At 72.3% G+C, this 56,818-nt stretch carries 50 protein-coding genes and 2 tRNA genes; 25 read left to right on the forward strand and 27 right to left on the reverse strand.

Features of this window, described 5'->3' with window-relative positions; all coding sequences use genetic code 11:
• Positions 1–46 precede the first annotated feature (46 nt).
• The 8 genes from QA802_RS36430 to QA802_RS36465 all read right to left on the reverse strand — a co-directional run bounded on the left by QA802_RS36430 (position 47) and on the right by QA802_RS36465 (position 8,695).
• Complete coding sequence (locus tag QA802_RS36430; protein WP_334531988.1) at positions 47–1,015, reverse strand: glycoside hydrolase family protein; 969 nt, start codon at positions 1,013–1,015, stop codon at positions 47–49.
• Between the two features lie 44 nt (positions 1,016–1,059).
• The gene (gene arfA, locus QA802_RS36435) at positions 1,060–2,586 is read right to left on the reverse strand and encodes an arabinosylfuranosidase ArfA (protein ID WP_334531991.1); all 1,527 of its coding nucleotides are present in this window, start codon (positions 2,584–2,586) and stop codon (positions 1,060–1,062) included.
• 44 nt (positions 2,587–2,630) lie between these two features.
• The gene (locus QA802_RS36440; RefSeq protein WP_334531994.1) at positions 2,631–3,698 is read right to left on the reverse strand and encodes a lactonase family protein; all 1,068 of its coding nucleotides are present in this window, start codon (positions 3,696–3,698) and stop codon (positions 2,631–2,633) included.
• A gap of 46 nt (positions 3,699–3,744) precedes the next feature.
• Complete coding sequence (locus QA802_RS36445; protein ID WP_334531996.1) at positions 3,745–4,719, reverse strand: sugar kinase; 975 nt, start codon at positions 4,717–4,719, stop codon at positions 3,745–3,747.
• Positions 4,716–5,387 carry a bifunctional 4-hydroxy-2-oxoglutarate aldolase/2-dehydro-3-deoxy-phosphogluconate aldolase gene (locus QA802_RS36450; protein ID WP_334531998.1) on the reverse strand — a complete coding sequence of 224 codons (672 nt, stop codon included), beginning with the start codon at positions 5,385–5,387 and terminating at the stop codon, positions 4,716–4,718. The genes QA802_RS36445 and QA802_RS36450 overlap by 4 nt, the downstream gene beginning before the upstream one ends.
• A gap of 100 nt (positions 5,388–5,487) precedes the next feature.
• Positions 5,488–6,309: a carbohydrate ABC transporter permease gene (locus QA802_RS36455; protein WP_319170675.1), complete on the reverse strand. Its 822-nt coding sequence runs from the start codon at positions 6,307–6,309 to the stop codon at positions 5,488–5,490.
• Positions 6,309–7,352 (reverse strand): carbohydrate ABC transporter permease, encoded by a 1,044-nt coding sequence (locus QA802_RS36460; RefSeq protein ID WP_334532004.1) that lies wholly within the window; start codon positions 7,350–7,352, stop codon positions 6,309–6,311. Before QA802_RS36460 ends, QA802_RS36455 begins: the two co-directional genes overlap by 1 nt.
• Positions 7,349–8,695, reverse strand: coding sequence for an extracellular solute-binding protein (locus tag QA802_RS36465; RefSeq protein WP_334532008.1), 1,347 nt, complete (start codon positions 8,693–8,695; stop codon positions 7,349–7,351). Before QA802_RS36465 ends, QA802_RS36460 begins: the two co-directional genes overlap by 4 nt.
• Before the next feature lie 494 nt (positions 8,696–9,189).
• Between QA802_RS36465 and QA802_RS36470 the strand changes: the two genes are divergently transcribed.
• From QA802_RS36470 to QA802_RS36510, 9 genes are all read left to right on the forward strand, one after another.
• Positions 9,190–10,239, forward strand: a complete 1,050-nt coding sequence (locus QA802_RS36470) for a LacI family DNA-binding transcriptional regulator (RefSeq protein ID WP_334532011.1) — start codon at positions 9,190–9,192, stop codon at positions 10,237–10,239.
• Positions 10,236–11,003 carry an SDR family NAD(P)-dependent oxidoreductase gene (locus QA802_RS36475; RefSeq protein WP_334532014.1) on the forward strand — a complete coding sequence of 256 codons (768 nt, stop codon included), beginning with the start codon at positions 10,236–10,238 and terminating at the stop codon, positions 11,001–11,003. Before QA802_RS36470 ends, QA802_RS36475 begins: the two co-directional genes overlap by 4 nt.
• Before the next feature lie 404 nt (positions 11,004–11,407).
• Positions 11,408–12,553 (forward strand): galactonate dehydratase, encoded by a 1,146-nt coding sequence (dgoD, locus tag QA802_RS36480; RefSeq protein WP_319170680.1) that lies wholly within the window; start codon positions 11,408–11,410, stop codon positions 12,551–12,553.
• Positions 12,554–12,780: 227 nt separating this feature from the next.
• Positions 12,781–13,023, forward strand: a complete 243-nt coding sequence (locus tag QA802_RS36485) for a hypothetical protein (RefSeq protein WP_334532017.1) — start codon at positions 12,781–12,783, stop codon at positions 13,021–13,023.
• Positions 13,024–13,649: 626 nt separating this feature from the next.
• Positions 13,650–16,343: an ATP-binding protein gene (locus QA802_RS36490; protein WP_334532020.1), complete on the forward strand. Its 2,694-nt coding sequence runs from the start codon at positions 13,650–13,652 to the stop codon at positions 16,341–16,343.
• A 95-nt stretch (positions 16,344–16,438) separates the two neighbouring features.
• On the forward strand, positions 16,439–16,873 hold the full coding sequence (locus tag QA802_RS36495; protein ID WP_319170682.1) for a roadblock/LC7 domain-containing protein: 435 nt from the start codon (positions 16,439–16,441) through the stop codon (positions 16,871–16,873).
• A 2-nt stretch (positions 16,874–16,875) separates the two neighbouring features.
• The gene (locus tag QA802_RS36500; RefSeq protein ID WP_107447072.1) at positions 16,876–17,247 is read left to right on the forward strand and encodes a DUF742 domain-containing protein; all 372 of its coding nucleotides are present in this window, start codon (positions 16,876–16,878) and stop codon (positions 17,245–17,247) included.
• Positions 17,225–17,896: a GTP-binding protein gene (locus QA802_RS36505; protein WP_334532024.1), complete on the forward strand. Its 672-nt coding sequence runs from the start codon at positions 17,225–17,227 to the stop codon at positions 17,894–17,896. Before QA802_RS36500 ends, QA802_RS36505 begins: the two co-directional genes overlap by 23 nt.
• A 75-nt stretch (positions 17,897–17,971) precedes the next feature.
• A complete protein-coding gene (locus tag QA802_RS36510) occupies positions 17,972–18,541 on the forward strand; it encodes a GAF domain-containing protein (RefSeq protein ID WP_334532027.1) in 570 nt (189 codons plus the stop codon).
• Positions 18,542–18,561: 20 nt separating this feature from the next.
• On the opposite strand, the gene QA802_RS36515 is transcribed toward QA802_RS36510, so the two are convergent.
• Positions 18,562–19,155, reverse strand: a complete 594-nt coding sequence (locus tag QA802_RS36515; RefSeq protein WP_334532029.1) for a GOLPH3/VPS74 family protein — start codon at positions 19,153–19,155, stop codon at positions 18,562–18,564.
• 302 nt (positions 19,156–19,457) lie between these two features.
• Between QA802_RS36515 and tdh the strand changes: the two genes are divergently transcribed.
• The 8 genes from tdh to QA802_RS36555 all read left to right on the forward strand — a co-directional run bounded on the left by tdh (position 19,458) and on the right by QA802_RS36555 (position 26,686).
• Positions 19,458–20,486: an L-threonine 3-dehydrogenase gene (gene tdh, locus QA802_RS36520; RefSeq protein ID WP_334532032.1), complete on the forward strand. Its 1,029-nt coding sequence runs from the start codon at positions 19,458–19,460 to the stop codon at positions 20,484–20,486.
• 140 nt (positions 20,487–20,626) lie between these two features.
• On the forward strand, positions 20,627–21,838 hold the full coding sequence (locus tag QA802_RS36525; protein WP_334532035.1) for a glycine C-acetyltransferase: 1,212 nt from the start codon (positions 20,627–20,629) through the stop codon (positions 21,836–21,838).
• Positions 21,839–22,039: 201 nt separating this feature from the next.
• Positions 22,040–22,942, forward strand: a complete 903-nt coding sequence (locus tag QA802_RS36530) for a LysR family transcriptional regulator (RefSeq protein ID WP_334532038.1) — start codon at positions 22,040–22,042, stop codon at positions 22,940–22,942.
• A gap of 98 nt (positions 22,943–23,040) precedes the next feature.
• On the forward strand, positions 23,041–23,631 hold the full coding sequence (locus QA802_RS36535; RefSeq protein ID WP_334532041.1) for a helix-turn-helix domain-containing protein: 591 nt from the start codon (positions 23,041–23,043) through the stop codon (positions 23,629–23,631).
• The gene (locus QA802_RS36540) at positions 23,628–24,149 is read left to right on the forward strand and encodes a GNAT family N-acetyltransferase (RefSeq protein ID WP_334532044.1); all 522 of its coding nucleotides are present in this window, start codon (positions 23,628–23,630) and stop codon (positions 24,147–24,149) included. Before QA802_RS36535 ends, QA802_RS36540 begins: the two co-directional genes overlap by 4 nt.
• Before the next feature lie 30 nt (positions 24,150–24,179).
• Positions 24,180–24,539 carry an MmcQ/YjbR family DNA-binding protein gene (locus tag QA802_RS36545; RefSeq protein WP_057583833.1) on the forward strand — a complete coding sequence of 120 codons (360 nt, stop codon included), beginning with the start codon at positions 24,180–24,182 and terminating at the stop codon, positions 24,537–24,539.
• Between the two features lie 108 nt (positions 24,540–24,647).
• Positions 24,648–24,721, forward strand: a tRNA-Pro gene (locus QA802_RS36550).
• A gap of 933 nt (positions 24,722–25,654) precedes the next feature.
• A complete protein-coding gene (locus QA802_RS36555; RefSeq protein WP_334532047.1) occupies positions 25,655–26,686 on the forward strand; it encodes a hypothetical protein in 1,032 nt (343 codons plus the stop codon).
• A gap of 150 nt (positions 26,687–26,836) precedes the next feature.
• Here the strand turns inward: QA802_RS36555 and QA802_RS36560 are convergent, their stop codons facing one another.
• The 5 genes from QA802_RS36560 to QA802_RS36580 are packed head-to-tail and all read right to left on the reverse strand — an operon-like array spanning position 26,837 to position 31,293.
• On the reverse strand, positions 26,837–27,271 hold the full coding sequence (locus tag QA802_RS36560; RefSeq protein WP_334532050.1) for a (2Fe-2S) ferredoxin domain-containing protein: 435 nt from the start codon (positions 27,269–27,271) through the stop codon (positions 26,837–26,839).
• Positions 27,272–27,276: 5 nt separating this feature from the next.
• A complete protein-coding gene (locus QA802_RS36565) occupies positions 27,277–27,816 on the reverse strand; it encodes an NUDIX hydrolase family protein (protein WP_306947169.1) in 540 nt (179 codons plus the stop codon).
• Between the two features lie 15 nt (positions 27,817–27,831).
• Positions 27,832–29,052: an amidohydrolase family protein gene (locus tag QA802_RS36570; protein ID WP_334532056.1), complete on the reverse strand. Its 1,221-nt coding sequence runs from the start codon at positions 29,050–29,052 to the stop codon at positions 27,832–27,834.
• Position 29,053: 1 nt separating this feature from the next.
• The gene (locus QA802_RS36575) at positions 29,054–30,457 is read right to left on the reverse strand and encodes a type I glutamate--ammonia ligase (protein ID WP_334532059.1); all 1,404 of its coding nucleotides are present in this window, start codon (positions 30,455–30,457) and stop codon (positions 29,054–29,056) included.
• Between the two features lie 44 nt (positions 30,458–30,501).
• The gene (locus QA802_RS36580; protein ID WP_334532061.1) at positions 30,502–31,293 is read right to left on the reverse strand and encodes an SAM-dependent methyltransferase; all 792 of its coding nucleotides are present in this window, start codon (positions 31,291–31,293) and stop codon (positions 30,502–30,504) included.
• Between the two features lie 131 nt (positions 31,294–31,424).
• Between QA802_RS36580 and QA802_RS36585 the strand changes: the two genes are divergently transcribed.
• Positions 31,425–32,288 carry a Cof-type HAD-IIB family hydrolase gene (locus QA802_RS36585; protein ID WP_319170703.1) on the forward strand — a complete coding sequence of 288 codons (864 nt, stop codon included), beginning with the start codon at positions 31,425–31,427 and terminating at the stop codon, positions 32,286–32,288.
• A gap of 51 nt (positions 32,289–32,339) precedes the next feature.
• Here the strand turns inward: QA802_RS36585 and QA802_RS36590 are convergent, their stop codons facing one another.
• Entirely contained in the window at positions 32,340–33,074 is a 735-nt protein-coding gene (locus QA802_RS36590) for a response regulator (protein ID WP_334532066.1), read from the reverse strand.
• A 363-nt stretch (positions 33,075–33,437) separates the two neighbouring features.
• Here QA802_RS36590 and QA802_RS36595 point away from each other — a divergent pair, with 363 nt between their 5' ends.
• The gene (locus QA802_RS36595; protein ID WP_334535106.1) at positions 33,438–34,682 is read left to right on the forward strand and encodes an amidohydrolase; all 1,245 of its coding nucleotides are present in this window, start codon (positions 33,438–33,440) and stop codon (positions 34,680–34,682) included.
• Between the two features lie 12 nt (positions 34,683–34,694).
• Here the strand turns inward: QA802_RS36595 and QA802_RS36600 are convergent, their stop codons facing one another.
• Positions 34,695–35,177 carry a Dps family protein gene (locus QA802_RS36600; protein ID WP_319170705.1) on the reverse strand — a complete coding sequence of 161 codons (483 nt, stop codon included), beginning with the start codon at positions 35,175–35,177 and terminating at the stop codon, positions 34,695–34,697.
• A gap of 299 nt (positions 35,178–35,476) precedes the next feature.
• Positions 35,477–36,298, reverse strand: a complete 822-nt coding sequence (locus QA802_RS36605) for an alpha/beta hydrolase (RefSeq protein WP_334532069.1) — start codon at positions 36,296–36,298, stop codon at positions 35,477–35,479.
• A gap of 101 nt (positions 36,299–36,399) precedes the next feature.
• Between QA802_RS36605 and QA802_RS36610 the strand changes: the two genes are divergently transcribed.
• Together QA802_RS36610 and QA802_RS36615 are read left to right on the forward strand one after the other, a co-directional pair.
• Positions 36,400–37,587, forward strand: coding sequence for a thiolase family protein (locus QA802_RS36610; protein ID WP_334532072.1), 1,188 nt, complete (start codon positions 36,400–36,402; stop codon positions 37,585–37,587).
• A gap of 114 nt (positions 37,588–37,701) precedes the next feature.
• Positions 37,702–38,475, forward strand: a complete 774-nt coding sequence (locus QA802_RS36615; RefSeq protein ID WP_334532075.1) for a sulfite exporter TauE/SafE family protein — start codon at positions 37,702–37,704, stop codon at positions 38,473–38,475.
• 56 nt (positions 38,476–38,531) lie between these two features.
• On the opposite strand, the gene QA802_RS36620 is transcribed toward QA802_RS36615, so the two are convergent.
• Positions 38,532–39,062 (reverse strand): DUF309 domain-containing protein, encoded by a 531-nt coding sequence (locus QA802_RS36620; protein WP_334532078.1) that lies wholly within the window; start codon positions 39,060–39,062, stop codon positions 38,532–38,534.
• Between the two features lie 100 nt (positions 39,063–39,162).
• On the opposite strand from QA802_RS36620, the gene QA802_RS36625 reads away from it, so the two are divergent.
• A tRNA-Pro gene (locus tag QA802_RS36625) sits at positions 39,163–39,236 on the forward strand.
• 193 nt (positions 39,237–39,429) lie between these two features.
• Here QA802_RS36625 and QA802_RS36630 read toward each other — a convergent pair.
• Complete coding sequence (locus QA802_RS36630) at positions 39,430–39,945, reverse strand: Pycsar system effector family protein (RefSeq protein ID WP_334532081.1); 516 nt, start codon at positions 39,943–39,945, stop codon at positions 39,430–39,432.
• On the reverse strand, positions 39,942–40,898 hold the full coding sequence (locus QA802_RS36635; RefSeq protein ID WP_334532084.1) for a hypothetical protein: 957 nt from the start codon (positions 40,896–40,898) through the stop codon (positions 39,942–39,944). Before QA802_RS36635 ends, QA802_RS36630 begins: the two co-directional genes overlap by 4 nt.
• 288 nt (positions 40,899–41,186) lie before the next feature.
• On the opposite strand from QA802_RS36635, the gene QA802_RS36640 reads away from it, so the two are divergent.
• Positions 41,187–42,470 carry an adenylate/guanylate cyclase domain-containing protein gene (locus QA802_RS36640; protein WP_334532087.1) on the forward strand — a complete coding sequence of 428 codons (1,284 nt, stop codon included), beginning with the start codon at positions 41,187–41,189 and terminating at the stop codon, positions 42,468–42,470.
• Between the two features lie 267 nt (positions 42,471–42,737).
• Positions 42,738–43,421 (forward strand): NYN domain-containing protein, encoded by a 684-nt coding sequence (locus QA802_RS36645; protein WP_334532089.1) that lies wholly within the window; start codon positions 42,738–42,740, stop codon positions 43,419–43,421.
• Here the strand turns inward: QA802_RS36645 and QA802_RS36650 are convergent.
• The 7 genes from QA802_RS36650 to QA802_RS36680 form a co-directional block, all read right to left on the reverse strand.
• Positions 43,338–45,002, reverse strand: a complete 1,665-nt coding sequence (locus QA802_RS36650) for a Cdc6/Cdc18 family protein (protein WP_334532091.1) — start codon at positions 45,000–45,002, stop codon at positions 43,338–43,340. The genes QA802_RS36645 and QA802_RS36650 overlap by 84 nt on opposite strands.
• On the reverse strand, positions 44,978–49,516 hold the full coding sequence (locus QA802_RS36655; protein ID WP_334532093.1) for a hypothetical protein: 4,539 nt from the start codon (positions 49,514–49,516) through the stop codon (positions 44,978–44,980). The genes QA802_RS36650 and QA802_RS36655 overlap by 25 nt, the downstream gene beginning before the upstream one ends.
• Positions 49,517–49,814: 298 nt before the next feature.
• On the reverse strand, positions 49,815–50,945 hold the full coding sequence (locus QA802_RS36660) for an ABC transporter ATP-binding protein (protein ID WP_319170716.1): 1,131 nt from the start codon (positions 50,943–50,945) through the stop codon (positions 49,815–49,817).
• Positions 50,942–52,723, reverse strand: coding sequence for an ABC transporter permease (locus tag QA802_RS36665; RefSeq protein WP_334532098.1), 1,782 nt, complete (start codon positions 52,721–52,723; stop codon positions 50,942–50,944). Before QA802_RS36665 ends, QA802_RS36660 begins: the two co-directional genes overlap by 4 nt.
• A complete protein-coding gene (locus QA802_RS36670) occupies positions 52,720–53,754 on the reverse strand; it encodes an ABC transporter substrate-binding protein (protein WP_334532101.1) in 1,035 nt (344 codons plus the stop codon). The genes QA802_RS36665 and QA802_RS36670 overlap by 4 nt, the downstream gene beginning before the upstream one ends.
• Positions 53,755–53,969: 215 nt before the next feature.
• Positions 53,970–54,752 (reverse strand): response regulator transcription factor, encoded by a 783-nt coding sequence (locus QA802_RS36675; protein WP_334532104.1) that lies wholly within the window; start codon positions 54,750–54,752, stop codon positions 53,970–53,972.
• On the reverse strand, positions 54,749–55,555 hold the full coding sequence (locus QA802_RS36680; protein WP_334532106.1) for a sensor histidine kinase: 807 nt from the start codon (positions 55,553–55,555) through the stop codon (positions 54,749–54,751). The genes QA802_RS36675 and QA802_RS36680 overlap by 4 nt, the downstream gene beginning before the upstream one ends.
• A 231-nt stretch (positions 55,556–55,786) precedes the next feature.
• Between QA802_RS36680 and QA802_RS36685 the strand changes: the two genes are divergently transcribed.
• Positions 55,787–56,773 (forward strand): aldo/keto reductase, encoded by a 987-nt coding sequence (locus QA802_RS36685; RefSeq protein WP_334532109.1) that lies wholly within the window; start codon positions 55,787–55,789, stop codon positions 56,771–56,773.
• Positions 56,774–56,818 lie beyond the last annotated feature (45 nt).

A 56,818-nucleotide genomic window follows, 5' to 3' on the forward strand; every position in this document is an offset into this window, starting at 1 on the left:
AAGGGCGGGCGTCGGCCTCGCGCGATCCGGGGGTGATGGACTCCTGTCACCGGACCGGCCCTTCGAAAGGCAGGACGGGGGCCTCAAGGGCTTCGTCCCGGTCGCACACGAGGGTGTCCCCGTTCACCCGCAGGCGGGCGACCTGGATCGAGCTTCGCCGGTCGGCGTAGCCGCTGTCGGCTACCGCGCCCTCGGGTACCGCGCTCTCGGCGGATCGCCCCGGATGCGTGAAGTAGAAGACGAAGGCGCCGAGTTCGCTGGTGACGACGTCGGCGTGGAACCCGTAGGACGCGTCGTCCGGGCCCTGCCCGGGGCGGTCGAGAACGAGTCCTCGCGGTTGCCATGTCTGAAGGTCCCGCGAGTGAAGAACCCTCTGGCCGTGCCATTCGTCGACGAGCATCCAGTAGCTGCCGCCGAGCTCGAACACGTTCGGGCCTTCGTGGGCCGAGCACTCGACGGCAGGGCCCCGGACGGTCCACCGCGCCAGATCATCGCTGTCCGCCGCGTAGGTGTGCGCGTGATCGGCCTCGTCCTTGTACCACATGCGGTAGCCGCCCGAGGGGAGCCGCAGGACACAGGCGTCGATCACTGCCTCGGAGGAGAGCGACGGGGTGGAGCGGTAGGTCCAGGAGAAGAGGTCATGGCTCGCGTAGTGGCGGATCACGCGTGCGTGGCCCTCCCACCGGGTCGGGACACCGCGGATCACGCTGACGAACATGTGGTACTCGGTTCCGTCGTCGACGATCTCCGGGGCCCAGTAGGTGTGCCGCCCGGGCTCGATGCCCAGCCCTTCGGCGATTCCCCGGTACAGCCAGGTCGCTCCGCCGTCCGAGGAGGACGCGATGCCGATGTCGGTCCCGTGCACCCAGCTCACGTCGTTCATCGGTGGCGCGTCGGCGCGTCGGCTCGTGTAGAACATCCACCACTCGCCGGCATGCCGGTTCCAGATGACGGTGGGGTCGGTCGCGCCGTCGTGAACGGGGTCTCGGAACAGAGGTTGGGGAACGGCTGTCATGGTTCTTCCCGGGCGTGAGTGCGGTGGCGTCCTATGACTCCGAGTCAGTTCTGACGGTTCGTCAGGCGGATCATGTTCCAGGAGAGCGGCTCGAGTTCGGTGTGGAGGACGCCGCCGGTGAGGGTGGTGCCGGCGGCGGCGTGCGGGGTGACCCGGTCGGGCCGGTCCGCGGTGTTGACGGCCTCCGGGTCGCCGTCGGCCAGGGTCAGGTGCTCGACGACGGTGCGGGCGTCGGTGCCGCGCAGGTCGATCTCCAGCGGCAGGGCCGTGTCCTGGCCGCGGTTGACGGCGAACACGGTGATGTCGCCGGTCTCGTCGTCCAGCACGGCGGTGGCGTGCAGCAGCGGTACGTCACCGAAGCGGTCGGTGTGGTACGTCGGGCTGTCCACCTCGACGCGCAGCACCCGGCCGCGTCCGTGCGCCGACGCCTGGGCGAAGGGGTAGAACGTGGTCTGCCGCCAGGCCGCGCCGCCCGGTTCGGTCATGATCGGCGCGATGACGTTGACGAGCTGGGCGAGGGAGGCCGCGGTGACCCGGTCGGCGTGCCGCAGCAGGGCGATGAGCAGTGAGCCGAAGACCACGGCGTCGGTGACGGTGTAGACGTCCTCCAGCAGGCGCGGCGCCTGCTGCCACTCCTCCACGTGGTGCGGGTTGGGCCGCTTCTGGTACCAGACGTTCCACTCGTCGAAGGAGAGGTTGATGTGCTTCTTCGCCTTGAGGCGGGCCCGGACGTGGTCGCACGTGGCGACGACCGACTCGATGAAGTGCTCCATGTCCACGGCCGAGGCCAGGAAGGAGTCGCGGTCGCCGTCGACCTCCTCGTAGTAGGCGTGCAGGGAGACGTGGTCGACGAGGTCGTACGTGGCCTCCAGCACCGTCGCCTCCCAGGAGGCGAAGGTCGGCATGGAGGAACTGGAGCTGCCGCAGGCCACCAGCTCCAGGCCGGGGTCGACCTGCCGCATGGCGCGGGCGGTCTCGGCTGCGAGGCGGCCGTACTCCTCGGGCGTCTTGTGGCCGGTCTGCCAGGGGCCGTCCATCTCGTTGCCCAGGCACCACATCCGGATGCCGTACGGCTCCTTGCCGCCGTGGGCGACGCGGCGGTCGGACAGTTCGGTGCCGCCGGGGTGGTTGCAGTACTCCAGCAGCCGTACGGCGTCCTCGACGCCGCGGGTGCCGAGGTTGACGGCCATCATCGGCTCCATGCCGGTCTTCCCGCAGAAGTCCATGAACTCGCCGAGTCCGAACTCGTTGGTCTCGGTGGACTTCCAGGCCAGGTCCAGCCGGCTCGGCCGCTCCTCGCGCGGGCCCACGCTGTCCTCCCAGCGGTAGCCGGAGACGAAGTTGCCGCCGGGATAGCGGACGGTGCTGACGCCGAGCTCCCGGACCAGCGCCAGGACGTCCTGGCGCAGGCCGTCCGCGTCGGCGGTGGGGTGGCCGGGCTCGTAGATGCCGGTGTAGACGCAGCGTCCCATGTGCTCGACGAACGATCCGTACAGACGGGGGTTGACGCTGCCGACGGCGAAGGCCGGGTCGAGGGTGAACCGTGCGGGGGAGGTGCCGGGGTGGGACATGACTGCCTTTCGAGCAAGTGTTTCGAGCACGTGGGGGAGCGCGGTCAGAGCGCCAGTGCGCAGACCACCGAGGGGGACGAGACCGGGGGGTGGGGCTGGGTGAGGGTGCCGCCGTCCCCGACCCGCAGGGCGGCGAGGGTGCCGCTGTGCTGGTTGGCGACGAGGAGGTGGCCGGCCGCCAGGGTCAGACCGCGTGGCCAGGAACCGCCGGCGGGGACCTCGCCGACCGGTTCCAGGGCGGTGCCGGTGAGGCGGAACGCGGCGACCGTGTCCGCGCCGCGGTTGGTCACCCAGACGAAGTGTCCGCAGGGTGAGGCGACGATTCCGCCGGGCTGGTTGGTGACGTCCGGAGCCGCCGTGGCGGGTACGGAGGAGAGGGGCGTGAGGATGCCCGTGGCGGCGTCGTAGCGGTGGCAGGTGACGGTCGAGGACAACTCGTCCGCGCTGAACATCAGGTCACCGTAGGGGGAGAAGGCGAGGTGGCGGGGTCCGGAACCCGGGCTCGACGGGTTCACCGCGACCCGCTCCAGGATTCCGGTGCGGGTGTCGAGCCGGTAGGTGAACACCGCGTCCGCACCGAGGTCGGTGGCCAGCACGAAACGGCCTGCCGGGTCGAGAAGGACCTGATGGGCGTGGCTGCCCTCCTGCCGCCCGGTGACCGGTCCCGACCCCTGGTGGACGACCAGGTCGGTCGCCTCCAGCAGGCGTCCGTCCGGGCCGAGCCGGTGCACCGCCACGGTGCCCGGCGCGGTGTCGCTGCCGTAGTTCGCGGTCAGCAGCCACCCGCCGTCCGGGTGGACGGTGAGGTGGCACGGGTTCGCCCCGCCGCTGCTCACCGGGTCGCCCAGCGGGGACAGGGCGCCGTCGCGGGAGACGGCGCTGACGGTGCCCGACTCGCCCTCGTTCGTGCTGTAGACGACGTCGAGCGACGGGTGAGCCGCCAGGAAGGAGGCTCCGCTGACGGGCAGCGGCTTCACCTCGTCGTCGTACGTCAGCCGGCCGGTGCCGGGGTCGAGGTGCAGGGCGGCGACGCCGGGGCCTTCGCCGCCGGAGTCCGGAGTGTAGGAGCCGGTGAGGACGGGCATCGCGTCGGTGGAGGGGCTTGAGAGCATGGGTGGTCCCGAAAGTGCTGGTGCGGTGGCGTACGGGGAGGAGGTGTCAGCGGACGATGTCGTCGTGGTGGTCGAGCAGGCCCAGTTCGGAGCGGCGGGGCAGGCCCTCCCAGTCCCCGGCGGTGCTCACCGCGAAGGCGCCGAGCAGGGCGGCGGTGTGCAGCCGCCGCTCCGGGGCCTCGTCCGCGAGGAGTTCGGCGAGGTACCCGGCGGCGAAGGCGTCTCCCGCGCCCACCGAGTCGTGGACGCGGACCGGAACCGCGGGTTGCCGGTAGGACTGTCCGTCGAGGAGTGCGTACGCCCCTTCGGCGCCGAGCTTGATCACGGCGCCGGCGGGTCCGAGGGCGCAGATGCCCTTGGCGAGTTCCTCCGGCCCCTCGGTGCCGGGCACGACCAGGGCGGCCTCGTGCGGTCCGGCGAAAACCAGGTCGCTCCTGCGCAGCAGGGGCAGCAGGGTGCGCCGGGCTTCGTCCTCGCTCCACAGCAGGGACCGGTAGTTGATGTCCAGGGAGACGGTCACCCCGGCGGCGGCGGCGATGTCCACGGCATGGGTCACGGCCGCGGCCGGTCCCTCTCCGAGCGCCGGGGTGATGCCCGTGATGTGGAGGATCGCCGCCCCCGCGACGAGGTGCTCGGGGATGTCGTCGGCGGTCAGCCGGGCCCCTGCTGTGTGGGTGCGGTAGTAGCGCGTACGGCTGTGGGTGGTGGTGCGATGTTCCTTCAGCAGGAGGGAGGTGGGGGCGGGGTCGCGCACGACGACGGTGGTGACGCCTTCGGCCCGCAGTTCCCGCAGGACGAGGTCGCCGAGTTCGTCGTCGCCCACCCGGCCTATCCAGGTGGCGGATCCGCCGAGGCGGCTGACGCCTATGGCGACGTTCGACTCGGCGCCGGCGATCCCGAGGCGCAGGGTCGTGCCGAGCGTGAACGGGCCGGGGCCCCGGGCGCCCATGACGGCGAGGACGTCGCCGACGGTCACGAGGTAGGACTCGGGCTCGGAGTCAGGGGGTGCAGTCGTGCTCACGCGGTCGCCTCCCCGGCCCGTACGGTGATCCCGACCGCGTCCAGCAGTGCGCGCGCCCTCGCGGTGAGGGCGTCCAGCGCCCCCGGAGCCGGGTCGCGGTCCGCCCCGCGCAGCAGCGGGGAGCCGATGCCGACGGCGCAGGCGCCCGCGTCCAGGTAGTCCCGCGCCTCGTCGATGCCGACGCCGCCGACGGCGACGAGCGGGATGTCGGGGAGGGGTGCCCGCAGCTGGCGCAGATGTCCGATCCCGCCCGTGCTCGCGGGGAAGAGTTTCACGGCGGCGGCGCCCGCCTGCCATGCCTGGGACACCTCGGTCGGCGTCCAGGCGCCCGGGTAGCAAGGGATGCCGCGGTCCGCCGCGTGCCGGACGACGGCGGTGTCCACGACGGGGGCGACCAGGAAGTCCGCTCCCGCCGACAGCGCGTCCCTGGCCTGCGCGCCGGTGATCACGGTGCCGGCGCCGATCGCGACGCCGGGGCCGAGTTCGGCCCGGATACGGGCCACCGCGTCGAGCGCTCCGGCGGTGGTGAGGGTGACCTCCAGGCAGGTGACGCCGCCGGCCGCGAGCGCCCGGGCCACGGCGGGCAGCCCGGAGGCGTCGGCCGACCTGAGGATGGCCATGACCCCGGTCCGCCCGAGCTGCGGGGTGAGGGCGGGACGCTCGGTCATGCCCCCACCGCCGCAGGTGCCATGGCGTTTGCCTGGGTGTCGGTCATTGCGAGGTTTCCTTTGCGGCGAGGTGCGTTGGTGAACACGAGTCAGGCGTGGGTCACTTGAGGCCGGAGGTGGCGACGCCGGCGACGAAGCCCCGCTGCACGATCAGGAACAGCGCCAGCACCGGGACGACGTACATCACCGCGCCCGCGGCGACCAGGTTCCCCAGCGGTGAGCCGTGCGCGTTGACGTAGCCGTAGGCGAGCTTGACCGCGAGGGTGGTGTGGGCGTCGTCCAGCAACAGGGCGGGCGCGATGTAGTCGCCCCAGGTCCAGCTGAAGGACAGGATCAGGCTGGTGGCGATGACCGGCCAGGACTGGGGCAGGAAGATGCGCCAGAAGATGCGGATCTGCCCGCAGCCGTCGATGATCGCGGCCTCCTCCAGCTCCTTGGGCATGTTCGAGAAGAACTGCCGGAACAGGAAGATCAGGTACGGGGCGCCGCACAGGCCCCACAGCACCCACGGCACGTAGGTGTTGGTGAGGTGCAGCTTGGCGAAGAGCAGATAGGTCGGGATGAGGGTGAGGATCTGCGGCAGCATCATCGTCGACAGCAGAACGTTGAAGACGAGCTTCTTGCCGGGCGCGTGGAGACGGGCGAATCCGTAGCCCGCCCACGCCGAGGCCAGAGTGACCAGTACCGCGTACACGGTGGCGATCGTCAGGGAGTTGCGGGCGTAGCCGAAGTAGTCGATATGGGTCAGCGCGTCACGGAAGTTGCTCAGGTTGGGGTGGTGCGGCCACCAGTGGACGGGCAGGGCGCGCAACTCGTCGGGGGCTTTCAGAGCGGTGTCCAGCAGCCAGGCGAACGGGCCCAGGAAGAGGACGAGGGCGCCGACCAGCAGCATGTAGACGGCACTTCTGCGGCGGAACACCATCACTTGCCTCCGAGCGTGCGTGGCCGGGACTGCTTGTCCGGCTCCGGGTCCACGGCGTAGAAGACCGCGCCCTTGCTGAGTTTGAAGACCAGGAAGGTGATGGCGACGATGATCAGGAACAGCACCCATAGCATCGCGGAGGCGTATCCGTAGCGGCCGTTGGCGAAGTACTGGGCGAACACGTGGATCATGAACAGGTAGTTGCCCTCGGGGACGGCCGTGACGCCCCTGGGGGTGGGGTCGAGGGAGATCAGCAGCGGCAGGAAGCTCTGCACGGCGGCGATGATGCCGGTGATGACCTGGAAGAACAGCACCGGGGAGAGGAGGGGAAGGGTGATCCGGCTGAAGGACTGCCAGGTGTTCGCCCCGTCGATGCGGGCGGCCTCGTACAGCTCTTTGGGGACGTCCTGCAGCCCCGCGAGTGAGACGATCATGGCGTTGCCGGCGCCCCACAGGGTGAGGGTGACCAGGACCCAGCGGGCGTAGGGGTCCATCAGCCAGCTGATGCCGTCGAGGTTCAGGGCGTCCAGGGCGCCGTTGGCCGCGCCCGAGTCCCGGTCGAAGATCAGCTTGAAGGTGAGGGCGGCGCCGACCGGCGGGACGACGGCGGGCAGGTACAGCAGGGTGCGGAACACTCCGCGAGCCCGGATCGGCTGGTTGACCAGGATGGCGAGCAGCAGCCCCGCGGCGAGCGTCAGCGGCACGGTGATCGCCGTGAAGATGCCCGTGCGGGCCAGGGAGGACATCGTCTCCGGGTCGGTGAAGACCTCCCGGTAGTTGTCCAGGCCGACGAAACGGGAGTTGTCCGACAGGCCGTCGGCGTTGGTCAGGCTCAGCCACAGCGCATAGCCGAGCGGAAAGGCCGTCAGGGCCAGGAAGCCCAGCACCCACGGGCCTGCGAACACGTAGAAGGACAAGGCCCGGCGGCTGGACAGCGAGCGGCGTCCGCGGGCGCTGTGCGCGCCGGTGCGGGGCCCGGGCCGGGCGGCTGCCTCCCCGGAGGGAGACGGCGCGCCCGGCGCGGTGATCTGTCCGGTGCTCACCCCACGAGCTCCTTGCCCTGGGCGAGCTGCTCGTTCATCCGGGAGTTGAGCGTGTCGGCGACCTTGCCGGCGGGCGTCCCGGACTTCACGGCGCCCGGCAGGACCTTGGTCAGCACGCCCTCCAGGGCGGCCTGCTGGGCGTACGGGGTGAAGCTGAGCACCGAGAAGTGCGGCAGCTCCTGTTCCTGCACCTGGAACGCCTGCTTCTGGAAGGCGTTGGTCTGCGGCATCTTCGAGCGCAGCGACGTCAGCGAGGGAATGCCCCAGCCGCTCGCCGCGCGGTCCTGGGCGGGCTTGCCGCCGAAGTACCACTCGAAGAACTTCCAGGACGCGTCCTTGTTCTTGGCGTCCCTCGGGATCCAGAAGCCGGTGGCGCCGAAGCAGGAGCTGACGCGGTTGCCGCCGAACTGCGGGGCGGGCGCGAAGCGGGAGGCTGCCGCGAGTTTGGGGTCACCGCCGATGAGGCCGCCGAACCAGTAGCCGTTGCAGCTCATCGCCATGCGGTTGGCCTGGTAGGTGGGGCCGTCCCAGCCGTCCGGGTTGGGGTTGGTGACGCTCGGGCCTATGTCGGCCTTCGCGTAGTCCAGATACCACTGCAGCGCCTTGAGCGCTTCGGGGGAGGAGAAGTCCACCGTGGCCAGGTCCTCGGCGAACAGGCTGCCGCCGGCCGACGCGGTCATGCCCATGAGCTGCGGGAAGACGCCCATGCCGGTGGCGTTGAGTCCGTAGACCTTCACCTTGCCCAGGCGGCGCTTGACCAGCTTCTTGCCCAGGTCCAGCCACTCGTCGTAGGAGATCGGCTCGGTCGCGCTCGGCACGTCCAGTTTCGCGGCCTCGAACAGATCGGTGCGGTACCAGAACATGGAGTCCTGGGAGTAGTCCTTGGCCATGCCGTAGCGCGGTCCGGCGCCCTGCTTCTTGCCGTCGTAGCGCCACACGTCGTTGACCGGGTCGAGGTCGGAGACCTTCAGCGCCGAGCTCTTGGCGAAGTACGGGTCGAGGTCCGTCATCAGGCCGCGGGCGGCGAAATACGGGGTCTCGGTCGCGCCGAAGCCGCGGACCACGTCCGGCGGGTTCTTGGCGGCCAGCATGGCGTTGAGCTTGGTGGGGTCCCAGATGATGACGTTGATGTTCATCCCCAGCGCCTCTTCGGCAGCCTTGAGGGCGTTCTTGTCCCACTCGTTCTGCACCGTCATCACGGTGAGCGTCGTCTTACCGCTCCCGGACCCGCTCGCGGTGTTGCCGACGGAGCCGGCGCAGGCGGACAGTGCGGACGCGCCGAGCGCGGCACCGGCGGAGACGGCGAGGAAGCGCCGCCTGTCGAGCGATGGCGTCTTTGACATGGGCATGCTGATAAGCCTTTCGTGCGGCGTACGCGAATGCGGGACGTACGGCGGCTGCGACGTGCGAGGGGCGTGGCGGCATGGAGGTGCCGAGGGGGGCGAACGGCGGGGCGGGCGGCCGGTGGAACGCCGGCGCGCTCGGCGGTGGTGCGAGATGCCCCGGACCGAGCGCATCCGTCTGCGTGGACGGGTGGGCGGACCGGAGTGGCGGGGACCGCGGGTGCGACGGTGGTCGCGTTCGCGGTGAGCCCGGGGGCGGGGCGGCTCCTCGGCCCAGTTGACTGAAGGTCAGTTGTGGCCGACATCTTGCGTTTCCGATATAACCGATTTATTAGGCTCTGCTCAGACTTATCTCTTATTTCGGTCTGAGGAAACCGGTTGACTGAAACTTTCGCGAACGTTAGGTTGCGTCAGCAGAAGGTGTCAAGAGGCTAGAACGCGTCATCCCGGCCGCAGCAGGCGGACCGGGCAACGCCCACCGGGGAGGGGAGCACGTGTCGGAACAGCCCGTCCGGGCCAAGCTCGTGGATGTGGCCCATGCGGCCGGAGTCTCCAAGGCCACCGTGTCCAAGGTGCTCAATGGCCGGCCGGACCTGTCCGTCCGGCCGGAGACGCGCCGGCGCGTCCATGAGGCCGCCGAGGCACTCGGCTACCGGCCGCACTCCGGTGCACGGGCCCTGGCCGGCGCCAGCACCCACGCACTGGCCCTGCTGGTCCCCGCCCTCGCGAACCCCACCTACGTCACCATCGCCCGCGGCGCCTACCAGCGGGCCCGCGAACGGGGCTATCTCTCCCTGCTGGCCGAGGACTTCGACGGGCAGGAAGCCGACGAGTCGTTCCACGACCTGGTGCAGGAGGGCAGGGTCGACGGGCTGCTCATCGCCTCGGCCCGCCCCGGCCATCCCCTGCTGGACGCGCTGAGCCGCAGCGCGGTCCCGCACGTCTTCCTCAACCGCTCGGTCGAGGGCTCCGGCCGCAACATCACCATGGACGTCGCCCGCTCCAGCGTGACCGCGCTCGACCACCTGCACGGCCTCGGCCATCGAGCGGTCGGCCACATCGCGGGCCCGCCCGGGATCACGCCCAGCGAGGTCCGCAAGGAGGCGTTCCTGCGCCACGCCGACGCACTGGGACTGGACGCGGCTCCGGTCGCCTCCGGGGACTTCACCGAGGACGGCGGAGGATCCGCCGCACGGGAGCTGTTGCGCCCGCCCGCCGATGGTGCGCGCCCCCCGGTCACCGCCCTCTACACCAGCTCACTCGCCCAGGCGATAGGCGCCATGGCCGCGATCAGGGACCTCGGCCTCAGGATCCCGGAGGACGTCTCCGTGGTCGGCAACGACGACCTGCCCGTGGCCGCGCACCTCCATCCCCCGCTGACCACCGTCGCGATGCCCCTGCACGACCTGGGAACCGCCGCAGTGGACGCCCTGGTGGCCACCATCGAGGGCGCGCCGGTGGGCGACGTCGTCGTACCGACCGAGCCACGGCTGGTGCTGCGCGGCTCCACGGCCAGACCAGCACGACCAGGAGAAACGCCATGACCGTCGCCGCCGCACCGGCACGTTTCACCGGCCGTACGGCCCTGCTCACCGCGGCCGCCTCCGGCATCGGGGCGGCCACCGCCCGCCGGCTGGCGGCGGAGGGAGCGTCCGTCCTGGTCACCGACGTGGATGCGGAGGGCGCCCATCGTGTGGCCGAGGAGATCCGCGCCGGGGGCGGGCGGGCGCGGGACCGTCCCCTCGACGCCACCTCGCCGACGGAGTGGGCCGCGGCCGTCGCCGACGCCGGGTCCTGGACCGGACGTCTCGACGTGCTCCACCTCAACGCCGGGCGCAACCTGCCCGGAGCGGCACACGAACTCGACGACGCCGCCTGGCACGACCAACTGCGGCTCTCCCTCGACTCGGTGTTCTACGGCGTCCGTGCCGCGGTGCCCCTGCTGAGGACGGCCAGGGGCACGGTGGTGATCACCTCGTCCGTGCACGCGGCCCTCGGCTTCAAGGGCTATCCCGCGTACGCGGCGGCCAAGGGCGGGATCGACGCCCTCGTACGCCAGTTGGCCGTCGAGTACGGCGGACAGATCAGGTTCAACGCCGTCCTGCCCGGAGCCGTGGTCACCGCCCTGTGGGCCGGGGTCCCCCACGAGTACAAGGCGAAGACCGCCGCGCGCACCCCTGTCGGCCGGCTCGGCGCCCCCGAGGACATCGCCGCCGCCGTGGCCTTCCTCGCCTCCGACGACGCCTCCTTCGTCACCGGCCAGAACCTGCTCGTGGACGGTGGCCGCAGCATCAGCTCCCAGGAGTAGGCCGCCGCGCCCTGGCCCTTCAGGGCCGGCAACACGCTGCCACGCTCCGGCCGTTCCGCGCGACCGACCGACAGACAGAGCCGCCCGACGATCGCACGCCCGGCCAGCGCCGGGCACGCCCCGACCGCCGAAGCCCGGCGTGGCACCCCGGCTCACCCCCGCCGGGCACGCCCCGACCGCCGAACGTCGGCGCCGCACGCCGGCTCACCTCCGCCGCTCACCCCCGGCGCCGCACCCCCGCCGCCCGGCCTGCGCAGCAGCCCCTTCGCGTGTCTGACCCTCTGCCTCCCCGCCCGAGCGGGCGCTTGCCCGTGCTCGCTCCCACCATGACCGCCCCACCCTCCATCCCCACATACCGGCCCCCGCCCCGCCGTGGCCCAGCACAGAACCCGGAGACCCACCCCATGAAGATCACTGGATACGAACTCTTCCTCGTCGAACCGCGCTGGCTCTTCCTTCGCGTCGACACCGACGAGGGCATCTCCGGGTGGGGCGAACCCATCGTCGAGGGCAAGGCCCACACCGTCGCCCGCTGCGTCGAGGAGATGTTCGACTACCTGGTCGGCCAGGACCCGGCGCGGATCGAGGAGCACTGGCAGGTACTCGCAAAGAGCGGCTTCTACCGCGGCGGCGTCGTCCTGAACAGTGCCCTGTCCGGCATCGACCAGGCCCTGTGGGACATCGCGGGCAAGACGCACGGTGTCCCCGTCCACCAGCTGCTCGGCGGCCACGTGCGTGACCGGGTGCGCGTCTACGGCTGGGTCGGTGGCGAAACCCCCGAAGAACTGGCCGAGTCCGCGGCCGCGCAGGTCGCCAAGGGCATGACGGCGGTCAAGCTGAACCCCTGCGGACAGCTGGAGCCTCTCGCCACGCCCGCCGCGATCAACGCCATCGTGGACGGGGTGAGTGCGGTCCGCGAGGCGATCGGACCGGAACGCGACCTGGCGCTGGACTTCCACGGCCGCTTCAGCGGGGCGATGTCGCGCCGTGTACTTCCGCTCCTGGAGCCGCTGCTGCCGCTCTTTGTCGAGGAGCCCGTGCTGCCGGAGTTCTCCAGGGACCTCGGCGCCGTGGTGCGCTCCACCTCCATCCCCATCGCCACCGGTGAACGGCTCTACTCACGCTGGGACTTCCGCTCGGTGCTCTCCGACGGCATCGCGGTGGCCCAGCCGGACATCAGCCACGCCGGGGGCATTTCCGAGAGCCGCCGGATCGCCGCGATGGCCGAGGCGTACGACGTCATGGTGGCCCCGCACTGCCCGCTCGGTCCGATCGCCCTCGCGGCCAGCCTGCAACTCGACTTCGCGATCCCCAACTTCCTCATCCAGGAACAGGCACTGGGCATCGGCTACGGCGACAGCGGCGGACTGCTGGACTACCTCGCCGACACGACGCCCTTCACGTTCCATGACGGCTACGTCGACCGTCCGACCGCGCCCGGTCTCGGCATCACGATTGATGAGAACGCGGTCCGCGCCGCCGCCGAACGCGGCCACCGCTGGCGCAACCCGGTCTGGCGCAACACGGACGGATCACTGGCCGCCTGGTAGTCCCTGGCAGCCCCAGAAGCAGGTACCCCATCACGGCAGCCTGGGTCGCCTCCCCTGAGTCGCGCGAGTGTGAAGGCGTCGTCCCGCGGCCGTCCGAAAGAAGGAAGCGGTGCCCACCGTCGTGCAACTGTGGGCCGGGAAGGCGTGGACCGTCCGCGGGGCGGCCGACGCCTTCCTCGGCTCGCTCCGGTCCCGGCGACCTCCGCGCCGTAGCCGCGGCGGACCACATGCGCGCCCGCGTCCTGGACGCGCACTGCGCGGCGATCGGCCGCTACCCCGCCGAGATCACCCGCTCCGCCTTCCTGCACGTCGTAGGCCATGTCAGCGATCATCTCGGGCACTCGGGGAGTCTCGCGAGCCCGAGGCCGGCGGATCGACAGCCCACGTCCTTCCCGCCCGTCCTGGAGGCCGCCCTGGTGTACCTGTCGATCGACGGGATGCCGGGAAACGACCTCTGGTCGATCGCGTGATGATGCCGATTCACTGGGACACCTTCAATCTCACCACGCACGCCTGGGCCGAGCCGGGGGAGGGCACGCCGGCCGGGCGCGCGCACCGGCGCCGCGGCTGCGCGGGTCGCCCTGCGCCGGCCCGGGGAGTCCTTCGAGCTCACCGGCGAGGCCGTTCCGGAAGAGCCGTGGTGGCGTGGTGCGCCGTCGCCCCACAGGGGAACGGCGGCCGCTGGACGACCCGGCACCCAAGGCCAATGCCGATACTCAAAGTGATGTTCAGGCCGGTGTCGCCGGGGGCGGCGAGGCGCCGGGGGTGGTTCCGGCGGGCCGGCCGGAGTGCGGTGACGTTCGACCGTGCGGGGTCAGGGGCGAATTACCCCCTCGGCCCGCACGGTCGTTTTGGTACCGCCTCCGACCAGGTCTGATCGAATTTCTTCCATGCTGTTTCGTGGGAGGCGCAGGCTTATCGGTCTGTCGTACGAAGCCTCATACCAGAGCGGGACGCTCCCTGGAGGACTTTGTCAACTGCCCACCGCACATGATGGCTTGCCGACTACTGTGAGTGGCCGTCGGGCGACACCGGGCCGCATTCCCGGTCTCTCCCGACCGACGACCCGGCTCGACGGACCAGTACGAGGACACCGATGTCTCACCTCCGCGCACCCGCCGCACGAGCAGACCGCCGTGAGGGCGGGCGGCACGGGCGGCCCGTCCCCCGCATCGCACCGGCGTCGGCCGAGACACAGATACGGCCCCAGTTGGTACGGCTCGCCGTGCTCCCCCCGACCGCGGTGGCCCTGAGCGCCTGCGCGGTCGTCCTGTTCACGGTGCGCTCCAGCGGCCTGCGTCCCGGCCCGACCCTGTGGGCGGTCCTGGTCGGCGCCGCCGCGGTGACCGGTGTCGGCATCGTGATCGCCGCGGTGGCCGCCGACCGCGCGGCCCGCTCCGTCAGCGACCGCCTCGCCGCCCTGCGCCGCAGCAGCGCACGCGGCGAGGCCGACCTGCGCGCCGTCATCGAGGCGCTGCGCCGCGGCGAGGTCCCCCCGCAGCGCACGTCGCGAAGCGGACCGCCGGCCGGCGCGGACGACTTCGAACTGCTCGCGGCCGACCTGGCGCACGCCCACGACGGGGCCGTCACCGCCGTCGTGCAGGCCGCACAGCTGTCGAGCCAGGCGGGCAGCGAACAGAAGCTGGAGGTGTTCGTCAACCTCGCGCGGCGTCTGCAATCCCTGGTGCACCGCGAGATCTCGATCCTCGACGAGCTGGAGAACGAGATCGAGGACCCCGATCTGCTCAAGGGCCTCTTCCACGTCGACCACCTCGCCACCCGCATCCGCCGGCACGCCGAGAACCTCGCCGTCCTCGGCGGTGCCGTGTCGCGCCGGCAGTGGAGCAACCCGGTCCCCATGACCGAGGTGCTGCGCTCCGCCATCGCCGAGGTCGAGCAGTACGCCCGTGTGAAACTCGTCCCGCCCGTCGACGGCGAACTGCGAGGTCACGCCGTCGCCGACGTCATCCACCTGCTCGCCGAACTCGTCGAGAACGCCACGGTGTTCTCCGCGCCGCACACCCAGGTGCTGCTGCGGGCCAACCTCGTCACCTCCGGGCTGGCCGTCGAGGTCGAGGACCGCGGGCTCGGCCTGCCGGTCGAGGAACAGAGCAGGATGAACGCCCTGCTCGCCGACCCCGACCAGGTCAACGTCGGCCGGCTGCTGGCCGACGGGCGCATCGGCCTGTTCGTCGTCTCCCAGCTGGCCCGGCGGCACGGCATCCGGGTCCGTCTGCAGAGCAACATCTACGGCGGCGTCCAGGCCGTCCTGGTCGTGCCGCAGGCCCTGCTCGGCTCCGCGCCGGGCGTCCTCGCGGCGTCGTCGCCGGGCCCGGACACCGACGGCGCGGGACGGCCGCTCGCTCCCGCCACGGCTCCTGCCATGACCCCTGCGGCGACGCCGCGCACGACGGCCCCGGCCCGGCCGCCGCTGCCCGCGGCCCCCTCGGCCCGGCCCGGCCGCCCCGGACCGCGGCGGCTCGCCGCCGGCGCCGACCGGACGCCGACGCGGGACACCAGTGGCGCGGACCACTCGTTCGGCTCCGCTCCGACCGCCGCCCCCGCCACTGCTCCAGCCGCCGCCGTCTCCGTGCACGCCTCCGCCCCGGCGCCGGTGCACGCCGCGGCAACAGCGCACACGCGAACCGAGCCCTCGGCGACGCAGGCCCCCTCGCAGACGCAGGACACCGCGTCCGTCGGCTCGTCGGGCGGCGGCCTGCCGGGGGAAGCCCGGCTCCCGTCCCGCACGGGACGGCCGCCGGGGCCGACGGCGTCGTCGCCGGCGCGGCACACACCCGAGGCCGGGGCGCTGGTGGGGCTTCCGTCGCTGTCGCCGTCTCCGCAGGGCGCCTCCGCGACCGGCCCCGCCGCGCACGCCTCGCAGCGGCCCGGGACCGGCGCCCCGCGCGACGACGGGCCCGCGCCGCTCCCGGTCCGCGGCGCCCGAGCGGCGCGGCCCAACCCGGCCGAGGCCGTGCCCGGCATCCGCAGCGGCGACCGGCCCGTCGTCGAACAGCACGAGGGCATCGCGCCCACCCCGCGCGTCGGCACGGTGCGCGGCACCATGGGCAAGCCCCACCTGCCCCGCCGCCGCGCCCAGGAGCACATCGTCCCCCAACTGCGCGGCGGCCCCGCCCCCCGCCCGGACATCGAACCGTCCGCCGGCCACGACCCCGGTCTCATGGCCGCCTTCCAACGGGGCGTCGGCCTCGCCGAGGCCCAGCAGAGCCTGGAGGCGGACGCCCCGGAGCCGTCGTCCGCGAAGCCCGCCACCCGCCCCGAGCCGTACGGGTCTCAGCCTGGCGTCCGTCCTGAGCCGTACCGAGCGGAGTCGGCGGTACGCCCGAAGTCGCGTGGCTCGGAGTCGACGGCGCGCCCCGAGCCGTACGGGCCGGAGCCTGCCGTCCGGCCCGAGCCGCACAGGTCGGAGTCGGCTGTTCAGCCCGAGTCGTACAGGTCGACGTCGGTCGTCCGGCCCGAGCCGTACCCCACCGCGCAGCCCTGGGACACGGGCTCGCTCCTGTCGGCGCAGGGCCGCGGCGAGCGTGCGGGCGACTCCGGTCACGGCGGCGACGCGACGGACGGCGCCGCGTGGGGCGTCCCGCTCCCGCTCCTGCCGCCCGCGCCGTCCCCCGGCGACGCACGGTCGGCGCACCGGCCCGGGATAGCCGAGGCGCGCCCCGCGCACGCCGCCGCGCCCCCCGAGGCGTACGGCGCGCGGGGCGGGCTGGACCTGCCCGACCCCGACCGATCCACCGCCCGGCACGACGGGAGCGCACCAGCCGGATGAGCCCTGCGAGCACCCCCACCCCCACCCCCACCCGAACTCCCATCCCCACCCCCAGCGCTCCCGCAGACCTTCGTACCCCAAGGAGTCGATCCACCATGGCGAGCGATGCGCCGACCGGCCATGTATCCGACCTCGACTGGCTGATGAGCGGCCTCGTGCAGCGCGTGCCGCACACCATGAGCGCGGTACTGCTCTCCTGCGACGGACTGGTGAAGTCGGTCCACGGCCTGGACGCCGACAGCGCCGACCACATGGCGGCGCTGGCGTCCGGCCTGTACTCCCTCGGCCGCAGTGCCGGCATCCGGTTCGCCGACGGCGGCGACGTGCGGCAGGTCGTCGTCGAACTCGACTCGACGCTGCTGTTCGTCACCACCGCCGGCTCCGGCACCTGCCTAGCGGTGCTCGCCGGGCGGGAGGCCGACGCCGCCGTGCTCGGCTACGAGATGGCGATGCTGGTGAAGAGCGTCCGGCCGTACCTGATGACCGCGCCCCGGCAGCACGCCGTCGAACCGTCGGTGATGGGACCTTGAGGGTGGCGGCGGCCGGCGACGGGCCCTGGCTCGACGACGCGGCCGGACGGCTGGTGCGCCCTTTCACCGTCAGCGGCGGCCGGACCAGGCCCAGCGTCGCCCTCGATCTCATGTCGCAGGTGATGGCCACCGGAGCGACCCCCCTCGGCTACCTCGGACCCGAACACGCACTGGCGCTCGACCTGACCCGCGCGCCCGTGTCGGTCGCCGAGATCGCGGCCCATCTCAAGCTGCCGGCGGCGGTCACCAAAGTGCTGCTGTCGGACCTCCTCGACTGCGGGGCCCTGACCACCAAACCCCCCGAGTACCACCACATCCCCACCGACCGGGCCCTTCTGGAGGCAGTGCTCGATGGACTACGACGACAGCTCTGAGCACGACGACGCGTACGAGGCGTACGGCGCGCACCGCCGCCACGCAGCGCACGACGCCGGCGGCTCGGACCCCTTCCCCACCGCACTGAAGATCCTGGTCGCGGGCGGCTTCGGCGTGGGCAAGACGACCTTCGTGGGCGCCGTGAGCGAGATCGCGCCGCTCAGCACGGAGGAGCTGCTCACCACCGTCAGCGCCGCGACCGACAACCTCGACGGCATCGAGAACAAGGTCGAGACGACCGTCGCCATGGACTTCGGCCGGATCAGCCTCGACCCGCAGCATGTGCTGTACCTGTTCGGGACGCCCGGGCAGGAGCGGTTCTGGTTCATGTGGGACGAGTTGTCCGAGGGCGCCCTCGGCGCGGTCATCCTCGCCGACACCCGGCGCCTCGAGGAGTGTTTCGCGGCCGTCGACTTCTTCGAGGAACGCGGACTCGCCTTCATCGTCGCCCTCAACGAGTTCGACGGCTCCCACCGTTACGACCCCGAGGAGGTGCGGGCCGCCATCGACCTGGACCCGGAGATCCCCGTGGTGCGCTGCGACGCGCGGATCTCCGCCTCCGGCGTCCAGACCCTGCTCACCCTCGTCAAACACCTCATCGCCCACGCGCCGGCCGCACCCCAGCCGAGCCGGGGCGCACACATGTGACGCCCGACGCCCGACGCCCGCACACAACGCCCCGGAGCCGCATATGACGTTCGTCCACAGCGACGGAGCCCGGACATGAGCTACGACCCACCGCGCCCGGTCGGTCGTCTGCTGCTCACCCCGGAGGACGGGGAGGCTCCCGCCCGTGCCCGCAGGCTGCGCCGACTCGGCCTCGGGGAACTGCCAGAACCCGACCTGGACGCCTTCGCGAACCGCCTCGCCGAGGTGACCGGAGCGCCGTACGCCATGGTCAACTTCCTCGACGGCGAACGGCAGTTCTTCGCCGGGCTGCACACGCCGCAGGGCGGCCGGGCAGCGCGCGGCGGCAAGCCGGAGGTGGGCCGCCGACTGCCCCGCGAGTACGGTTACTGCCCGTACGTCGTCGCCCGGCGCAAGGCGCTCGTCCTGGAGGACGTGGGCGACTACCCGCGGTTCGCGGGGAACCCGGTGGTCGACGAGTACGGCATCCGCTCCTATCTCGGCGCCCCGCTCATCGACACGACAGGGATGGTGCTGGGCACGGTGTGCGTCGCAGCCCTCGCGCCCCGGCCCTGGGGCAAGGCCGGACTGGAGACCATCAAGGCCACGGCCGCCGACCTCGCCGGACGGCTGCAGTGCCGCGACGCCGGCGATCTCCCGCCCTGAGCGCTCGCCCTGAGCACTCGTCAGGGAGCCCGCCAGATGTTGTCGAAGGCCGCGTTCTCGATGGACCGCCGCTGCCGGACGGCCTCGAGTTCCGTCACCGCGTCGGCGACCGTCGACACCACCGTCACGACTGCCTCCCCGAGGGTGTCCGGGAGGCCGTCGGCGGGCTCCTCGCGCAGACCGACGGCGGCCGCCAGCGCGGCGAGGACCGGTTCCTGCGACGCCCAGCGTCCGGTGGCGCCGCTGCGGGCCGGCGAGTCCACGGGCGCGGTCCGCGCGCCGATCAGACGACGCGGCCGGCCGAGCACGCCGTCCGCCTCCAGCCGGGCCGTGTAGGCGGCGGCCAGACCGCGCCCGCGACGCCACAGCCAGTCCTCGACCGACTCGTACGGCGGCTCACGCAGCAGCGCCGAGGCGGCGTCCTCGAGGAGCGGGTCGTGCGGGGCCGACGGCGGGCCGGGCACGAGGAGGCCGCCGTCCACGGCGAGTGCTCCGGCCTCGACCAGGTCGAGTGCCTCGGCGCCCGCGAGGGCGAGCGACAGATCGCCCTGCCCGACGGGGCGGGCGGCCGTCATGTCGATCGCGACGATCATCAGGTCCCGTGCTGTGGTCATCAGGGGCTCCACGTCAGTCGGCCGGCCTCGTGCGGGTTGCGGTCCAGGGTGGCACGGCCCACCGTGGTGTGCGGGAAGCCCGACCAGGCTGGCGCGGCCACGGGGCCGAACCGGATGAACGCTGGTGCACGCCGTGGGACCCGTGGGAACCGGTGTGAAGCGGAGCTGTGGCGGCGCTTAAGAAAAGCTCGATGGACCTGGCCCGGCGAGTGCGGCAGATTGCTGCGCGAATCCACCCGTCTTCCCGGATGCGGGGCCTGTAGGCCTGCCCGCGCCGGGCCCTCATCACAGGAGCCGTTGCGTTGAAGGCGCTGGTCAAGGAGAAGGCGGAGCCCGGGTTGTGGCTCACGGACGTTCCGGAGCCCGTCGTCGGGCAGGGCGATGTGCTGATCAAGGTGCTGCGCACCGGCATCTGCGGCACCGACCTGCACATCCGGTCCTGGGACGGCTGGGCGCAGCAGACCGTCGGCACGCCCCTGGTGCTCGGGCACGAGTTCGTCGGCGAGGTCGCCGCGACCGGGCGGGACGTCACGGACATCGCCGTGGGCGACCGGGTCAGCGGTGAGGGGCACCTCGTCTGCGGCAAGTGCCGCAACTGCCTCGCCGGACGTCGCCATCTGTGCCGGGCCACGGTCGGCCTCGGCGTCGGGCGGGACGGCGCCTTCGCCGAGTACGTCGCTCTGCCCGCGTCCAACGTGTGGGTGCACCGGGTGCCGGTCGACCTCGACGTGGCGGCGATCTTCGACCCGTTCGGCAATGCCGTTCACACCGCGCTGTCCTTCCCGCTCGTCGGCGAGGACGTCCTGATCACCGGCGCCGGGCCGATCGGCCTGATGGCCGCCGCCGTCGCCCGGCACGCCGGAGCCCGCAACGTCATGATCACCGACGTCAGCGAGGAGCGGCTGGAGCTGGCCCGCAAGATCGGCGCGAGCCTCGCGCTGAACGTCTCCCAGGCCTCCATCGCCGACGGGCAGCGTGAGCTGGGGCTGCGCGAGGGCTTCGACATCGGCCTGGAGATGTCCGGCCGGCCGGAGGCGATGCGCGACATGATCGCCAACATGACGCACGGCGGCCGGATCGCGATGCTGGGGCTGCCCGCCGAGGAGTTCCCCGTCGACTGGGCCCGGATCGTCACGTCCATGATCACGATCAAGGGCATCTACGGCCGGGAGATGTTCGAGACCTGGTACGCGATGTCGGTCCTGCTGGAGGGCGGCCTCGACCTCGCCCCCGTGATCACCGGCCGGTACGGCTACCGCGACTTCGAGGCGGCGTTCGCCGATGCGGCGAGCGGCCGCGGCGGCAAGGTCATCCTCGACTGGACCGTGTGAGCCGTCCGTTTCCGACGTTTCCGTTGCTTTTCAACGCTTCGGTTGCTTTCGGCGTTTCCGTTGCTTCGTTGCTTCGTTGCTTCGTTGCTTCGTTGCTTCCCCGCTTCCGCTGATTCCGAGTGTTTCCTAGGAGCTCTGCGATGTTCGACTCCGTGCGCGACGACCTGCGCGCCACCCTCGACGAGATCCGCGCCGCCGGTCTGCACAAACCCGAGCGGGTGATCGGCAGCCCGCAGTCCGCGACCGTCGCCGTGACCGCGGGCGGCCGGCCGGGCGAGGTCCTCAACTTCTGCGCCAACAACTACCTGGGGCTCGCCGACCACCCCGAGGTGGTCGCCGCAGCCCACGAGGCCCTGGACCGCTGGGGCTACGGCATGGCGTCCGTGCGCTTCATCTGCGGGACGCAGGAGGTGCACAAGGAGCTGGAGGCGCGGCTGTCGGCGTTCCTCGGCCAGGAGGACACGATCCTGTACTCCTCCTGCTTCGACGCCAACGGAGGAGTCTTCGAGACGCTCCTCGGCCCCGAGGACGCGGTGATCTCCGACGCACTCAACCACGCCTCGATCATCGACGGCATCCGGCTGTCCAAGGCACGCCGGTTCCGCTACGCCAACCGTGATCTGGCCGATCTGGAAAGGCAGTTGAAGGACGCGTCGGACGCGCGGCGGCGGCTGATCGTCACCGACGGCGTGTTCTCCATGGACGGCTATCTGGCGCCCCTTGCCGAGATCTGCGACCTCGCCGACCGCTACGGCGCGATGGTGATGGTCGACGACTCGCACGCCGTCGGATTCGTCGGCCCCGGCGGTCGCGGGACTCCCGAGCTGCACGGCGTGACGGGCCGGGTGGACATCCTCACCGGCACCCTGGGCAAGGCGCTGGGCGGCGCGTCCGGCGGCTATGTGGCCGCCCGCGCGGAGATCGTCGCCCTGCTGCGTCAGCGCTCGCGCCCGTACCTGTTCTCCAACACCCTCGCCCCGGTCATCGCCGCGGCTTCCCTGAAGGTCCTCGACCTGCTGGAGTCGGCGGACGACCTGCGGGTGCGGCTCGCCGAGAACACCGCGCTGTTCCGCCGCCGGATGACGGCCGAGGGCTTCGACGTGCTCTCCGGCGAGCACGCCATCGCCCCCGTGATGATCGGCGACGCGGCGAAGGCGGGCCGGATGGCGGAACTGCTGCTGGAGCGCGGGGTGTACGTGATCGGGTTCTCGTACCCGGTGGTTCCGCAGGGGCAGGCCCGCATCCGCGTCCAGCTGTCGGCCGCGCACTCCACGGCCGACGTCGACCGTGCCGTCGACGCGTTCGTCGCGGCCCGGGCGGAGCTGGGGGAGTCGGCACCCGCGACGGTCTGAACCCCCGCGGAAGGTGGCTCGCCCCGCGGAAGGTGGCTCGCCCCGCGGAAGGTGGCTCGCCCCGCGGAAGGTGGCTCGCCCGACGGACGGTGGCTCGCCCCGCGGAAGGTGGACCGCCCTGCGGACGGTGGCTCGCCGGGCAGACGGGGCCCGGTCGGGCAGTGGTCCGGAGGGCCCTGACATATTGCGATAATCGATCCCATGATCGAAGCGCGGCGGCTCCACATCCTCCGTGCGGTGGCCGACCACCGCACCGTGACGGCGGCGGCCGCCGCGCTGTATCTCACCCCGTCCGCCGTCTCCCAGCAGTTGGCGGCCCTGGAGCAGGAGACCGGCCACCGGCTGGTCGAGCGCGGCGCCAAGGGCGTGCGGCTCACCCCCGCCGGTGAGATCCTGCTCGGGCACACCAACGCCGTCCTCGCCCAGCTGGAGCGGGCCGAGGCGGAGCTGGCCGCCTACAGCTCCGGTGCGGCCGGCACGGTCACGGTCGCGGCCTTCGCGACCGGCATCGCCCTCGTGGTGGCTCCCGCGGTGGCACGGCTCGCCGACACCGCCCCGGGGATACGGATCCGCGTCCAGGACGCCGAGGGCGACGCCAGCCTGCCGATGGTGCTCGACCGGCAGGTGGACGTCGCCGTGGCGGTCGAGTACCGGGGGGCTCCGGCCGCCGACGACCCGCGTCTGACGCACCTGCCGCTCTACGCCGAGCCCTTCGACGCGGTGGTGCCCGTCGCCCACCGGCTCGCCGACACTGCCGAGGTTCCGTTGGCCGAGCTGGCCAAGGACACCTGGATCGGCCCCTACCCAGGCAACCCCTGCCACGACGTGGTGGTCCTGGCCTGCGAGAACGCCGGCTTCCAACCCCGCATGGAGCACTCCTCCGACGACTTCCGCGCCGTCGTCGCGCTGGCCTCGGCGGACGCGGGCGTGGCGCTCGTCCCGCGCTCGGCGCTGCGCGGCATGGACCTCACGGGGGTGGTCGTCCGGCCCGTCGACGGCGTCGCGCCGACCCGGCGGGTGTTCGCGGCCGTCCGCCGGGGCGCCGAGGAGCACCCGCTGATCCGACCGGTGCTCGAGGCGCTCGGCGAGGCCGCCGCGGTGTGAGGCCCGGTGTGATGTGACGCCCGGCCACGGTGTGAGGCCTGGCCTGGTGTGAGGCCTGCGTAACGCTGCCGTCTCATATCAGGGATAAGTTCCCGGATGTGAGACGAGATGCGGACGCAGCCGCCGAGACACCCGACCCCGTCGACGCGCGGCTCGCCGGCCGACTGGCCGAGCTGCGGGCCGCTCACGGCTGGTCGCTGGGGGAGCTGGCCGAGTGCAGCGGGATCAGCAGGTCCACCCTGTCGCGGGCCGAGCGGGCGGAGATCAGCCCGACGGCCTCGCAGCTCAACCGTCTGTGCCACGTCTACGGGAAGACCATGTCGCGACTGCTCGGCGAGGTCGAGGCGGTGCCCGCCCCGGTGGTGCGCGCCGACGAGCAGCCGGTCTGGACGGACCGGGCCTCCGGCTTCGTCCGGCGCTCCGTGTCGCCACCGCACCCGGCGCTGCGCGGCGAGCTGGTCGAGGGACGGCTCGCCGTCGGCGCGGACATCGCCTACGACCGGCCGCCCGTGGCAGGTCTTGAGCAGCATGTGTGGCTGCTGGAGGGCGTCCTCGAGGTGACGGCGCAGGACACCGTGCACCGCCTCGACGCCGGCGACTGCCTGCGCCTGCGGGTGTGGGGGTCGACCCGGTTCCGGTGCGTCGGCGAGGCGGAGGCCCGGTACGTGCTGGCGGTGGTGCTCCCGTGATCCCGACCCGTCTCGACGGCCCCCGTCTGCTCGCCCGCGCGCAGGAACTGGCCGACCTGCTGATCGACACGGTGGACGGCGGCGCCTCGGTGGGCTTTCTGGCCCCGCTGCACCGGGCGGACGCCGTCGCCTGGTGGCGTGAGCGGGCGGAACAGGCCGCCGCCGGACGGCTCGCCGTCTGGGCCGCCCTGGACGGCGGACGAGCCGTGGGCACCGTGAGCCTGGCCTTCGCCGACAAGCCCAACAGCCGTCACCGCGCCGAACTCGTCAAACTGATGGTGCGCCGGGACGCCCGCGGCAAGGGCCTTGCCCGCACCCTGCTCGGCGCCGCGGAGCAGGCCGCCGCCGCGGCCGGCGTCACTCTTCTCCACCTGGACACGGAGACCGGCAGTCCCGCCGAACACCTCTACCGCGCCACCGGGTGGACCAGGGTGGGGACCGTCCCCGACTACGCGGCGAACCCGCACGGAGTGCTGCGGCCGACCACGCTGTACTACAAACACATCGCCGTGGGGTGAGTGTCAGCGGCAGACGCTACGGTGCGGAGCATGCCGGACGCCGAAGACGTACGCCGTATCGCTCTGTCCCTGCCGGACACCACGGAGAAGACCGCCTGGAGCATGCCCACCTTCCGGGTCGCGGGGAAGATGTTCGCCACCCTGCCCGAGGAGGAGACCTCCCTCGCCGTGCGCTGCCCCAAGGAGGAGCGCGACGAACTGGTGCTCGCGGAGCCCGGGAAGTTCTGGATCGCCGACCACGAGGCCCAGTTCGCCTGGGTGCGGGCCCGGCTGGCCGCCCTGGAGGACGAGGACGAACTGCGTGACGTCCTCGCCGACTCCTGGCGGCAGGCGGCCCCGCAGCGCCTGCTGGAGGCCTATCCGGACCTCGGCGTCGCCCGCGACGGCTGACGCCGCGCAGACGGCTGGGCGCGGTAAACGGGTGCGCGACCACCGACCCGAGTGCGGTATGGTTTCCATGCACGTTCGGCCAGGGGAAACCCCAGGTCAGGCGAGCAACGGGACGTGGCGCAGCTTGGTAGCGCACTTGACTGGGGGTCAAGGGGTCGCAGGTTCAAATCCTGTCGTCCCGACTTTTCGAAGTCGCAGGTCAGAGGTTGTTTCAGGCAAGTTCTGGAGTGGCTTTTTGATCATTTTCGGGGACCGCGTGGGGACCAACTCCGCTTGAACGCGGCTCAAGCCCACCTTGACTCAATCAAGGTGGGCTGTACAGCTCGTTCGCCGAGCACGGCTTCGGCCACCTCAAGACTGCCGGGCCCTCGGCAAGGGCCACACCGACCCGAGGCGGGCGACCGCCCTGATGAGGGCTCTGCTGGTGTCGGCGAACCGCGAAGTCTCCCGGTGACCGACTATCTCCGTCGAAGTCATGCGCCCACGACCAGGCTTGAAGGCGTCCGATCTCCGCGTCGCGGCCCTCCGCCCAGTCCGACAACACGGCAACGACACCGCCTGAAGTCGAGGGGCGGCCCGTATGCGCGGACCGCCCCGGTGGTGCTGTCAGACCGTCAGGTTCAGGGGATGCTCTGGTACACGCGCATAAGTTCAGTCCCCGTCAGGCGCCCGAGCGCCAGATCGAGAAGACGGTCGGCGTGATCATCCCGGGCGAGGCGCTCGCGGAAATCGGCCACCACGCTGTGATTGAGCCGGGATCGTCCAGTTCCATGGCCAGGGCGTGTGTGAAATCGATGCGGCAGTGGACCGCTTTCGCCGCCTGGACGGTCCGACGAGCGGCGTACGGACGGTCCGCAGACGGCGCTAGGTCGAACGGGTGATGTGTGGTGACGTCCGGCCGCGGTGGTGACTTCCCTGCACGGTGGTGACTTCCGTGCGCGGTGCGCGCCGGGGACCGGCATGCCGGTGTCACTCGCTCCCCTCCCGTACGCGGTACGGGTGAATGAACCGGTGGTTCCGGTCGGGGACGGTGGCGAGTCTCTACGGTTTCTGAGTGGATCCGGGGACCGCGGGAGAGGCCCTGCGGACGGGGGACCGGTGGAAAGGCGCACCTGATGTCGGGGTTGGGAAAGTCGCCGGAGGCGCTCGGGCTCCGGGCGGGCCGCCGCCGACGGACCTGGGCACAGAGCTGGGCAGCGGTCGGCATCGCATGCCTGGTGGGGGCCGTGCTGACCGTCGGCGGGTCCTGGGCGGCCGGCGGCGGGACGGCGCGGATCATGGCATTCGGGCCGTCCGCCGGCAGCTGGGCGCTGGCGGCCTCCTTGATGCTCCGCACGAGGGGAACGAGCGGGCGGGTGCGCACGCGTGGGCTGCTGTTGGGTGGCTCCGCGGTCGCCGGAGGCGTGTACCGGGCAGTGGTCGCCGTGCTGTCGGCTCGCCCCGCGGCTTCGGGGTGGGACGTGCGATCGTTGCCGGGTGCGGTGGTCGTCACCGGAGTGACGCTGACGGTCGGTCTGGGGATGGCCGGTCTGGTCGTCGCGGCCGATGCCGGTACCGGTCGGCACGCGTTGCTGCGGCGCGTGCTCGACGGGGTCGTCACAGCGGGGGCCGTCTTCATGACCGTATGGGTCCTGCTGCGGGGCGCCGGTGACGGCTGGCGGCTGGGGACGGGGATGATCGGTGTCCTGTGGGCCGCCGAAGTCGTGTTCCTCGGGTTTCTCCTCGCCGTGCGCCGCCTCGTACGGAGCGACCGGAGAGCCACCGTGTGGGCCGGGATCGCCGGGCTGTCCCTCATGCTGGTCGGCGACACCCTACGGCTGTGGACGGTCGGCCCGCACGGCCCCGAGGTGATGTCCTGTCAGCTGGTCGACATCTGCGCCACCGCGGGACTGCTGGTGGTCGCGGTCGGCCCTTGGGTGCCCGGCGGGGCGAGCGCGCTCGGCACCGCCCAGCCCGCGCTGCGACGCGGAATGGAGGGCGCGGCGGGGTTCATTCCCCTGACGGTCTGCACGGCCACGGCGCTGGGATTCGCGCTGGGTCCGTCCGTGCGGGATCCGGTGCCGCTGCTGGCCGGCGGAACGGCACTGCTGAGCCTCTGGGCCCGCCAGAGATTCCTGCCGGGCGAGAACACCGGACACGAGGACTGAGTCCGGTCCGCCGGGCAGCCAGTGCGTTCGCCCGACCGCGCGTGCCGGGATCGCGGCGGACGTCCGCAGCCCGAACCGTGCGAGCCGGAGAGCCGCGCGTGCCGTGCGCCGGAACCGTCCTCCGGGCTACCCGCGGGCGGGCCGACGACGCTACCTCCGGACCGCGCCCTGACGGCGGCCGCGCGCCCGCGCGCCCCCGGGCGGGTCGATGAACTGCAGCTCCAGCGTCACCGGCGGGGCGGCCACGCCCGGGCCGCCCGCCGCCGCCCACGCCAGGATCTCCTCCGTGCAGTCGTCGTCCATGGCGAAGCCGACCCAGGCGGCCCGGCCGCCCGCCCGACGGCCGGCGGCCGAGGGCCGGACGACGATCACGTTCGCCTGGTCGCAGGGGCCGAGGCAGTCCGTCGTGCGGACGGCGAAGCCGCCGCCCGAGGCGGCCGCCCCCGCACGCAGCCGCGCCAGCTGCCAGTCGTGGTCGAAGCCGGGATGCTTGCGGCCGTCGCCGCAGCAGCAGCCCCTGCACACCACAAGCGTGCAGGGACGGCTCCCGGCGGCTGTGACCAGCGCCCGCTGAGCCGGCGGCATCCCGGTCAGGAGGCCGAGAGGCCCACGTGGGCCAGGGCCTGCCGGAGCAGGAACCCGTGCCCGCCGGGCATCTCGCTCTGCACCGCCAGGGACGCGGCCTCCTGCGGGCTGAACCACACCAGGTCCAGCGCGTCCTGCCGGGGCCGGCAGTCGCCCGTCACCGGCACGATGTAGGCCAGCGACACGGCGTGCTGACGCGGGTCGTGGTACGGGGTGATGCCCTGCGTCGGAAAGTACTCGGCCACCGTGAACGGCTGGAGCGAGGTCGGCACCCGGGGCAGCGCCACCGGGCCGAGGTCCTTCTCGAGGTGGCGCAGCAGGGCGTCCCGGACACGTTCGTGGTGCAGGACGCGGCCGGACACCAGGGTCCGGTTGACGTTGCCGTCCGGCCCTATCCGCAGCAGCAGGCCGACGCTGGTGACTTCGCCGCTGTCGTCGACGCGCACGGGCACGGCCTCGACGTACAGGATCGGCATACGGGCGCGTGCCATCTCGAGCTCGTCGGAGCTCAGCCAACCCGGTGTGGTCTCGGTCAAGTCAGACATTGTTCGATCATACTTTCAGTGTCCGTCGGGAAGCCGGTAGACCCGGCGGGCGTTGTCGGCTCCGGCCCCGCGCGCCAGGCGCAGTGCGTCGGGCAGGCCCAGTTCGCCCGCGTCCACCCGGTCCTGGAGCAGGTCTCCGAGACCCCGGCGGAAGGCCAGCGCGCCGAGCCAGTAGAACTCCGACACACCATAGGCGTCCGAGCTGTGGAGCAGTTTGCGGAACGGTGTGATCTCCAGCGCCTCCTCCAGGACCGCCCGCGCTCGCACGGGACCCACATGATGCAGGGTGAGCCCCACGTCCAGGTACACCTGCTCGAACACCGCGGCCAGGTAGGCGGCTTGCCGCTGGTAGGGCCAGCAGTGCAGGAGCAGCACAGGGATCGTGCCCGCCGTGAGGTGCAGCCAGTCCGTGAGATGCGTCGGGTCGACCCGGTGCAGCCGGATGTCGTTGTCGCCGAAGCCGGTGTGCAGTTGCAGGGGCAGCCCCAGGTCGACCGCCGTCCACAGCAGATGCCGTGTCAGGACCGGGTCCGCGAGTCGTCCGCCGTCCGCCAGCCAGCGCCGGGCGGCCCGGGTGACGTCGGTGTCCGGGGGCCGGGCCGGGTCGAGGTCGAAGCCGGTCCGGTAGGCGGCCACCGACTTGACCGCCACCACGCCCGCCCGCCGGACCGCGTCCAGCGCGGCCGCCCGGAACGCGTCGGCGTACCCGTCGGCGTCGACGCCCCGCGCGGCGACGGCCTCGGCGACCGCCTCCAGCCGCACCACCTCGTACGCGACCGCTGCCTCCGGCCGCACTGTCTCCTGCGCGATCGCTGCCTCCGGCCGCACACCCTCCCGTGCGACCGCTGCGACCGCTGCGACCGCCGGTGTCGCGGCCGTGGCCAGTTCGGCGGGTGTCGTGACGTGGTGAGGGGCGAAGCCGGTGTCGACGCAGAACACACCGGTGCGGGCGGCCCGCAGGAACCGCCGGTTCACCTCCCGCGGGCCCAGTGCGGCGCGCCGGGCCAGGTAGACGTCGGCGGGGGCGTGCGGGTCGAGGCCGAGCAGCGGCGCGCAGTGGCGGCGCACCGCGACACCGACGGGCGTGTCGAAGGTGGAGAACCCCGGCCAGGCGTCGCCCTCGGTCAGCAGCGCCTCGAAACCCGGCCGGTCCAGCGGGCCGGTGACCACGCCGTGGCAGTGGTGGTCCACCAGCTCCAGCCCGGCGAGCGCCTCGTGAACCGCTCGGCCGGCCACCTCAGTACACCCAGCGGTACGCCGCGGCCACCTGGTCGTCGTCGAGCCCGTCGACGGCGTCGATCTCTCCCTGCCGCACGGCGGTCACCGCGTCGGCGAGGACCGGCCCGAGGGCGGCGCGCAGCATTTCGTCGGCGCGGAACTCGGCGACGGCCCCGGCGAGTGAGGACGGCAGCCTGCGCACACCCCGGGCGGTGGCCTCCCCGGCGCCGAGCCGCACCGGGTCCCCGGTGCTCTCCTCGGGCAGCACCGCCCCCGAGGCCACTCCGTCCAGCCCCGCCGCGATGAGGCAGCCGAGGGCGAGATACGGGTTGGCGGCCAGGTCGACCGGCTTGACCTCCAGGTTCGCCTGCTCCGCGCGTCGGCCCGCGGTGCCCCGCACCAGCCGCACCGCGCACTCGCGGGTCTCCAGACCCCACGCGGTGAACACCCCGGCCCACTGCGAGGGCCGCAGGCGCAGCGCACTGGCCGGGCTGGGCGCGGTCACCGCCGTCAGCGCCGGGAGGCGGGCCAGGACTCCGGCGGCGAACGCCTCGGCGTCGGCCGTCATGCCGTGCCGCCGGTCGCCGCCCGCGTGCAGGTTCACGCCGTCCCGCCAAGCGGAGAGATGGATGTGGCCGCCGGTGCCGACGCCCTTCGCGACGACCGCGGGGGAGAAGGACACCCGCAGCCCGTGCCGGCGGGCCACCGCCCGCACGGTCTGCCGGACGAGGACGCTGCGGTCGGCGGCCGTCACCGGGTCCAGGGCGCCCACGGAGATCTCGAACTGGCCGGGCGCGTACTCGGGATGGATCTGCTCGACGTCGACGCCCTGCGCCGCGCATGCCGCCAGCAGGTCGGCGGTGTACGCGCTCAGCTCGACCTGCCGCGTCGCGCCGTACGCCGGCCCGGTGGCGGCCGGGACGAACTCGCCGGCCGGCGCGGAGTCCAGGCCGACCGCCCACTCGATCTCGACGGCCGCCCGGAACGCGAGACCGTGCTCGCGGGCCGCGTCCGCCACGACGTGCCGCAGGAACGTGCGGGAGCAGCCCGGATGCGGGTCGCCGTCCTGGGTGACGCGGTCGACCGGCGCCCACGCCCAGCCGGGCTGACCTGCCAGGACGACCAGCCCGTCGAGGTCCGGGTAGAGGCGCAGATCGCCGTCCGGCGAGCCCAGCACGTCGGTCGTGACGATGGCGTCGTTCGCCAGGAACGTGTCGAACACCGGCGACATCCCGACGCCCCAGGCCGCCGCCGAGGCCAGCTTGCCCGTGGGCACCGCCTTCACCCTGCCGATCCCCGCGGTGTCGAAGTAGGCCAGCACGACGCCGTGCACCCCCGCCGCGGCCAGTTCCCCGCTGAGCGCGGTCGCCCGCTCGACGTCTTCGGGACGCCCGCCGGGGACGGGATCGGCAAGGGTGGTCATACGTCCTCCACGATCGGCGCGTGCGGCGGGTGCCCGTACGCCCGTCAGGGTTTCACGGCGATCGCCCCGTACTGCGGCACCACGGGGAGGGAGCCGGCCGTGCCGCGCCAGCGCGAGCACGACACCAGGCCCGGCTCCAGCAGTTCCAGACCGTCGAAGAAGGCGGCGATCTCCGCACCGCTGCGGGCGGTGATCGGCGGCTTGGCGTTCTCGTTCCAGAACTTCATCGCCGGGATCTGGCCCTCGCCGCCCACCTCGCCGTCGTGGGTGGGGTGCGTCAGGACCAGGAAGCTGCCGGCCGGGACGTCGGACATGACCCGCCGGACGATGTCCCTGGCCGCCTCGACGTCCAGGACGAAGTTCAGGATGCCCAGCATCATCACCGCGACCGGCTGCGTGAAGTCCAGGGAACGGCCCGCGCGTTCGAGGATCGCGGCCGGATCGTGCACGTCCGCGTCGATGTAGTCGGTGCGGCCCTGTGCCGTGCCGGTCAGCAGGGTGCGGGCGTGCGCCAGCACGATGGGGTCGTTGTCGACGTAGACGATCCGTGACTCCGGCGCGATGCGCTGCGCGATCTCGTGCGTGTTGTCCGCCGTCGGCAGCCCGGTGCCGACGTCCAGGAACTGCCGCACACCGCGCTCCTCGGCGAGGAACCGCACCGCCTGTCCGAGGAACCAGCGGTCGGCGCGTGCGATGTCCCGGATGAGCGGGAACATCCCGGCGACGTGCTCGCCGACGCCCCGGTCGACCTCGTAGTTGTCCTTGCCGCCGATCCAGTAGTTCCACACCCGCGCGTTGTGCGCCACGCTGGTGTCCAGCCGTCCCGGCCCGCTCACGTGACCGCCCCTTCCCGCGTCCTGCCCGCGCCCTGCCGTGCCCCGGGCCTGTGCCGTCATTGTGCCGTCGGATGATCACCGTTGTCCCCGGTAGGGTGAAAATCCGGTCATCCACCTACAGGAAGCAGCACATGCCGTACTCGCATGCCCCCGGACCGGTCGCCTCCGAACCCCCGACGGGTCCCGCAGACATCCGGCTGATCGTCACCGACATGGACGGCACGCTGCTCGACGACGAGAAGAAGGCGCCCGCGGACCTGTGGCGCGTCCTGGCCCTGCTGCGCGAGCGCGGGGTGCACTTCGCCCCGGCGAGCGGACGCCAGTACGCCACGCTGGCCGCGGACTTCGCCGACGTCCCCGGGGCGGCCGACGGGATGGCGTTCATCGCGGAGAACGGCGCGTACGTCGTGCGCGACGGGCAGGAGCTGAGCTCCGATCCGCTGGACCCGGCCGTCGTCGTGCGGGTGGCGGAAGCCGTGCGCGCCCTCGTGGCCGACGGCGTCGACGTCGGCGCCGTGGTCTGCGGGAAGCGGGCGGCGTACGTCGAGCGGGCCGACGAGGCGTTCCTGGCCGAGGTGGCCAGGTACTACCTGAGTCACCGGGTCGTCGAGGACGTCACCGCCGTCGACGACGACATCGTCAAGGTCGCCCTGTTCGACTTCGGGTCGGCCGAGGAGAGCACCGCCCCGGCCCTCGCGTCCTTCGCACGGACCCACCAGGTCGTGGTCTCCGGCGAGCACTGGGTCGACGTCATGAACCGCACCGCAGACAAGGGCGCCGCGCTGCGCCGCCTCCAGCGCGAGCTGGGCGTCACACCCGCGCAGACCATGGTGTTCGGCGACTACCTCAACGACCTGCAGATGCTCGACGCCGCCGACTGGTCGTTCGCCATGGCCAACGCCCACCCCGAGGTCGTGCGCCGGGCCCGCCACCTGGCGCCCTCCAACAACGACGACGGGGTGCTGCGCACCATCACGCGCGTGCTGGGCCTCTGAAACCCGCGCCGGACCCGAGGCCGGGACGCCGGGGCGCACCCTGAGCCGGCCTCAGGGCCGGGGCCGCGCATGCCCGTACTGCCAGGCCCAGGCCGCGATCTCGACGCGGTTGCGGGCGCCCAGTTTCAGCTGGACGCTCGACAGGTGCGTCTTCACCGTCGACAGGGAGACGTAGAGCTCGGCCGCGATCTCGGCGTTGGTCCGGCCGAGGGCGACGAGCCGGACGACGTCCAGCTCCCGTTCGGTCAGCGGCTCGGTCAGTGGCTTCGTCAGCGACTCGGCAAGCGTCTCCGGGAGGGCTGCGGGGCGGTCGGCCGACGGGGTCTGCGGGGCCGTCAGATGCTGGAGCAGGCGCACGGTCACCGACGGCGAGACCAGCGAGTCGCCCGCGGCGGCCGCCCGGACCGCCTCCGCGAGGAGCGTCGGCCCGGAGTCCTTCAGCAGGAAGCCGCAGGCGCCGCCGCGCAGCGCCCCGTACACGTACTCGTCCAGGTCGAAGGTGGTGACGACGACCACCCGCATCGGGTCCGCGACGTCCGGTCCGGCCAGCAGGCGGGTGGCCGCCAGACCGTCCAGCTTCGGCATCCGGATGTCCAGCAGGCACACGTCCGGCCGCACCCTGCGGGCCAGCGCCACCGCTTCCTCGCCGTCGGCGGCCTCCGCGACCACCGTGATGTCGGGCTGCGCGTCGAGGAAGAAGCGGAAGCCGGTGCGGACCATGTCCTGGTCGTCGGCGATGAGGACCCGGATGGGGGCGGCGGGGCCCGGCGGGCTCGGGGCGGTCATGGCTCGATCATGCCTCAGGTCGCGGCCATGCCTCAGGCCGCGGCGCCGACGGGCGGTGCGGGGGCGGCGGGGGCGCGGAAGGAGGTGGGCGGCGGCCTTCCGGTGGGCCCGCCTGCAGCGGGGCCGCGCGGCCGCGGACGACCGCGGGCGGTCCCGGGCGCTCGGCGGGCGGCCAGGGCAATCCCGGGCAATCCCGGGCGGTCGCAGGCGGTCGCAGGCGGTCGCGGGCAATCCCGGGCGGTCCGGGGCGCCCCTCGCCCTCGTGCCGCGCTGCGGGCGCTGCGGGCGCTCCGGGTGACTCGGGCCGTCTCTGGCCCGGCGGCCGTGCCGGGGCGGCCCGCGTAACGTGGCGGCATGCGCGGAATGGCCGAACCGTCCGTCGTCGCCCGCCTGACCCGGGAGATCACCCCGGACCTGGAATCCGGGCGGCTGGTGGACTTCTACCAGGATCTGCACCGCCACCCCGAGCTGTCCTTCCGGGAACACCGCACCGCCGCCGCACTGGCCGGGCGGCTTCGTGCCGCCGGGTACCGGGTGACGGAGGGCGTGGCCCGCACCGGCGTGGTCGGGGTACTGGCCAACGGCGACGGGCCGGTGGTGTGGCTGCGCGGCGACATGGACGCGCTGCCCGTGCGGGAGGCGACGGGCCTCGCCTACGCCTCCCGATACGACGGCGTGATGCACGCCTGCGGCCACGACCTGCACGTCACCTGGCTGGCAGCGGCCGCCGAGGCGCTCGCCGCCGCCCGCGAGGCGTGGTCCGGGACGCTCGTCGTGGTCGGGCAGCCCGCGGAGGAGGCCGGGGGCGGTGCGGCGGCGATGGTCGCCGACGGCGTGCACGACCGCTTCCCGCGCCCCGACGTGCTGTTCGGCCAGCATGTCGCGCCGGGGCTCGCCGGGTGCTACCCGCACACCCCCGGGCTGACCCTGTCGGCCTCGGACGACGTGGACGTCGTCGTGCACGGCGTGGGCGGACACGGGTCTCGGCCTGAGTCGACGGTCGATCCCGTGGTGACCGCCGCCTTCGTCGTGACCCGGCTGCAGACGGTGGTCGCCCGCGAGATCGCCGCGGACGACTCCGCGGTGCTCACCGTAGGGCGCTTCCACGCCGGGACGACGTCCAACGTCATCCCCGAGGAGGCACGGCTGGGGGTGAACGTGCGCACCCAGGACTCCCGGGTGCGGGCCCGTCTCCTCGCCGCGATCCGGCGGATCGCCGAGGCGGAGTGCGCCGCCGCGGGCTGCCCCCGCCCGCCGGACGTCACCGTCCGGCCCGGTTGCCCGACCACGGTCAACGACCCGTCGCTGGACGACGAGATCGCCGCCGTCCACCGGGAGCTCTTCGGCCCGGACACGGTGTTCGACTTCGGCCGGGCGGTCGGCAGCGAGGACTTCTCCCTGCTCGCTCCGGAAGGCGTGCCGTACGACTACTGGTACGTGACCTCGACCCCGGCGCCGGTGTGGGAGGCGGCGCCGGGGGAGGGGTCGCGGGAGAGGGCGGCGGCCGTGCCGGGCAACCACAGCCCGCTGTTCGCGCCGGACCCGTCGGTGCTCGCGCCGGGCGTGCGCACGCTGGTCTCGGCGGCGCTGTCCCGCTTCGCCCGCTGAAGCCGGCGTGGGTCAGTTCTCGCGCGGCCAGTTCTCCGCCTCGAACATCCAGCGCTGCTTCTCCAGGTCGGCGGTGATGCCGATCAGCAGGTCCTGGGTCACCGGGTCCGCTTCCTCGGTCGCCGCGACCCGCTCGCGCAGCCGGGTGATGGCGGCCCCCAGGGACTCGGCGATCACCTGGACGACGTCCTCGTCCCGCACCCAGCCGTCCTTGGGGGAGGGCAGGGTGAACGCGGAGGCGATCGTCTCCGGGCGGCCGTCCGGCGGCAGGCCCAGCGCGGCGGCCCGCTCGGCGACGGTGTCGGCGTAGGAACGGGCCGCGGCGACGACCTCGTCCAGCTGGAGGTGGATCGAGCGGAACCGGGGTCCCACGATGTTCCAGTGCGCCTGCTTGCCGATCAGGGAGAGGCCGAGGAGATCCACGAGGGTGCCCTGCAGCGCGTCGAACGTGATCTGGCGGGCGGGTTCGGGCAGCGGGCTCTTCACGACAGTCATACGGTGCTCCTCCTCGTCACGTCATGGGGTGCGGTACGGAGCAGTGCCACGCGTTCCTGCTCGCCCGTCCCGCACCGGACGCCCGAGGCCTGGCCGGTGCGCCCACGGGGAAGAACAGCTCGGGTTCCTCACCCGCGCAGGCGGCGACGCGCAACCACTCCATGGAGGCGCGGGTGCCCCGGGCGTACCGCTGCAAACAGGCGTTTCCCCCGATTCCGATTCCCCTTCCCCGGTCGGCAGGCCGGCCCCGGCCGCTCGTGGCGGGAGTCCGCGGCGGGAGTTCGTGGCGGGAGTCGGGCTCAGGCGTCGGCGAGGGCCCGGTCGAGGAAGCGGGTCAGGTCCGCGAACACGTCCGCCCTGTTCGTCTCGTGGAAGACCTCGTGCCGGCCGCCCCGGTAGATCCGCTCGGTGTGCGCGCCGCCGCCGAGCCGCTCGACGCCGGGCCGGCTGCCGGGCAGCGGCACCAGCCGGTCGTCGTCGCCGTGCAGCCACAGCAGCGGCAGCGCGCCGACGTCGCCCTGCTCGGCGACGGTCGCCAGGGTCCGTTCGAAGGCCCGCAAGGTGGGCCGTTTCATCGGTCCGTGCCAGACCAGCGGATCCGCCGCGTACGCCGCCCCGACCGCGGGGTCCCGGGAGAGCGCGGCGGGACTGACGGGTACGTCGGGAACCTCGTCGTACGCCAGCAGCCGCGCCGGCAGCCGCCAGTCGCCGATCACCGGGCCGGAGAGCACCAGCGCGGCGAGACCGGCGCCGTGGCGCTGGGCGTACCGGGCCGCGATCAGGCCGCCCATCGAGTGCCCGATCACGACCAGCGGCAGGCCCGGGTGGGCGGCCCGGGCGCGTTCCGCGACGGCGTGCAGGTCGGTGACGACGTCCTCGAAGTCCTCGATCACCACGCGTTCGCCCGCCGACCTGCCGTGCCCGCGGTGGTCGGGAGCGTGGACGGCCGCGCCGTGACCGGCCAGGACGCCGGCGAGTTCCTCGTAGCGGCCGGAGTGCTCGCCGTAGCCGTGGACCACGAGGGCGAGGCTGCGCGGGAGCGGAGGGGACCACTCGCGCACGGCGATCGCGCCGTGGGCGCCGGCGAGAAGGCGGGTCCGGGTGACGACGGGTACGGTCATCGCTGCTCCAGCTGCGTCGGCGAGGGCGTCCGGGGATCTTCCCAGCGGGCGGGGCCGGGGTCTATAGTCGAAAACTAGCAGTGCTAACCAAGGAGTCCGTCGTGCGCCCCGTCCACTTCGCGGCCGCCCGCCGCACCCCCGTCGGCAGACTGCGCGGAGCCCTGTCCTCGGTCCGGCCCGACGACCTCGCCGCCGTCGTCGTCCGCGGCCTCGTCGCCGAGGTGCCCGCGCTCGACCCGGCCCGTGTCGACGACGTCTACTGGGGCGCGGCCAACCAGGCCGGCGAGGACAACCGCAACGTCGCCCGGATGGCCGCCCTGCTCGCCGGTCTGCCCGAGACCGTGCCCGGCGCCACGGTGAACCGGCTGTGCGCCTCCGGACTCGAGGCCGTGACGACCGCGGCCCGCACCATCGGCGCGGGCGAGGCCGACATCGTGATCGCGGGCGGCTCCGAGTCGATGAGCCGCGCCCCCTTCGTGCTGGCCCGCCCCGAGGAGGCCCTTCCGCATCGCGTCGAGACGGTGGACACGCGGCTCGGCTGGCGGCTGGTCAACCCCGCGATGAAGGACCTGCACGGCCTGCTGGCCATGGGCGAGACGGCCGAGGAGGTCGCCGTCCGGTACGGCATCACGCGCGAACGCCAGGACGAGTTCGCCCTGCGCAGTCACCGGCTGGCCGCGCGGGCCCGCGAGAGCGGCCACTTCGACGACGAGATGCTGCCGGTCCGGCGTCCGGACGGCGTGCTCGTCGAGGCCGACGAGGGCATCCGCGAGGACACCTCGTACGAGAAGCTGGCCCGGTTGAAGCCGGTCTTCCGGGAGGGCGGCACGGTCACCGCCGGCAACTCCTCGCCCATGAACGACGGCGCGGCGGGTCTGCTCCTGGTCAGCGAGGAGGCGCTCAACGAGCTGGGCCTCGAGTCACTGGGCCGCTATGTCGCCGGCGCCTCGGCCGGCGTCCACCCCGACGTGATGGGGCTCGGTCCGGTGCCCGCCACCCGCAAGGCGCTGGCCCGCGCGGAGTGGAACGTCGAGGACGTCCAGGAGGCCGAGTTCAACGAGGCGTTCGCCGCCCAGGCGCTCGCCTGCGTCGACCAGTTGGGCATCGACCCCGGCCTGGTCAACCCCAGCGGCGGGGCGATCGCCCTCGGCCATCCGCTGGGCGGCTCGGGGGCCCGCATCCTCGCCACCCTCCTGCACCGCATGCGCCGCACCGGAGCCGAGCGCGGCCTGGCCACGATGTGCGTGGGCGTCGGCCAGGGCACCGCGGTGCTGGTCGAACGCCACTGACGGGGCACACCGGCCGCCGGCGTCGCCTTCGGCACCGGAGGCACCGGAGGCACCGGTCACCTGGCGAGACGGCTGGCCGGGTGTTCGATAGATGTGCGTAGCATCGGTCCCCGCATGAACACGATGACCCTGTGGCACATCACCGGCTGGGAGTTCGCCGCCCTCGCCCTCGCGGCCCTGCTCGTCGGCTTCTCCAAGACGGCCGTCAGCGGGGCCAACACGGTCAGCCTCGCCGTCTTCGCGGCGGTCCTGCCCGCCCGCGCCTCCACGGGCGTCCTGCTGCCGATCCTCATCGCCGGGGACGTCCTGGCCGTCCTCACCTACCGGCGGCACGCCCACTGGCCCACGCTTTGGCGGCTGTTCCCGGCGGTCGCGGCCGGCGTCGTCCTCGGCACGCTGTTCCTGGTATGGGCCGACGACGGGATCGTCCGGACCTCGATCGGCGCGATCCTGCTGGTGATGGCGGGCGTCACGGTGTGGCGGCGGCGCACGGCCGACGCCGCGGACGACCCCGACGCCGTCGTCACCCGGGCCGGACGCCTCAAGGCCCGCTCCTACGGCGTGCTCGGCGGCTTCACCACGATGGTCGCCAACGCGGGGGGCCCGGTCATGTCGATGTACCTGCTGTCGGCCGGCTTCCGCAAACTCGGCTTCCTCGGCACCTCGGCGTTCTTCTTCCTCATCGTCAACGTGTCGAAGGTGCCGTTCAGCGTGGGCCTCGGCCTGATCGACGGCCGTTCGCTGCTCCTGGACGCCGCCCTCGTCGCGTTCGTCGTCCCCGGCGCGCTGTTCGGCAAGTGGGCGGTGCACCGCATCAACCAGCGGCTGTTCGAGCAGCTCGTGATCGCGGCGACCGTCGTGGGCGGACTGCAACTGCTGCTGCGCTAGCGCTGCGAGTCGCGCAGACCCTTCCGGCCACGGTCACGGCACCGGACGCCCCGGTGTCAGCGCAGGCGCGGCGCCCGGGCCACCGCGTCCACCGCCGCGCCCGTCCGCTCCACCGACGCCGCCAGCTCACGCGCCCACCGTGCCAGCCCCGGCAGATCCAGCCCGTACGGCCGGTCCTCTCCCGCGCGGGCCGCCCACTCCTCGGCGGCCCCGGCGCCGCGCCGCAGCAGCCGTACCCCGCCCGTGAGGTTCCCCCGGGCCGCGTGCGTGAGACCCACGGCGAGCTGGGCGAGCCCCCGCCACAGGGTGCGCTCCGCGGCGGGACCCGACTTCCAGGCGTCCTCGAAGACCTCGTGCGCGTGGAAGGGCTTCCCGGCGTCCAGCAGCGCCTGCGCCTCGGCCACGGTCTCCTCCGTAGTGCGGACGACACCCTCGGGCTGCCGCTCCACACCGGGCGCGCCGTACGGAAGGGGCCGGCCGAGCCCGTCCCGGGGCCGGGCGTTGCGCGCCCGCCCCTCGCCGTCCCGGTCCCGGCCGACGGCGGGCCGGCCACCGCCCGTGCCTCCTGCGCTGCCCCAACGGTCCATACGCCGATTGTCCCGCGCGCGGGCCCCCTTCGGCGCATCGCTTCGAGTGGGGTAAAGTTCTGTTCGCGCGATCACACGGCCACCGCCGTGCGGAGCGCACCGGGACGTGGCGCAGCTTGGTAGCGCACTTGACTGGGGGTCAAGGGGTCGCAGGTTCAAATCCTGTCGTCCCGACTGGAGACAGTCGCAGGTCAGGGCCGGCTTCGGAGAAATCCGAAACCGGCCCTTGGTCATGTCCGGCCCTTGTCATGTCCGGCCCTTGTCATGTCCGGCCCTTGTCATGTCCGGCACGCCGGTCGGGGACCGGCGTGCCGGGCCGAGGTCAGCGGGTCGGCCGGCGGGGCGGCGGTCGCGGGTCGGCTGCGGGTCATCTGCGGGTCAGGAGCGTCACGGACAGGGCGACGGCCATGAGCGGGAGGACGCCGATCATCAGGTCGACCGCCCCTCGGATGAGCCGGTACTTGCGCCAGACGATGCCGCTCAGCTGGATCAGGGTGCGGCACGCCTCCTCGTCGACGGAGAGCTCCCTCGCCAGCCGTTCGGGGGTCGAGGCGTAGCGGCGCCACGTCGCGAAGTACCGCTGGCCCACGTCGCCCTTCCCCAGCACCGGACGCAGCACGAGCAGCAGCAGCTCCGCCACCGCGCACACACCGGCCAGCGCCGTGACGCAGAGCCAGCGGGCGACGCCGTGCACGGGCACCGTCACGGCCGACGCGCCGGCCACCGAGAACGCGGTGAACCCGATGCCCACGACGGTGAGGAGGGCGGCCGACTTGGCGTCGGCCCGCGCGTTCTCCTGCCGGGTCGCTTCGATCAGCGCGTTGATCTCGGCCGGGGGCCCGGTCACGGTGCGCCCGTTTCGCCGGGGGGTGGTGGTCGTCATGCCGCCTCCTTCTGCTGCGCGAGGTCCGACACCAGGCGCTTCGCCAGGCGTCGCAGAGCGATGTCGTCGCCGCGGGTCGCCGCCCACGCGGGCGGCGGCGGGCCGTCGCCGAGCCAGGCGTCGACCGCGGCGCGCAGGGCCGTGCCCGCTCCGACGCCGGCGGCCGTCCGGGCCAGCAGGTCCTGGAGGATCACGGTCGCGGCGGCGTCCGGACCGTCGTCGTCCTCCTCGCCCGCCCGGTCCGGCCGCGCGTCGTCCACCGGCACGGACGGGCCCGTGGCGCGGTTGGCCAGGGGCAGCAGGATGCAGTCGTGGAGCCAGCGCACGCCCGCCACCTGCCGGACCACCGCCAGACAGCTCTCGACGTCGGCCCGCAGTTCGTCACGCGCCGCCCGGCTGCCCGGCACCCTGTCACCGCCGTCCCAGACGTTCTTGCGGCAGACGAGGGTGTCCAGCGGCCAGACGGCCCCTCCGGGCCCGGGGGCGGCCGCGTAGCCGAGGAGGAAGCGGAACACATCCGCCGCCCAGGGGTCCTCGTAGGAGATCGCGATCCGGCCGATGGTGCCGTCCCGGCGCTGGGGCCGTGCCACCCCGCCCCTGGCCACCCGGCCCTGGCGGTTGAGCTCCGCGAGCTGCGAGCGGGCGCTGCTCGTGAGGTAGGCGAAGGCGGAGTCGGGGAGCGGGCCGAGCGCCTGGAACCGGGCGTGCGTCGCGCCGTGCGCCCGGATCCACACGTCCATGAAGAGGTCGACGCAGCCGACGCTCTCGCACACGTCACGGGGGCGGCTCGCCGTGGGGTCCGCGGTCCCGAACGGCGCCGGGCGATGGCAGGGACCCGACCGGCACACCTCGTGCAGTGTTTGCCGGGCCTGGCGGGTGACGCTCCAGACGATGTTCGCGCTGCGCTGCAGGCAGGTGTCGGGGGCGGTGCAGAAGGAGCTGGACTTCGACATGACACGTTCCCTGGGGATGAGGAAGCCCACATGTGTGGGGCCGGCCCGTAGGGCCAACGTGTCCTGTGCACAGCACAGTAGGAGCGAAGTGCTCGGCCGCGGTGAGGCGGTCTCGTCACTATGACGGCCGGTCACCCCCGTGTCAACGGCGGCCCACGGCACCCGTCGGGGGAGCAACGTCCGCTCGGCGCGCGGTGCTTGACGTCGTGTCCGTTAGTAGGTGTCGGAGGCCGATCGGGCCCCGTTCCCGTCCGCAGCACCATCACATCGCACCGAAGGGTGACAGACATGGCCACTCAGCTCCGTGAAGCGTTCGCCGAACCCCAGTCCCGGGAGGCGCGCACCGTCCTGTTCATCGACCAGGTCGGCTCGACCGCCATGAAGGAGCAGCAGCCCGAGGCGAGTTGGCTGCCCGCCCTCGGCTGGCTGTACGACACGGTCACCGCCCTCGCCGTGCAGGCGGACCCCGAGGCGGAGATCAAGTACCTCGGGGACGGCATCATGATCACGTTCGACAGCGACCGGGCGACCGACGCCGTCAACGTCGCCGTGTCCGTGCAGGAGGCGGTCCACGACGCGAACCAGGGCCGCACCGGGGCCAGGGGCGTCATCGACTTCAACTGCAGCATCGGCGTGGGCACCGGCTCCGTCGTCGCCTTCACCACGCCGACGGGCGGCCACGACTACGTCGGCACGGTCGTCGACAAGGCGAAGCGGCTGTGCGACGCGGCCTCCCCCAAGGCCATCTTCGTCGACCGGGCCACGGCGTCCGCAGCCAACGTCATGAAGATCGCCAGCCGGCTCGGCATCGCCCTCGGCCGCGCCCCCGAGCAGTACCAGGGCGATGTGCAGCGGGCCCCGCTGAAGGGCTTCGACCAGCCCGTGGAGTACTACGAGATCCTCTGGGACCAGCAGTTGTACGGGCTCAAGTCGGAGGCGGTGACCCGCAACACCGACCGCATGCGGCAGTCGCCGTCCTCGTCGTCCTCGCCGCCCGGCACGACCCGCCTCCCCGTCGAGCGCTCCGCGGGCAAGCGGCAGCCGGCCCACGACAAACGCCAGGGGACCCAGGGGGGCCAGGGAACCCAGGACAAGCGTCAGGGCATGCAGGACAAGCGCCAAGGAGCCCTGGAGGAACGGCACTCCGGGGAGGTGACCTGTTGGAAGCCGGACGCCAACTTCGGGTTCGTCCGCGACTCCCGGTCCGGTGAGGACTTCTACTTCCGTGCCGGCCACCTGGTGTACCCGGAGGACGCCGGGGAGTCCCTGCGTGTCGGCAGCCGGATCGTGTTCGTGGCGACGGGACGGGTCGACGGTGAACGCACCCGCCACGCCGTGGGCATCCTCCTCGTCGACGACTACGCGGAAGGCACCCTGAAGCTGCCCGAGGGCAAGGCCCACGGCTGGCTGCGCGTCCAGGACCGGCTCGGCAACGGCCACCACGTCTTCACGCCCCGCTCGGCGGTCCAGCGGTTCACGCCGGGAACGCTGCTGAGCTTCAAGGTCGCGGCGAACGAGAAGGGCGGGCTGGCCGAGGAGATCGAGGAACCGGTGGAGGAGGACGCGGCCTGACGCCCCACCGGACGGCGAGCGAGGGCGACGGAGAGGGCGACCAGGGGGCGGGTTCCGCGGACACCGGTACCCGCCCCCGGGGCCCTCAAAGCCCGATCGCTTGAAGCTTGTTGACCGGTTCACTACACTGTGTGGTGCCCCCGCTGCTAGCGTCGCTTCTGGAAACAGACCTGTGGCCCCCAGCGGGGTTTTTCCGTGTCACATCGCGTGTGTCACATCGCGCTCGGGGTCACGTCGGGGTCACGTTCTTTCGCGAGGGGGCGAAGGGTGGGATCGGGTTGCCTGGTTCTGGTCGACGGATGGAACCACTACGTCGCCGCCCTGCGGTGCTTCGGATACCGACCCGCGGCCCAGTTCCCGCTCGACCGGCTCGCCCTGCACGTGGCCGCCGCGACGGGCGCTGACGCCGTCAGCGGAGCCGCCGTGGTCATGGCCCTCCCGGACCGCAACCGCCCTGATGAGGCACCGGAGTTCCACGCCTGGCGCAAGCGTCTGCGCAAGCTCCGCAACTACGGCGTGCGCCACGAACCGGCCCGTTTCAGCTACCACCAGCCGGCCTGCTCGCGGTGCAGTACGTCGTTGGACCGCAAGGTGACGTGCGGGAACTGCGGGGCGCCGAACACCCCGGCGGGGCGCCGCAAGGAGAAGGGCGCCGACATCAGACTCGCGTCCCTCGCCCTGCGCGGCACCTGGCAGCAGGAGTACTCCACGCTGGTCATCCTGTCCCAGGACTCCGACTTCGGCCCGATGGTGCAGGAGGTCAAGAAGATCCACCAGGCCCAGGGCCGGCGCTACGCCCTGTACTCGGCCTTCCCGACCTGCACCCGCCCGGACCACGAGCACCGGCCCATTCCGGGAACCCGGGAGCTAGGGCTGGACGCCGGCGTCTACAGCGCCCTGATCGACCGGCCCAGCGTCCCCGTCGCCGACTGGAGGCGGGAGGCCTCTTGAGGACGTGGAGGACGGCTCCCCGTCCGCCGGCTGCGGCAGCCAGCGCAGCACGTCCTGGCAGTACTCGCGGAACTGTTCCATGAGCAGGGGAGAGGTCCCGGAGCGCCGGTTGTGCGCCATCGGCGTGCGCACCCGCGCGATGAGCTCCAGCCTCTCCTGCCAGTCGCCCTTCGAGCGGCCCAGGGCGGGTTGCAGGTGCTCCCAGTGCATCATGATGACGGCCAGCAGATCCTGCGGATAGGCGTAGTCGAGCGGGCTCTCGTCCAGAGCGAGCTCCCCGAAGCCCCGCCGCACCCGCTCCTGCCGGCTCTCGCACTGCTCGATCAGCCGTTTCTGGCACTCCCTGACCTTGACCAGCCACAGGTCGCCGTACGCCGCTTGCAGCGCCGTGGTGAGGCCGGCCCGCAGGCCGGTCTCCGTCGCCTGCCACAACGGCCAGTCGTCGGACTTGCGCTCCAGCAGCCCGAGATACTCCTGGAAACTCTCGGAAAACCCTTCCCAGCCGTCGGCCGTCGGCCGGATGATGCCCTCCCTGGCCAGCCGTTCGGCGTCCTGCGGCTGCGCGGTGACCTGGGGACCGAAGAGCACCTCCAGGAGGGTCTTGAGCCGGTCCTCGTCGCGCAGCAGTTCCAGCATCTGCTCGTGGTGGCGGACCGTCAGACGGCTGCATGCGGCGACGGCCTCGCCGAGGTGGTGCGGCAGGTCGGCGGGCGTCGGGACGCCGTGGACCGCCCACCGGTCGTGCAGCACCGACAGCAGCGCGGACGACAGGAACGGCTGGCCACCCGCCTCCCGGCCCAGCCAGGCCAGCAGCGGCTGTCCCAGATCGGCGCCGATGTGCGGCGACCGTGCGATCAGCGCCGCGAGTTCCCGGGTGTCGAAGCACCCCAGGGTCACCGGGAGGCCGAAGATCTGCGGGAAGGTCGACAGCTCCGGCGTCGACCGCACGACGATCTCCGCGAGGTCCCGCCGGGAGGTGGTGATGAGAGCGACGCGCACGTCCGGCTCGTAGGCGAGGGCGCGGAGGAATTCGTAGGGAGCGGAGCGCCGGAAGACGTTCCGGGCGGCGTCGAACTCGTCCAGCACGGCCACGACCTGGTACCGCAGCCACCGCAGCTGACGCATGTAGGTACGCATCCGCATACGCATGTCGTCCCAGGTCACGGCCGCGGACAGGGACTCGTACAACGGGTCCAGCCGGTCGGCGTGCAGGCCGCGGTCGGACATCCAGGTCTGCACGGCGTAGGCGAGTTCACGGAACAGCGACTGCTCGGAGTCGCAGCCGCTGACCGTGATCCACACCGGCACGAAGGTCAGACCCCGGACACTGCGGCCCGTGGCGAGCTGGTCGTGGACGTGCCGGGCGAGGCTGGACTTCCCCACCCGCGGCGGTCCGACGATCGACACCGAGGCCGTCTCCAGCGAGGTGAACGTCCGGTTGCGGATCGAGCTGAAAGCCGTGGTGCGGCCGACGAACTCAGGTCCCGCGACGGGGGAGCCGTACCCCGCGAACGGGTTGGTGAACTGGTCCCGAGGGCCGTCGGGCTGCGCCACGTTCACGCCCATCGATGTTGCAGCCACTGGCTGAAGAGTCCGACGCTGATGCGGTAACGGTTGCCGGAGAGCCGCTGGAGCACTTCCCGGCGCTCCAGGTCCTGGATGACCCGCTCGGCCTCCGGATGGGCGTCCGGGTCCCCCACGTGGTACATGGCCCGGCCGATCTCCCTTCTGGTCGCCCGCAGGACGTCCATGACGAGCTCGCCGCTGATGTCGGTGACCTCGCTGTCGCCCGGGGTGAGCAGGTTGTCGAACTCGTTCTCGCCCAGGGCCACGATGAGCCGGTCCGCGACGACCTCGACGTCCGCCGGCCCGATGGCCGGGCCGCGCACGTCGTCGCTGTTCATGTAGAGCACGAGCTCGTGACAGAACAACTGGATGTAGTACGGGCTGCGGCCGGTGAGTTCGAGGATGCGGTCCACGGCGTTGCCCCGGTACCGGCTGGCGCCGTCGGGAAGCCGGATCGGGTCCTCGATGAGCTTGCACGCGTAGGAGCGTTCCAGATACGAGACCCGGGCCTCCGTGGCCACCTGGAACTCGTTGGGGAACTCCTGGATGAATCGCGGCATCAGATCGTTGCCCACCAGGACGCAGCGGAAGAACCCCCTCTCGAGCATGGCCTTCCAGCCCTTCATGAAGTGCTCGGGCAGGTTCCGGCTGCGGATCTCCTTGTGCACCATGCTGAACTCGTCGATCAGCAGCACCAGATGGCTGTCCGCGAGGGGCGGTGTCGCCTTCAGCCACGCGACCAGACGACGCATGTACTCGATGAACTTCTGCTGGGGGGCGAGCCTGATCTGTTCCAGACTGGGCTCGGGGAGCGGGTCGGTCTCCCAGCCCTCGTCCATGACCAGATTGCTGATCGACCAGTGGAAGTCGTCGCCGATGCGGTAGAGGAAGTCGGCGAGGGAGATGTCGCCGGCCAGATCCTGGATGCTGAAACTCACCGCGAGACTCGGCAGCGTCAGTTTCTCCCGGAGGTGGAAGAGCACCGACGACTTGCCGGCGCGCTTCTGGCCGTAGACGATCACGCTTCCCCGGTGCGGGCCCGTCACCGTCTCCGCCAGGTTGGCGATCAGCGGGTCGCGGCCCATGAACATGTCCGGGTTCTCCACCGGCAGACCCGCGCTGTACGGGTTGGGGATCTCGGTCCACTTGGTGTCGGTGTGCAGCCGGATCGACTTCGGCTCCACCTCGGCCTCGACCCGCCGCTGCGAGCGCAGCGTGAACCCGATCCGGCTGACCAGGGTGATCAGTTCCTGTTCGATGGTGGGCTTGCCGGCGACCAGGGAGATCTGGCAGGTCTTCGACTCACCGGCCCCGATGGACTCGGCCACCGCGATCGTGGCCTCGGTGGCCGTGTAGTCGGCACTCGGCAGCACGGTCAGCACGACGTTGCTGACCGGGCTCGCCCCCGGCTCGTTCGACACCTCCAGCTGGACGTCCACCCGGCCCCCGCTGGGCAGATACCGGTCGACGACCAGTTCCACCGTCAGGTTCTCCGGCTCCACGCTCTGTTGGTACGCCTCGAAGTGTCTTTTGAGCTCCGTGTCGAGCGCGCACAGATAGGGGTGCAGGATCTGCAGCGACAGCGCCGTCGGGGCGCTCTCGTACTCCTCGACGTGCGCGCGGATGGTCCTGCTCGTGCCGCCGAAGAGCCGCTCCCGCTCGACGTACACGCTCTGCCGGACGTACTGGCGCAGTTCCGTGACGACGGAACGGCAGTGCTCGATCCTGGCGCGGTCCGTCGCCGAGGCCAGATCGACCACTTCCTCGGCGATCCGCTCCAGCTCGGTGGTGTGCCGGTCCAGCGCCGTCAGGGCCGGTACCGTCTCGGCCAGCACGCTTATCTGGTGGTAGACGTTCCGGCGGTGGACGTCCTCCTTCGCCGCGGCGAGCCACGCCTGAGTGAAGCTGGACTCGTCGGTCACGGTGACGTCGTAGTCGAGGTGGTCCGTCAGCGCCTTCTGGAAGATCTCGCGGGTGGTGCGGTCCGCCCAGACCCGTCGGATGAGCCGGGTGACCGTCTCGCCGACCGTCGGGAGCGAGAGCAGCGTCACCAGGACCACCCGGGTCAGGTGCTTCTCGGCCATCACCAGCGCCAGCGCCTTCTCCAAGGACGGCAGCCGGCGCATGTCGAGCAGTTGCACGCCGCTGTGCGTGAACGACATCACCAACTGCCGGAGTTTGACGTCCACCAGGTCGTCCCAGTCGCTCTTGACGCTCACCGACTCGAGGTAGTAGGTCCGGATGACGTCCGGGTTGCCCTTCGCCTCGATGGCGCACGCGTCCCCCATCGCGGCCGCGAAGTAGCGCAGCCGGCTGCGGAACCGGTCGTCCGTGCTGCCGAGGTCACGCATGATCCGTGCTGCCGAGAGGTTGTAGTCGGCGCGCTCACGGGGGAAGTTGCTGTTGAGCCGCCCCTTGGCCCGCCCCGAGACCAGGTCGTCCAGGCGCTTGATGTCGTCTTCCGTGAACGTCCGCTTGGCCACCTTCTCCGCGCGCACGCCCCGGTACTCACAGCGGTCGAGATGGAAGGTCAGCAGGGGACTGAGGTGGGAGGTGGCCGCGTACTGGAGCTGCACCACGGCATCGACCTTGGAGTAGACGTTCGTCTCCATGGCCTGGATGAGCTGGTCCAGGGCTGCGCGCAGGGGCAACTGCTGCGGATCGCGCTGGAGTTCGGCCTCCAGCAGCTTCCTCGCCTCCTGCGGCTGGAACGTCTTGAGCAGCGCCATGGCGATCCGGCCCACCAGCCGCACCCGCTCGTCCCCGGCGGCCGGACCCCGGCCGAGCATCACGCGCAACTCGGCCAGCGCCTCCTCCCAACGCCCGGCGTGCTCCAGGATGGTGCTGCGCTGCTGGGACCAGTTCCACAGTTCGGCGTCCGTCACGAACAGGTGCTTGTGCTCATCGAGGAGCGCCAGGGCCTCGTCGCGGCTCCGCAGGCGGGTCGACAGCAGGTTCACGAGTCTGCGCACCGCGCGCACCCGCTGGTCGTTCTGCTCGATGGCCTGCTGGAGATGACGTTTCGCAGCCGGGTAGTCCTTGCGGCGCTGTGCGGCCTCGGCGCGGGCGAAGGGGCCCTTGTCCTGCTGGGCGCCGTTGTGCGCCTGGTGGGGGCGCGCGGCGGTGGCCGCGGCGGCCTGGACGGCGGGGCCCGGGGCGCTGACGGCTTGGGAGAGGTATTTCTCCGCCCCCCAGGTCAGGGAGTGACGGGGTGCCAGGGACTTCAGCGTGCCGAGCGCCTGCCGGGCCGAGGTCAGGTCCCCGCGGTCGGCGCAGGCGCGGACCTTGTCCGACAGGGTGCGCACCTGTGCGTCGTCGAGCCCCGCCGTCGGGACCTGCGGTTGCGGCGTCTGTGCCGGTGCTTTTACCGGCGTCGGCGCGGGTGCCGTGAGCGGAGCCCGGGACGCCGGGGCCGGCGGGGGCGCGACCCGGGACACGGCCGGGGCGGGCGCCGCGGACGGCGGAACGTGCGGTGTGCGCACGGCCGGCGCCGGCGCAGGACGCGGCGGGGCGGCCGCCACTTGACGCGGGCCTGGACGCGAGAGCGGGGGTATCGGCGCCGGCCTCGTGGGTTTCACCGGGGCGGCGGGAGCGGGCTCCGGGTGCAGTTTCGCGGCGACCACCGCGAACGCGTCGGCGGGCGCACCGGGGGAGTTCCAGTCGTCGACCGGGAATCCGGTCAGTTGGTCCCGTGGCGCGCAGAGCAGGCCGCCGTGCAGGACGCTCAGCCGGGCCGGGCCGGGCTCCCAGGCGGCGGCGTCGAGGACCAGTCCGGCGAGTTCGGCGGCGCCGACGCCGTCGACGAGCACGGCGGCGAGGAGGGCCTTCAGAGCCGGGTCGTCCGCGGGGGCGTCCTGATCGAGGCAGTTGCGCAAGGTGGTGGCGTAGGCGAGTTCACCGGCGTGCCGCTGGGCCACCGCCAGATCGAAGCAGGAGGAGCTGTCGTTGAGGGCGTCGGCGGCGTCGGCGAACAGTTCGAGGGCCCGGTCCCGCTCGCCGAGCAGCCAGACCATCCGTCCCGCGACCTGCAGGCAGTCCGCGGCGTTGAAGCTGTCCGAGACCCTGCGCAGGCGGCCGGCGCACTGGAGGATCTTCGCCGTGTCCCGGACCTTCAGGGCGTAGTTGTAGCTGTTCCGGATGCTCAGCAGGTCGCGGTCGAGCTGCTCGCGGGTCTCGCCGTCCAGGTCGTCGGTGTACACGGCGAAATCCGGTTCGGCGATACGCAGCGGGAGGGCGCGGACCCGCTCTTCCAGCTCATCCAGGGCGAGCAGGGCGGCGGGCGGGAGCACGACCTCGACAGGGGGAGCGGGCGGGGGCGGTGCGTGCGGCTCGGCCCGCTGGACCACCCCTGGGGCCCCTGGTGAAAGGCCGGTTACCGCCTCGCCGGCAGAAGCGGGCCCGAGCGAGCGGCGTTCGACCAGTTGGATGGCTTCCGCCTCCAGGATGATCTCCGCGTCCGCGGTGCGGATGACGAGGCAGTCCTCGTCGATCTCCGCGAGCGTTCCTTCAAAGCATTCCCCCGCATGCATGCGCACCCGAATGCTACTGCCGGGCAACACGCGCGATTTGATCGGCCCAAGGCGCACCTGTCGACTGTACCCCCGGCTCCGGCATTCGGGTGAGGGGTCGTCAGGCCTCTTGTGGGGCTCGGGGGCGAAGTCGTACGGACAGCGGCCGTATCGGAACACTTAGATACGACCGCTGTCCGTTTCTGACTGTTTCCGGGCTGCTCCCGGCTTTTACCGGCTGCTCCCGGCTCTTCCCGGCTCTTCCCGGCTGTTTCCGGTTGTTTCCGGTTGTTCGCCGCGGCCTGCCGCGGACGGGAACCTATCCCTGGGTGAGCAGGTAGGCCCGGTCCGGGTCGAGGACGACGTCGACGTTGGTGCCCTCCGTCAGCGCCTCCCGGGGGTCGACGCCCGGTTCGGTGACGGTGATGGTGCCGCCGGTCGTCTCCACCTCGTAGTCGGTGGTCGGACCGTGGAACGTGGAGCGCAGGACCGCGCCGATCCCGGTGCCGCCGTCGGTGACGGCGTTCAGCCTGACGGTCTCCGGACGCACCATCAGATACGTGTCGGTCGCGCCGGCCGTCACCTTGGGGTGCGCGGCGACGGTGAGCCGACGGCCGAGCACGCTCACCGTGGCCCGGCCGTCGCCGACGCTCTCCGGGGCCGCCTCGAGGAAGTTGGCGCGGCCGATGAAGTCGGCGACGAAGACACTGGCCGGCCGCGCGTAGATCTCGCCCGGCGTCGCCGCCTGCTCCACTCGTCCCTTGTTCATCACCACGATCCGGTCGGACATGCTCATCGCCTCGTCCTGGTCGTGGGTGACGTAGAGACTGGTGATGCCGAACATCTTCTGGATGCGCCGGATCTCCGCCCGCATCGCGTCCCGCAGCTTGGCGTCCAGGTTGGACAGCGGCTCGTCGAACAGCAGCACCTTCGGCTGCACCACCAGGGCGCGGGCGAGCGCCACCCGCTGCTGCTGGCCGCCGGACAGCTCGTGCGGGCTGCGGTCCTCCAGACCGACCAGGTTCATGCTGGTGACGGCCATCCGCATGCTGGTGGCGATGTCGTCGCGGGACCGGCGCTGCAGCCGCATCCCGTAGGCGATGTTCTCCGCCACCGTCATGTGCGGGAACAGCGCGTAGCTCTGGAACACCATCGCCATGGGCCTGCGCTGCGGGGGCATCGCGTCGATGGCCCGGCCGTCGAGCAGGATGCTGCCGCTGGAGGACTCCTCGAAGCCGGCCACCATCCGCAACGTGGTGGTCTTGCCGCAGCCGGACGGACCGAGCAGGGTGATGAACTCGCCGGGCTCGACGTCGAGACCGACGCTGTCGACGGCGGTCACCGTGCCGGAGCGGCCGGTGAACCGCTTGGTCAGCGCGTCGAGCCGCAGGTGTCCGCTGTCGGCCTCGCGCACCGGCGCGGGGTGGAGTTCGGGCGCGGCGGCGGTCATGACTTCTGCCTTTCGGAGGTGGCGGTGCGCTGCAGGGCGGCGCCGGCGCCGACGAGGACGCGGATCACCGCGAAGCCCGCCAGCACCAGCACGGTGAGCACGGTGCAGTAGGCGAAGGCGACGCCGTACCGGCCCGTGCCGGCGGCACTGAGGACCTGCGACGTGATGATCTTCGTCTGGGGGGTGACGAGCAGGACGATCGTGGAGACGGAGGTCATGCTCCGGGCGAAGCTGTAGCTCAGCCCGGTCAGCAGCGCCGGCCGGATGAGGGGGAGCGTCACCCGGCGGAAGGTCTGCAGGGGGCTCGCCCCCAGGTCCGTCGACGCCTGTTCGATGTAGGGGTGCAGCTGGGTGAGCGAGCCCACCGCGGTGCGCTGGCCGGCCGGAACGCTGCGGACGATGTACGCGAGCACGATGGCGACCGCGCCCCCGGCGACAGCGCTCCCGCCGACCAGGCTCGGCAGCGCGTGCACCGGGCCGATCCACCGGTCCGGCCGGTACGCCAGCACGAACCCGATGCCCAGCACGGTGCCGGGGACGGCGACGCCCAGCGTGCCGCCGAGGTCGAGCAGCCAGGCCGTGCGGTCCAGGTGCCGCACGACGAGCCAGGCGATGACCAGACCGACGATGCCCGCCACGGGCGTGGCGATGGCGGCGAACTTGAGCGTGTCCAGCACCGCCTCCACGCCGACCCCGGCGACGACCTCCTCGAGGTAGTCGAGGGTGAACGTGTTGTCGACGCCGAACACCCGGGTCATGGATCCCATGATCACGGTGCCGTACAGGCTCAGGATCACCGCGGCGGCCAGCAGCGCCAGACCGTAGAACGGCCACCTGGCCCAGCCGCCGATCAGATGGACGCTGCCGGAGGGCCGGCCGGTGATGGTGGTGCGCACCTTCCGGTTCATCCACCGCCGCTGCCCGAAGTACATCGCCAGCGACGGCACCAGCAGGATCACGCAGTACACCGAGGCGCCCGTGATGTCGTACTCGCCGGTGACCGCCAGATATGCGCGGCCGGCCAGTACGGTGTAGTCGCCGCCCAGCACCAGCGGGTTGGCCAGGTCGGCGATCGCCTCCACGAACAGCAGCAGGAACGGCGCGACCAGCCCCGGCGCCACCAGCGGCAGGATCACCGTGCGCAGGATCCGCCACCGGGAGGCGCCCATGTTCATGGCCGCCTCCTCCAGCGCCGGGTCCAGCCCCCGCAGCATGCCGAGGAGCCCCAGATACGCCACGGGGAAGAGCGACAGGGACAGCACGAACACCAGCCCGTCGAGGCCGTAGATGTCGTACTCCAGGCCGAACACGCCGTTGCTGACGACGCCGCGCCGCCCGTACAGCACGACCGTGGCCGTGGCGATCGCGAAGGGCGGGCTGACGATCGGCAGCAGGGCGACGACGTGCAGGATCTTCTTTCCCGGCACGTCGAGCCGGGCCTGGACGAACGCGAACAGGAAGCCGAGCGCCGTGCCGCAGACCCCGACGAGCGTGCCGAGCACCAGGGTGTTGCGCAGCACGACCAGGTCGACCCACGAGGTGAAGAACTCCGCGTAGCGCGGCAGCGCGTCGGGTGCGAAGGCGGTGGCGAGCACCGCGACCAGGGGAACCGCCGAGCCGATCACCACCAGCAGGGCGACGGCGATGATCAGGATCCGCACGCCCAGATCGGGCCGGCGGCGGCTGCGCGGCACCGCCGCCCCGGTCGGGGCGGTCGGGGCGGACGGGCCGTAGGGGGCGGACGGGGACGGCGCGTGGCCGGAGAGCTTCGTGGTCATGACTTGGGCGCCTGCGCGACTTCTTCGTCGAACCGCTTGGTGAGCGCCGACTTCGCCGCTCCGGCCCGGGCCGCGTCGTAGTCCACCAGCTTGACGGCGGCCAGGTCCACGACCTTGTGGGACACCTTGGCGTTCGGGTTGGTGGGGACCTGGTACGCCTTGACGCCGGCGCCTATCTCCTGCGCCTGCGGGGTGAGCGCCCAGTCGACGAACTTCCGCGCGCTCACCGGGTCCTTACCGCCCTTGACCAGCGCGACGCCGCCGGTCTCGTAGCCCGTGCCCTCGGCGGGGAAGGTCACCTCCAGACCCGGGAAACCGGCCTCCTTGGTGGCCGCGCAGTCATGGGAGAAGATGACGCCGACGGCGACCTCGCCGCGCGCCGTCATCTGCGCCGGCGCCGAGCCGGACTTGGTGTACTGCAGCACGTTGGGGTGCAGCTTGCGCATGTACGCCAAGCCCTTGTCCTCGTCCCCGCCGGCCAGCTGCACCTGCGTCCACAGGGCCGTGTAGGCCGTGCCCGACGTCGACGGGTGCGCGATGCCGACGTCGTCCTTCAGCTTCGGGTCGAGCAGGTCGGCCCAGGACCGCGGGGCGCTGAGGCCCTTCTCCTTCAGCAGCGCGCTGTTGCTGCAGAATCCGAGGACCCCGACGTAGACGCCGGTCCACAGACCGGAGGCGTCCTTGTACTTGGCGGGGATGACGGCCGCGTTCGGCGACACGTACGGCTCCAGCAGCTTCTGGTCGCCGGCGGCCGCGTACCCGTCCGCCGGGCCGCCGTACCAGACGTCGAACTCCGCGTTGCCCTTGCCGGCCTGGATCCGGGCCAGCGCCTCGCCGCTGGAGAGCCGGACGAAGTCGGCCTTCACCCCGGAGGTCTTCGCGAACTGCTTCGTGGTGGCGGCGCACCACTCCTCGGTGGCGCCGCAGGCGACGTGCACGACGCCGCCGTCCTGCGCGGCGTCGACGTCGCCCGCCTCGCGCGCACAGCCGCTCGCGGCGGCGACCACGGCCGCCAGAACCGCCGCCGTCACTGCCGCGGCGCGGCGCGATCGTCTTCCCCTAGTCACGACTGTCACGACGTTGACCTCCGCGTGTGCGAGCCCGACCGGCCCGGTCGAGCGATGTTGCGGCCACGTTAGGAGCGGGTGAACGGGCCTGCGGTGACGGAGCGGTGAGCCTCGGTGACAGCGCCGTCACCAACGCGTGCCGCCGCCGTCGGCGGGCCGCCCCGACGTGCCGCCGCCGGCTACTGCGGCTCCTCGCCGGGACCGTCCGCGTCGCCCGTGACGCCCTCGCCGCCCGCGCTGTTCTCGTCGTCCTCCACGGGCAGGTCCGGCATCAGATAGCCGACGCCGCGCAGGGTGCGCAGGTACGCCGAGCCGCCGGGCACGCCGGCCAGCCGTGAACGCAGCCGGTACACCGTGGACTTGACCACGTCCCGTCCGCCCAGCAGGTCCGTGGCGCCCCACACCTCCCGCAGCAGGTCCTGCCAGGACTGCGGCACACCCCGGCGGGAGGCCAGGTGGCACAGCAGCTTGAACTCCGTGAACGGCAGGTCCAGCCGGCGCCCGGCCAGCGTCGCCGACTGCGCCGCCGGGTCGATCACCAGACGGCCCACCCGCACCGCGCCGCCGCTGCCCCGGCGGTGCCGGCGCACCAGGGCCTGGGCGCGCAGCGCCACCTCACGCGGGTGGAAGGGCTTGGTCACGTAGTCGTCGGCGCCGTGTTCCAGGCCCGCGATCACGTCGTCGTGCCGGGACAGCGCGGTGAGCAGCATGACCGGGACGTCCGACCGCGCCCGGATCCGCCCGCACAGGGTGAGCCCGTCCATCGCGGGCATCATCACGTCCAGCACGACCAGGTCGACGGCGTGGTGACGCAGCAGGTTCAGCGCGGTCGCCCCGTCGTGCGCGGTGAGCACGGTGAACCCCTGCGTCTGCAGGGCGAACTCGATGATGATCGTCATCTGCGGCTCGTCGTCGACGACCAGCACGGTCGGCCGGGCAGCGGTCTGCGCCGAGGCCGTCATGACGCGTCGGGGAGGGTCAGCAGGAACGTCGTCCCGCGGGACGACGCGGTGTGCACCATGATCTCGCCTCCGTGCAGCTCCACCACCGTCTTCGTGATCACGAGGCCGAGACCCGTCCCGTCGGCCAGCGGCCGTCCGGTGGCGAAGCGGTGGAACAGCCGGTGCCGCTCGGCCCGGGTCATGCCGGCGCCGTCGTCGGTGACGTACACGGCGACGCCGGTGTCGATGAGCGCGACGCGGACGTCGATGCTCCCGCCGGTGGTGGTGAACCGGCTCGCGTTCGACAGCAGGTTCGTCAGCGCCTGTCGCAGCAGCATCGGGTCCGCCGGGATCCGCGGCATCACCTGCGGGACGTCCAGACCGACCCGCTGGTCGCGCTGGGCGCACAGCGGCCGCATCGCGGTGACGACGTCCCGCGCCACCACCGACACGTCCACCCTCTCCATGCGCGGCGTGAACAGCCCCGCCTCGATCTTCGCCTGGATCAGCAGGCTCTCGCACAGACTGATGACCTGCGTCGACTGATGGTCGGCGACCAGCAGCAACCGCTCCTGCGCCGCGGTCAGCGGCCCCGGCGACCTCTCCCGCAGCAGATCCACCGCGCCCTTGATCATGCTGAGCGGGGTGCGCAGCTCGTGGCTGAGCGCGGTGACCTGCTCGGCCCGGCGCTCCACCAGGTGCTCCAGCCGGGCCAGCTCCGCCACCCGCGCCGAGGCCTTCCGGCGCATGCGCCAGAACGTCGGCAGACCGGCGGCGCCCGCGCCTGTCAGCGCCGCCACCGGCAACCACCAGGCGGTGACCATGGCCCGTCCTCCTCAAGGGACCGCCGTCGTGCACCGGGCGAGACGGACTCGTGCATTGTGCACGGCGTCCACCCTTACGACAATCGGCCCCTGGCCCGACATTTCCCCCGGGACCCCGCCCGGGATCTCACCCGGCCGACCGTCCGGGCCAAACCCCTTGCGTTCAAGCGCACTTCAAGCGGAAGACTCCCGACCCGGGCCGGTGAACACCGGCAGAACGGGAGAAAAGCAGTGAAGTACCGCACACTGGGCACGGATCCGGCCACCCGCCGCGAGGTCAGCGTCCTCGCCCTCGGGGCGATGCTGTTCGGTTCGACGACGGACGAGGCGACGTCCTTCGCCATCCTCGACCGGTACGTCGAGGCCGGCGGGAACTTCGTCGACACGTCCGACAACTACGCGTTCTGGGTGGACGGGGGCCAGGGCGGCCAGAGCGAGGAACTGCTCGGCAGGTGGCGGCGCAGCCGGGGCGTCGGCGACGAGATCGTCTTCGCGACCAAGCTCGGCGCCCGTCCGCTGGCCCCCGGCACCAGCTACACGGACAACGCGGAGGGCCTCTCGGCGAAGGCGATCCGCGAGTCGGCACAACGCAGCCGGGACCGGCTCGGCGTCGGGAAGCTGGATCTTCTCTACGCGCACATCGACGACCACGCCGTGCCGCAGCGCGAGACCGTCGAGGCCTTCGCCGAGCTGGTGGCCGAGGGCGCGGTCGGACTGCTCGGGGTGAGCAACCAGGCCATGTGGCGGGTGGAGCGGGCCCGTGCCCTGGCCGCCGAGGCCGGCCTGCCCGGTTACGAGGTGCTGCAGTACCAGCACAGTCATCTGCGCCCGCGCATCGACATCCCCGACGACCTCTTCCCCGACGGCAGCCTCGGGCACGCCGGCCCGGAGCTCTTCGGCTACCTGCGGGCGGAGCCCGGCCTGACGCTGGTCGCCTACTCCCCGCTGCTCAAGGGCGCGTACACCCGGCGGGACCGGCCCCTGCCGTCCGACTACGACCACCCGGGCACCCCGGCCAGGCTCGCCGTGCTGCACGAGGTCGCCCGGGAGACCGGTGCGAGCGTCAACCAGGTCGTGCTCGCACGCCAGTTGGCGGGGGACCTGCCGATCGTCCCGTTGGCCGGGGCGTCGTCGGTGGCGCAGCTGGAGGAGAACCTGGCCGCCGTCGACCTGGAGCTGACCGAGGACCAGTGCTCCCGGCTGGACGCGGCGCACTGAGGGGACGCGGCGCGGTGACGGGACGCGGTGCGGTGACGGGATCCG

The organism is Streptomyces sp. B21-105 (genome assembly GCF_036898465.1).
In the GTDB taxonomy this organism is placed as follows: Bacteria; Actinomycetota; Actinomycetes; order Streptomycetales; family Streptomycetaceae; genus Streptomyces.

Bases quoted from the DNA above. Each gene is read 5' to 3' on its own strand.
- QA802_RS36605 (WP_334532069.1), bottom strand. From the start codon at position 36,298: ATGACCGTACCCGTCGTCACCCGGACCCGCCTTCTCGCCGGCGCCCAC.
- QA802_RS36455 (WP_319170675.1), bottom strand. From the start codon at position 6,309: ATGGTGTTCCGCCGCAGAAGTGCCGTCTACATGCTGCTGGTCGGCGCC.
- dgoD (WP_319170680.1), top strand. From the start codon at position 11,408: ATGAAGATCACTGGATACGAACTCTTCCTCGTCGAACCGCGCTGGCTC.
- QA802_RS36600 (WP_319170705.1), bottom strand. From the start codon at position 35,177: ATGACTGTCGTGAAGAGCCCGCTGCCCGAACCCGCCCGCCAGATCACG.
- QA802_RS36640 (WP_334532087.1), top strand. From the start codon at position 41,187: ATGGCCACTCAGCTCCGTGAAGCGTTCGCCGAACCCCAGTCCCGGGAG.
- QA802_RS36665 (WP_334532098.1), bottom strand. From the start codon at position 52,723: ATGACCACGAAGCTCTCCGGCCACGCGCCGTCCCCGTCCGCCCCCTAC.
- QA802_RS36515 (WP_334532029.1), bottom strand. From the start codon at position 19,155: ATGACCACAGCACGGGACCTGATGATCGTCGCGATCGACATGACGGCC.
- QA802_RS36660 (WP_319170716.1), bottom strand. From the start codon at position 50,945: ATGACCGCCGCCGCGCCCGAACTCCACCCCGCGCCGGTGCGCGAGGCC.
- QA802_RS36465 (WP_334532008.1), bottom strand. From the start codon at position 8,695: ATGTCAAAGACGCCATCGCTCGACAGGCGGCGCTTCCTCGCCGTCTCC.
- QA802_RS36565 (WP_306947169.1), bottom strand. From the start codon at position 27,816: ATGTCTGACTTGACCGAGACCACACCGGGTTGGCTGAGCTCCGACGAG.
- QA802_RS36630 (WP_334532081.1), bottom strand. From the start codon at position 39,945: ATGACGACCACCACCCCCCGGCGAAACGGGCGCACCGTGACCGGGCCC.
- QA802_RS36675 (WP_334532104.1), bottom strand. From the start codon at position 54,752: ATGACGGCCTCGGCGCAGACCGCTGCCCGGCCGACCGTGCTGGTCGTC.
- QA802_RS36490 (WP_334532020.1), top strand. From the start codon at position 13,650: ATGTCTCACCTCCGCGCACCCGCCGCACGAGCAGACCGCCGTGAGGGC.
- QA802_RS36635 (WP_334532084.1), bottom strand. From the start codon at position 40,898: ATGTCGAAGTCCAGCTCCTTCTGCACCGCCCCCGACACCTGCCTGCAG.
- QA802_RS36430 (WP_334531988.1), bottom strand. From the start codon at position 1,015: ATGACAGCCGTTCCCCAACCTCTGTTCCGAGACCCCGTTCACGACGGC.
- QA802_RS36545 (WP_057583833.1), top strand. From the start codon at position 24,180: ATGCCGGACGCCGAAGACGTACGCCGTATCGCTCTGTCCCTGCCGGAC.
- QA802_RS36560 (WP_334532050.1), bottom strand. From the start codon at position 27,271: ATGCCGCCGGCTCAGCGGGCGCTGGTCACAGCCGCCGGGAGCCGTCCC.
- QA802_RS36440 (WP_334531994.1), bottom strand. From the start codon at position 3,698: ATGCTCTCAAGCCCCTCCACCGACGCGATGCCCGTCCTCACCGGCTCC.
- QA802_RS36530 (WP_334532038.1), top strand. From the start codon at position 22,040: ATGATCGAAGCGCGGCGGCTCCACATCCTCCGTGCGGTGGCCGACCAC.
- QA802_RS36525 (WP_334532035.1), top strand. From the start codon at position 20,627: ATGTTCGACTCCGTGCGCGACGACCTGCGCGCCACCCTCGACGAGATC.
- QA802_RS36680 (WP_334532106.1), bottom strand. From the start codon at position 55,555: ATGGTCACCGCCTGGTGGTTGCCGGTGGCGGCGCTGACAGGCGCGGGC.
- QA802_RS36505 (WP_334532024.1), top strand. From the start codon at position 17,225: ATGGACTACGACGACAGCTCTGAGCACGACGACGCGTACGAGGCGTAC.
- QA802_RS36555 (WP_334532047.1), top strand. From the start codon at position 25,655: ATGTCGGGGTTGGGAAAGTCGCCGGAGGCGCTCGGGCTCCGGGCGGGC.
- QA802_RS36590 (WP_334532066.1), bottom strand. From the start codon at position 33,074: ATGACCGCCCCGAGCCCGCCGGGCCCCGCCGCCCCCATCCGGGTCCTC.
- QA802_RS36510 (WP_334532027.1), top strand. From the start codon at position 17,972: ATGAGCTACGACCCACCGCGCCCGGTCGGTCGTCTGCTGCTCACCCCG.
- QA802_RS36575 (WP_334532059.1), bottom strand. From the start codon at position 30,457: ATGACCACCCTTGCCGATCCCGTCCCCGGCGGGCGTCCCGAAGACGTC.
- QA802_RS36495 (WP_319170682.1), top strand. From the start codon at position 16,439: ATGGCGAGCGATGCGCCGACCGGCCATGTATCCGACCTCGACTGGCTG.
- QA802_RS36595 (WP_334535106.1), top strand. From the start codon at position 33,438: ATGGCCGAACCGTCCGTCGTCGCCCGCCTGACCCGGGAGATCACCCCG.
- QA802_RS36655 (WP_334532093.1), bottom strand. From the start codon at position 49,516: ATGCATGCGGGGGAATGCTTTGAAGGAACGCTCGCGGAGATCGACGAG.
- QA802_RS36450 (WP_334531998.1), bottom strand. From the start codon at position 5,387: ATGACCGAGCGTCCCGCCCTCACCCCGCAGCTCGGGCGGACCGGGGTC.
- QA802_RS36585 (WP_319170703.1), top strand. From the start codon at position 31,425: ATGCCGTACTCGCATGCCCCCGGACCGGTCGCCTCCGAACCCCCGACG.
- QA802_RS36615 (WP_334532075.1), top strand. From the start codon at position 37,702: ATGAACACGATGACCCTGTGGCACATCACCGGCTGGGAGTTCGCCGCC.
- QA802_RS36485 (WP_334532017.1), top strand. From the start codon at position 12,781: ATGCGCGCCCGCGTCCTGGACGCGCACTGCGCGGCGATCGGCCGCTAC.
- arfA (WP_334531991.1), bottom strand. From the start codon at position 2,586: ATGTCCCACCCCGGCACCTCCCCCGCACGGTTCACCCTCGACCCGGCC.
- QA802_RS36475 (WP_334532014.1), top strand. From the start codon at position 10,236: ATGACCGTCGCCGCCGCACCGGCACGTTTCACCGGCCGTACGGCCCTG.
- QA802_RS36620 (WP_334532078.1), bottom strand. From the start codon at position 39,062: ATGGACCGTTGGGGCAGCGCAGGAGGCACGGGCGGTGGCCGGCCCGCC.